General features: G+C 64.0%; 49 protein-coding genes and 1 riboswitch (2 of these 50 running past the window's edge). Of the genes, 33 read left to right on the forward strand and 16 right to left on the reverse strand.

Translation table 11 applies throughout. From position 1 onward, the window contains the following. From J5M71_RS00735 to J5M71_RS00770, 8 genes are all read left to right on the forward strand, one after another. Positions 1-517, forward strand: partial view of a phosphoglycerate kinase gene (locus tag J5M71_RS00735; RefSeq protein WP_024087831.1) — the final stretch only. It extends 647 nt beyond the left edge of the window; 517 of the gene's 1164 nt are visible here — the last part of the coding sequence; the start codon falls outside the window, past its left edge; the stop codon is at positions 515-517. After that, the gene (locus J5M71_RS00740; RefSeq protein WP_025340881.1) at positions 517-768 is read left to right on the forward strand and encodes a hypothetical protein; all 252 of its coding nucleotides are present in this window, start codon (positions 517-519) and stop codon (positions 766-768) included. Before J5M71_RS00735 ends, J5M71_RS00740 begins: the two co-directional genes overlap by 1 nt. Before the next feature lie 63 nt (positions 769-831). Then, positions 832-1161, forward strand: a complete 330-nt coding sequence (locus tag J5M71_RS00745) for an MliC family protein (RefSeq protein WP_063911976.1) — start codon at positions 832-834, stop codon at positions 1159-1161. Between the two features lie 100 nt (positions 1162-1261). Then, positions 1262-2326 carry a class II fructose-bisphosphate aldolase gene (gene fba / locus J5M71_RS00750; protein WP_016712383.1) on the forward strand — a complete coding sequence of 355 codons (1065 nt, stop codon included), beginning with the start codon at positions 1262-1264 and terminating at the stop codon, positions 2324-2326. Positions 2327-2649: 323 nt separating this feature from the next. Then, entirely contained in the window at positions 2650-4776 is a 2127-nt protein-coding gene (locus tag J5M71_RS00755; protein ID WP_207828572.1) for an EAL domain-containing protein, read from the forward strand. Positions 4777-4815: 39 nt separating this feature from the next. Beyond that, positions 4816-5316 carry a M48 family metallopeptidase gene (locus J5M71_RS00760; RefSeq protein WP_207828575.1) on the forward strand — a complete coding sequence of 167 codons (501 nt, stop codon included), beginning with the start codon at positions 4816-4818 and terminating at the stop codon, positions 5314-5316. 12 nt (positions 5317-5328) lie between these two features. Beyond that, the gene (locus J5M71_RS00765; RefSeq protein WP_016395304.1) at positions 5329-5625 is read left to right on the forward strand and encodes a winged helix-turn-helix domain-containing protein; all 297 of its coding nucleotides are present in this window, start codon (positions 5329-5331) and stop codon (positions 5623-5625) included. A 119-nt stretch (positions 5626-5744) separates the two neighbouring features. Then, positions 5745-6482, forward strand: coding sequence for a transporter substrate-binding domain-containing protein (locus J5M71_RS00770; protein WP_207828577.1), 738 nt, complete (start codon positions 5745-5747; stop codon positions 6480-6482). 131 nt (positions 6483-6613) lie between these two features. On the opposite strand, the gene yccS is transcribed toward J5M71_RS00770, so the two are convergent. The 7 genes from yccS to J5M71_RS00805 form a co-directional block, all read right to left on the reverse strand. Beyond that, positions 6614-8797: a YccS family putative transporter gene (gene yccS, locus J5M71_RS00775; protein WP_207828580.1), complete on the reverse strand. Its 2184-nt coding sequence runs from the start codon at positions 8795-8797 to the stop codon at positions 6614-6616. An 83-nt stretch (positions 8798-8880) separates the two neighbouring features. Beyond that, on the reverse strand, positions 8881-10062 hold the full coding sequence (locus tag J5M71_RS00780; protein ID WP_207828583.1) for an NAD(P)/FAD-dependent oxidoreductase: 1182 nt from the start codon (positions 10060-10062) through the stop codon (positions 8881-8883). A gap of 121 nt (positions 10063-10183) precedes the next feature. After that, complete coding sequence (dbpA, locus tag J5M71_RS00785) at positions 10184-11521, reverse strand: ATP-dependent RNA helicase DbpA (RefSeq protein ID WP_233687397.1); 1338 nt, start codon at positions 11519-11521, stop codon at positions 10184-10186. A 112-nt stretch (positions 11522-11633) separates the two neighbouring features. Further along, positions 11634-13061: a multidrug transporter subunit MdtD gene (gene mdtD, locus J5M71_RS00790; RefSeq protein WP_207828585.1), complete on the reverse strand. Its 1428-nt coding sequence runs from the start codon at positions 13059-13061 to the stop codon at positions 11634-11636. A 127-nt stretch (positions 13062-13188) separates the two neighbouring features. Next, positions 13189-14508 carry a TldD/PmbA family protein gene (locus tag J5M71_RS00795; protein ID WP_207828587.1) on the reverse strand — a complete coding sequence of 440 codons (1320 nt, stop codon included), beginning with the start codon at positions 14506-14508 and terminating at the stop codon, positions 13189-13191. After that, positions 14508-15950 (reverse strand): TldD/PmbA family protein, encoded by a 1443-nt coding sequence (locus J5M71_RS00800; protein ID WP_207828589.1) that lies wholly within the window; start codon positions 15948-15950, stop codon positions 14508-14510. The genes J5M71_RS00795 and J5M71_RS00800 overlap by 1 nt, the downstream gene beginning before the upstream one ends. A gap of 31 nt (positions 15951-15981) precedes the next feature. Next, positions 15982-17784, reverse strand: coding sequence for an acyl-CoA dehydrogenase (locus J5M71_RS00805; protein WP_207828591.1), 1803 nt, complete (start codon positions 17782-17784; stop codon positions 15982-15984). Positions 17785-18021: 237 nt separating this feature from the next. Here J5M71_RS00805 and J5M71_RS00810 point away from each other — a divergent pair, with 237 nt between their 5' ends. From J5M71_RS00810 to J5M71_RS00820, 3 genes are all read left to right on the forward strand, one after another. Next, positions 18022-18243: a hypothetical protein gene (locus J5M71_RS00810; RefSeq protein WP_207828593.1), complete on the forward strand. Its 222-nt coding sequence runs from the start codon at positions 18022-18024 to the stop codon at positions 18241-18243. Beyond that, positions 18240-18671 carry a hypothetical protein gene (locus J5M71_RS00815; protein ID WP_207828595.1) on the forward strand — a complete coding sequence of 144 codons (432 nt, stop codon included), beginning with the start codon at positions 18240-18242 and terminating at the stop codon, positions 18669-18671. The genes J5M71_RS00810 and J5M71_RS00815 overlap by 4 nt, the downstream gene beginning before the upstream one ends. Before the next feature lie 661 nt (positions 18672-19332). Continuing rightward, the gene (locus J5M71_RS00820; protein ID WP_019473937.1) at positions 19333-19596 is read left to right on the forward strand and encodes a DUF3077 domain-containing protein; all 264 of its coding nucleotides are present in this window, start codon (positions 19333-19335) and stop codon (positions 19594-19596) included. Positions 19597-20022: 426 nt separating this feature from the next. On the opposite strand, the gene putA is transcribed toward J5M71_RS00820, so the two are convergent. Together putA and J5M71_RS00830 are read right to left on the reverse strand one after the other, a co-directional pair. Next, entirely contained in the window at positions 20023-23976 is a 3954-nt protein-coding gene (putA, locus tag J5M71_RS00825; protein ID WP_207828604.1) for a trifunctional transcriptional regulator/proline dehydrogenase/L-glutamate gamma-semialdehyde dehydrogenase, read from the reverse strand. A 12-nt stretch (positions 23977-23988) separates the two neighbouring features. Continuing rightward, positions 23989-24336 (reverse strand): hypothetical protein, encoded by a 348-nt coding sequence (locus tag J5M71_RS00830; RefSeq protein WP_207828606.1) that lies wholly within the window; start codon positions 24334-24336, stop codon positions 23989-23991. Between J5M71_RS00830 and putP the strand changes: the two genes are divergently transcribed. From putP to J5M71_RS00875, 9 genes are all read left to right on the forward strand, one after another. Beyond that, positions 24335-25813, forward strand: a complete 1479-nt coding sequence (putP, locus tag J5M71_RS00835; RefSeq protein ID WP_207828616.1) for a sodium/proline symporter PutP — start codon at positions 24335-24337, stop codon at positions 25811-25813. The genes J5M71_RS00830 and putP overlap by 2 nt on opposite strands. A 185-nt stretch (positions 25814-25998) precedes the next feature. Continuing rightward, the gene (gene rlmJ, locus J5M71_RS00840; protein ID WP_207828619.1) at positions 25999-26835 is read left to right on the forward strand and encodes a 23S rRNA (adenine(2030)-N(6))-methyltransferase RlmJ; all 837 of its coding nucleotides are present in this window, start codon (positions 25999-26001) and stop codon (positions 26833-26835) included. A gap of 194 nt (positions 26836-27029) precedes the next feature. Further along, positions 27030-28787 carry a carbamoyltransferase gene (locus J5M71_RS00845; protein WP_207828621.1) on the forward strand — a complete coding sequence of 586 codons (1758 nt, stop codon included), beginning with the start codon at positions 27030-27032 and terminating at the stop codon, positions 28785-28787. Then, complete coding sequence (locus J5M71_RS00850) at positions 28771-29901, forward strand: glycosyltransferase (protein ID WP_207828623.1); 1131 nt, start codon at positions 28771-28773, stop codon at positions 29899-29901. The genes J5M71_RS00845 and J5M71_RS00850 overlap by 17 nt, the downstream gene beginning before the upstream one ends. Beyond that, positions 29901-30797 (forward strand): antimicrobial resistance protein Mig-14, encoded by an 897-nt coding sequence (locus J5M71_RS00855; RefSeq protein ID WP_207828625.1) that lies wholly within the window; start codon positions 29901-29903, stop codon positions 30795-30797. Before J5M71_RS00850 ends, J5M71_RS00855 begins: the two co-directional genes overlap by 1 nt. Next, positions 30794-32197 carry a PIG-L family deacetylase gene (locus tag J5M71_RS00860; RefSeq protein ID WP_207828965.1) on the forward strand — a complete coding sequence of 468 codons (1404 nt, stop codon included), beginning with the start codon at positions 30794-30796 and terminating at the stop codon, positions 32195-32197. The genes J5M71_RS00855 and J5M71_RS00860 overlap by 4 nt, the downstream gene beginning before the upstream one ends. 49 nt (positions 32198-32246) lie before the next feature. Then, positions 32247-33203 (forward strand): glycosyltransferase, encoded by a 957-nt coding sequence (locus J5M71_RS00865; protein ID WP_207828627.1) that lies wholly within the window; start codon positions 32247-32249, stop codon positions 33201-33203. Positions 33204-33269: 66 nt separating this feature from the next. After that, positions 33270-34043: a glycosyltransferase family 2 protein gene (locus J5M71_RS00870; RefSeq protein ID WP_207828628.1), complete on the forward strand. Its 774-nt coding sequence runs from the start codon at positions 33270-33272 to the stop codon at positions 34041-34043. 37 nt (positions 34044-34080) lie between these two features. After that, positions 34081-35172 (forward strand): glycosyltransferase, encoded by a 1092-nt coding sequence (locus J5M71_RS00875; RefSeq protein ID WP_207828629.1) that lies wholly within the window; start codon positions 34081-34083, stop codon positions 35170-35172. Between the two features lie 3 nt (positions 35173-35175). Here the strand turns inward: J5M71_RS00875 and J5M71_RS00880 are convergent, their stop codons facing one another. Then, positions 35176-35781: a toluene tolerance protein gene (locus J5M71_RS00880; RefSeq protein WP_207828630.1), complete on the reverse strand. Its 606-nt coding sequence runs from the start codon at positions 35779-35781 to the stop codon at positions 35176-35178. Positions 35782-35881: 100 nt separating this feature from the next. Here J5M71_RS00880 and J5M71_RS00885 point away from each other — a divergent pair, with 100 nt between their 5' ends. From J5M71_RS00885 to hldE, 3 genes are all read left to right on the forward strand, one after another. Continuing rightward, positions 35882-37057: an O-antigen ligase family protein gene (locus J5M71_RS00885; protein WP_207828631.1), complete on the forward strand. Its 1176-nt coding sequence runs from the start codon at positions 35882-35884 to the stop codon at positions 37055-37057. 15 nt (positions 37058-37072) lie between these two features. Further along, positions 37073-38881, forward strand: a complete 1809-nt coding sequence (msbA, locus tag J5M71_RS00890; protein WP_207828632.1) for a lipid A export permease/ATP-binding protein MsbA — start codon at positions 37073-37075, stop codon at positions 38879-38881. A gap of 130 nt (positions 38882-39011) precedes the next feature. After that, on the forward strand, positions 39012-40433 hold the full coding sequence (gene hldE, locus J5M71_RS00895) for a bifunctional D-glycero-beta-D-manno-heptose-7-phosphate kinase/D-glycero-beta-D-manno-heptose 1-phosphate adenylyltransferase HldE (protein ID WP_207828633.1): 1422 nt from the start codon (positions 39012-39014) through the stop codon (positions 40431-40433). A 131-nt stretch (positions 40434-40564) separates the two neighbouring features. Here the strand turns inward: hldE and J5M71_RS00900 are convergent, their stop codons facing one another. From J5M71_RS00900 to J5M71_RS00915, 4 genes are all read right to left on the reverse strand, one after another. Further along, a complete protein-coding gene (locus J5M71_RS00900; protein WP_207828634.1) occupies positions 40565-41533 on the reverse strand; it encodes a metal ABC transporter ATPase in 969 nt (322 codons plus the stop codon). A 52-nt stretch (positions 41534-41585) separates the two neighbouring features. After that, positions 41586-42398, reverse strand: coding sequence for an aldo/keto reductase (locus tag J5M71_RS00905; protein ID WP_207828635.1), 813 nt, complete (start codon positions 42396-42398; stop codon positions 41586-41588). Beyond that, positions 42395-43570 carry an FAD-dependent oxidoreductase gene (locus tag J5M71_RS00910; protein ID WP_207828636.1) on the reverse strand — a complete coding sequence of 392 codons (1176 nt, stop codon included), beginning with the start codon at positions 43568-43570 and terminating at the stop codon, positions 42395-42397. The genes J5M71_RS00905 and J5M71_RS00910 overlap by 4 nt, the downstream gene beginning before the upstream one ends. A 193-nt stretch (positions 43571-43763) precedes the next feature. Continuing rightward, entirely contained in the window at positions 43764-44096 is a 333-nt protein-coding gene (locus tag J5M71_RS00915) for a multidrug efflux SMR transporter (protein WP_063911950.1), read from the reverse strand. A gap of 87 nt (positions 44097-44183) precedes the next feature. Between J5M71_RS00915 and J5M71_RS00920 the strand changes: the two genes are divergently transcribed. Further along, positions 44184-45074 carry a LysR family transcriptional regulator gene (locus J5M71_RS00920; RefSeq protein ID WP_207828638.1) on the forward strand — a complete coding sequence of 297 codons (891 nt, stop codon included), beginning with the start codon at positions 44184-44186 and terminating at the stop codon, positions 45072-45074. An 11-nt stretch (positions 45075-45085) separates the two neighbouring features. Next, positions 45086-46357 carry a lipid IV(A) 3-deoxy-D-manno-octulosonic acid transferase gene (gene waaA, locus J5M71_RS00925; RefSeq protein WP_207828640.1) on the forward strand — a complete coding sequence of 424 codons (1272 nt, stop codon included), beginning with the start codon at positions 45086-45088 and terminating at the stop codon, positions 46355-46357. A 114-nt stretch (positions 46358-46471) separates the two neighbouring features. Here the strand turns inward: waaA and J5M71_RS00930 are convergent, their stop codons facing one another. Further along, entirely contained in the window at positions 46472-47908 is a 1437-nt protein-coding gene (locus J5M71_RS00930) for a TolC family outer membrane protein (protein WP_207828643.1), read from the reverse strand. 160 nt (positions 47909-48068) lie between these two features. Continuing rightward, positions 48069-48175: riboswitch (TPP riboswitch) on the forward strand. 154 nt (positions 48176-48329) lie between these two features. Between J5M71_RS00930 and thiC the strand changes: the two genes are divergently transcribed. Together thiC and cytX are read left to right on the forward strand one after the other, a co-directional pair. After that, the gene (gene thiC / locus J5M71_RS00935; RefSeq protein ID WP_087499604.1) at positions 48330-50210 is read left to right on the forward strand and encodes a phosphomethylpyrimidine synthase ThiC; all 1881 of its coding nucleotides are present in this window, start codon (positions 48330-48332) and stop codon (positions 50208-50210) included. A gap of 165 nt (positions 50211-50375) precedes the next feature. Further along, positions 50376-51659 (forward strand): putative hydroxymethylpyrimidine transporter CytX, encoded by a 1284-nt coding sequence (cytX, locus tag J5M71_RS00940; protein WP_207828645.1) that lies wholly within the window; start codon positions 50376-50378, stop codon positions 51657-51659. Here the strand turns inward: cytX and J5M71_RS00945 are convergent. Continuing rightward, positions 51628-52374, reverse strand: coding sequence for an RsiV family protein (locus J5M71_RS00945; protein ID WP_046613356.1), 747 nt, complete (start codon positions 52372-52374; stop codon positions 51628-51630). The two genes, cytX and J5M71_RS00945, sit on opposite strands and share 32 nt — an antisense overlap. Positions 52375-52559: 185 nt before the next feature. Here J5M71_RS00945 and J5M71_RS00950 point away from each other — a divergent pair, with 185 nt between their 5' ends. The 6 genes from J5M71_RS00950 to J5M71_RS00975 all read left to right on the forward strand — a co-directional run. Then, positions 52560-53177 (forward strand): NUDIX domain-containing protein, encoded by a 618-nt coding sequence (locus J5M71_RS00950; RefSeq protein WP_063911945.1) that lies wholly within the window; start codon positions 52560-52562, stop codon positions 53175-53177. Beyond that, entirely contained in the window at positions 53168-53620 is a 453-nt protein-coding gene (locus J5M71_RS00955) for a DUF1249 domain-containing protein (RefSeq protein ID WP_016501905.1), read from the forward strand. The genes J5M71_RS00950 and J5M71_RS00955 overlap by 10 nt, the downstream gene beginning before the upstream one ends. 85 nt (positions 53621-53705) lie before the next feature. Beyond that, positions 53706-54506: a 3',5'-cyclic-AMP phosphodiesterase gene (gene cpdA, locus J5M71_RS00960; RefSeq protein ID WP_207828652.1), complete on the forward strand. Its 801-nt coding sequence runs from the start codon at positions 53706-53708 to the stop codon at positions 54504-54506. Between the two features lie 183 nt (positions 54507-54689). Continuing rightward, positions 54690-55298, forward strand: a complete 609-nt coding sequence (locus J5M71_RS00965) for a YqiA/YcfP family alpha/beta fold hydrolase (protein WP_207828654.1) — start codon at positions 54690-54692, stop codon at positions 55296-55298. Positions 55299-55332: 34 nt separating this feature from the next. Continuing rightward, positions 55333-57237: a DNA topoisomerase IV subunit B gene (gene parE / locus J5M71_RS00970; RefSeq protein WP_015272020.1), complete on the forward strand. Its 1905-nt coding sequence runs from the start codon at positions 55333-55335 to the stop codon at positions 57235-57237. Further along, positions 57234-57671 carry the start of an esterase-like activity of phytase family protein gene (locus J5M71_RS00975; protein ID WP_207828656.1) on the forward strand. The gene runs 549 nt beyond the window's last position, so only the first 438 of its 987 coding nucleotides appear in the window; it begins with the start codon at positions 57234-57236; its stop codon lies beyond the right edge, outside the window. The genes parE and J5M71_RS00975 overlap by 4 nt, the downstream gene beginning before the upstream one ends.

The following is a 57671-nucleotide window of genomic DNA, read 5'->3' on the forward strand; positions in this document are numbered from 1 at the left end:
CATCGCCAACACCTTCCTGGCTGCAGCCGGCCACCCGGTGGGCAAGTCGCTGTACGAGCCTGACCTGGTCGACACCGCCAAGGCCATCGCCGCCAAGGTCAGCGTACCTCTGCCGGTCGACGTGGTGGTTGCCAAGGAGTTCGCCGAGAGCGCCGAAGCTACCGTCAAGGCCATTGCCGACGTTGCCGCTGACGACATGATCCTGGACATCGGCCCGCAAACCGCAGCCAACTTCGCCGAGCTGCTGAAGTCGTCGAAGACCATCCTGTGGAACGGCCCGGTTGGCGTGTTCGAGTTCGACCAGTTCGGCAACGGCACCAAGGTGCTGGCCAAGGCCATCGCCGACAGTGCTGCGTTCTCCATCGCCGGCGGCGGTGACACCCTGGCAGCCATCGACAAATATGGCGTTGGCGCCGATATCTCCTACATTTCTACCGGTGGTGGCGCTTTCCTCGAGTTTGTCGAGGGCAAGGTCCTGCCAGCCGTGGCAATCCTGGAAGAGCGGGCCAAGGCCTGATGACGTCGGCGCTTGGCAAAGGGAGTGGCCTGATGGTCAAGCAATTGCCTGTGATGATGCTGGCTGGTCTGCTGAGCGCCTGCGCCGGCAGCCCGGCTTCGGATGCCGATCCGGCGCAGCCGCCCAAGGGCGGTTGCTACCAGTCCGAGTGGCAGGCCGAGACCGTGCCGGTCATCAGCAAGCGCGTGGGCCCGGAGGGCCTGGAAAAGTACGACGAAGACCACCAGCGCAAGGCGCCGGGTTGCCCTTGATCCCGACATTTCGTCGGGCCAGGCAACCAAGCGGACGCTGCGTGGTCATCTAGAGGATATGTAATGAAAGCGCTTTTGGCCGTGACGGCCCTGGCGACACTGGCAGGATGCTCACTGCTGCAGCCGGCGCAACCCGCCCCGGCAGACGACTGGACCCGTTGGGTCTGCGACACCCAGGCTGAAGTGCTATGGCGTTTCGCCGATGCGCAGCGCGACCAGGTCGATGTGCGCCTTGGTGGCGGCGACCAGGTCTACCGGCTCAAGGCCGAGCCGGGGGCCTCGGGTGCGCTGTACAGCGATGGCATGCTGGCCTTTCACACCAAAGGCGAAGAAGGCCTGGTGTACTGGGTGGCAACCAACGATCTGATTGGGCGGGGCTGCAAGGCACCGTGACTGGCCGGGCCGCGAGGGTGGCCCACACTACTTGAACAGCAACCGCCCCTGCGGCAGGCTTGCACGAAACAAACGACGCTTGTCGGGAGAGAGATACACAATGGCACTCATTAGCATGCGCCAGATGCTGGACCACGCCGCCGAGTTCGGTTACGGCGTACCAGCTTTCAACGTCAACAACCTCGAGCAGATGCGCGCCATCATGGAAGCGGCCGACAAGACCGACTCCCCGGTGATCGTCCAGGCTTCGGCGGGTGCCCGCAAATACGCCGGTGCTCCGTTCCTGCGCCACCTGATCCTGGCTGCCATCGAAGAGTTCCCGCATATCCCGGTGTGCATGCACCAGGACCACGGCACCAGCCCTGACGTTTGCCAGCGCTCGATTCAGCTGGGCTTCAGCTCGGTCATGATGGACGGCTCGCTGGGTGAAGACGGCAAGACCCCGACCGACTACGAGTACAACGTCCGCGTTACCCAGCAGACCGTTGCCATGGCACATGCCTGTGGCGTTTCGGTAGAAGGCGAACTGGGTTGCCTGGGTTCGCTGGAAACCGGCATGGCCGGTGAAGAAGACGGTATCGGCGCCGAAGGCGTGCTGGACCACAGCCAGATGCTGACCGACCCGGAAGAAGCCGCCGACTTCGTCAAGAAGACCCAGGTCGATGCCTTGGCGATCGCCATCGGTACCAGCCACGGTGCCTACAAGTTCACCAAGCCACCAACCGGTGACGTGCTGGCCATCGACCGCATCAAGGAAATCCACAAGCGCATCCCCAACACCCACCTGGTGATGCACGGTTCGTCCTCGGTACCGCAAGAGTGGCTGGCGATCATCAACCAGTACGGCGGCGACATCAAGGAAACCTATGGTGTACCGGTCGAAGAAATCGTCGAAGGTATCAAGTACGGCGTGCGCAAGGTCAACATCGACACCGACCTGCGCCTGGCTTCCACCGGTGCCATGCGCCGCCTGATGGCGCAGAACCCGAGCGAGTTCGACCCGCGCAAGTTCTTCGGTGAAACCGTCAAGGCCATGCGTGACGTGTGCATCGCCCGTTACGAAGCCTTCGGCACTGCTGGCAATGCCTCGAAGATCAAGCCGATCTCCCTGGAAGGCATGTACCAGCGCTACCTGAAAGGTGAGCTGGCCGCCAAGGTCAACTGATCTTCCGGTATTAATGAAAAAGCCCGCAGCGATGCGGGCTTTTTCATTTTCGGGTGATGGAACCTTCCGCCTGTGCCGGCCTCTTCGCGGGTAAACCCGCTCCCACAGGGTACTCACTGGCCTGGAAAACAGTGATGAACCTGTGGGAACGGGTTTACCCGCGAAGAGGCCGGCACATATTCCCGGCAAACCGACCGTTAGTCGGCTACCGTACAGTTGAGGCATTGATAGCGTTCTGATTGCATTGCGTGTTACCCGCTCAGGTCTAGAGTACAAGTGGATCCAAGCGTATCTTGAAGTCGGTCACAAAATAGAGAAGCAGCATGGATGGCGCTCACCCTCACCCTCAGCCACTGGATGGCAACTCGGTTCTTCTGGTGGTAGACGATTACCCCGAAAACCTCATCAGCATGCGGGCATTGCTGGCCCGTCAGGATTGGCAAGTATTGACGGCAAACTCAGGAATGGAAGCCCTGAGCGCGTTGCTCGAACACGATGTCGACCTGGTTTTGCTGGATGTACAGATGCCGGAGATGGACGGCTTCGAAGTCGCCCGGCTGATGCGCGGCAGCCAGCGCACCCGGCTGACCCCGATCATTTTCCTCACCGCCAACGAACAGTCCGAAGCGGCCGTGCTCAAAGGCTACGCCAGCGGCGCGGTGGACTACATGTTCAAACCGTTCGACCCGCAAATCCTCAAGCCCAAGGTCCAGGCCCTGCTCGACCAGCAGCGCAACCGCCGCATGCTGCAGCGCCTGACCCGCGAGCTGGAAGCGGCCAGGGCGTTCAATGCCTCAATCCTGGAGAACGCCGCCGAGGGCATTCTGGTGGTGGATGCCCAAGGCGTCATCAGCTTTGCCAACCCGGCCATTTCCCGTTTGTTGTCAGCGTCGGTGCAGCAGTTGCAGGGCGCCCATCTGCTTGACCTGGTGCAACTGACCAGTGCCAGCCTGTGGAATGAGTCGGACTTCTACCAGGCCTATCTGGGGCGGCGCATCTTCCGCGTGCACGATGCCCAGCTGCGCACCCAGGGCGGCGAGCTGGTGCCGGTGGCGTTGTCCTGCGCGCCGCTGCCGGCCGACCAGCAGGCCATGGTGGTCACCGTACTGGACATGTCGGCGGTGCGCAGCCTGCACCAGCAGCTGGAATACCAGGCCGTCACCGACCCGCTCACCGGCCTGCTCAACCGCCGCGGCTTCTACCAGGCCGCCGAAGGTGCGTTGCTGCGCAACGAGCGCTCGGACAAGGCACAGGCACTGATGTACATGGACCTGGATGGCTTCAAGCGCATCAACGACTCGCTCGGCCACGACGCGGGTGACCGGGTGCTGCACTGGGTGGCCGAACAGCTCAAGGATTGCCTGGGCAGTGAAGCGCTGCTGGCGCGCATGGGCGGCGATGAGTTCACCGCGCTGTTCGACGGCCTGCCTTATCCGGAGCAGGCCGGACGCTATGCCGAGCGGTTGCTGGAACGCATTTCCATCAGCCACCAGGTGGAAGGGCTGGATGTGAGCCTTGGGGTGAGCATCGGCATCGCCACCTATCCGGACTGCGGGGCCAATGTCGAAGGCCTGCTGCGTGCGGCCGATGCGGCGATGTACGCGGCCAAGCAGGCCGGGCGCCAGCAGTATCGCTTCTACGATCAGGAGCTCAACGGCCGGGCACGTTCGCGGCTGATGCTTGAAGACAGCGTACGCACGGCTGTCGAGCAGCAAGACTTCACGTTGGTTTACCAGCCGCAGGTTGGCTTCAACGATGGCCGCCTGCGTGGCTTCGAGGCTTTGTTGCGCTGGCAGCATCCCAGTGTCGGCGACGTACCGCCGGGGCTGTTCATCCCGTTGCTGGAAGAGGCGCGCCTGATCAACCGCCTGGCCAGCTGGATCTACCGCCAGGGCGCGGCCCAGCGCCAGGCCTGGTGCCAGCGTTTTCCGGCGGAACTGGTGCTGGGTATCAGCCTGAGCCGCGCGCAGTTCGTCATGCCCAACCTGGTCGACGAACTGCATCGGGTCATCCAGCTTTACCAGCTGGACCCGGCGCAGCTGGAAGTGGAAGTGGCGGAAACCTCGCTGATGTACAACATCGATGCGGCCGTGAAACAGATTCACCGTTTGCGCGAGCTGGGCGTGCGGGTGGCGCTGGATGATTTTGGTGCCGGTGACTGTTCGCTGCGCATGTTGCGCGACCTGCCGATCGATACCCTCAAGCTCGACCGCCACCTGGTGGCGCGCTTGCCCGACTCGGCGGTGGATGCGGCGTTGGTGCGCAGCGTTATCAGCCTGTGCGCCGACTACCGTATCACGGTGATCGCCGAGGGCGTGGAAACCTCGGCCCAGGCGGCCTGGCTCAAGGCCAATGGCTGTGAGTACGTGCAGGGCTTCCTGGTGGCTCACCCGATGACCGCTACGGATGCCAGTGCCTTCCCGGCGATTTTCTCCTGGCCAGGGCCATGATTGGCTAGAATCGGCGTTCGTTACACCGAATGCAGCGCCATGAACGTATTACGTTACTTGCAAGCCTACCCCCCGCACCTTCAGCAGCAAGTGCGGCAGATGATCGACAGCGGCCGCCTGGGCGAGTACCTGCAGCGCCGCTACCCTGACCGCCATGACGTGCAGAGCGACAAGGCGTTGTACGGCTATGCCCAGGATTTGCGCCAGCAATACCTGCGCAGCGCGCCAAACCTGGACAAGGTACTGTTCGACAATCGTCTCGACCTGACCCATCGGGCCCTGGGCCTGAACACGGCGGTATCAAGGGTGCAGGGCGGCAAGCTCAAGGCAAAAAAGGAAATCCGCATTGCCTCGCTGTTCAAGGAGGCCGCGCCGCAGTTCTTGCGCATGATCGTGGTGCACGAACTGGCACACCTGCGCGAGCGCGAGCACAACAAGGCGTTCTACCAGCTCTGCCAGCACATGGAGCCGGACTATCACCAACTGGAATTCGACCTGCGCGTCTACCTGACCTATCGGGAGCTGCCGGGCAACTGTTAAGGACCACGCAGCATGGAAGTGAGCAAGACCAAGAGCAGCTTCTACCGCCGCCTGTACGTAGCCTGGCTGATCGACAGCCAGACCGCGACCAGCGTGCCCGCCCTGATGGAGGCCACCGGTATGCCCCGGCGTACCGCCCAGGACACCATTGCGGCGCTGGCCGACCTGGATATCGTCTGCGAGTTCGAACAGCAGGAAGGCGCGCGTAACCACGCCGGGCATTACCGCATTCATGACTGGGGGGCGATCGACAAGCAGTGGATCATCCAGCACCTGCGGCAGATTCGCGAAGTGCTGGGGTATCCGTGAGCAATCTACGATCGCGGCCAAAATAGAGGCAAAATGACACTATTGGCCGCTGCCCTCGGCAATGGCTTTGTGTAATCTCATCGGCAGTGTGTGCCCCTCCATTGCGAAAGGACGTGAGCATGCGGCCACTGCTTTGTGTTCTGGGATTTCTGGCATTGATGCTGGCAACACCTGTTCTGGCTCAGGACAAGTTGCGTTTGGTGGCGGACAGCTGGCCGCCGTTTACCGATGCCAGCATGCCGGGCGGCGGCCTGGCGACCAGCATCGTCACCACGGCGCTGGCCAGGGCCGGCTACACCAGTGGGTTCGAAGAAGTGCCTTGGGCGCGGGCGTTGCTGGGGGTGAGTGAAGGGCGCTATGACGTGCTGATCAACGCCTGGTACAACGACTCGCGCGCCCGCATCGGGCAGTTTTCCACGGCCTACCTGACTAACCGCATTCGCTTGCTGCAGCGCAAGGGCGAGGCGTTCCGCTACAAGAGCCTGTCGGACTTGTATCCCTATAGCATCGCCGTGGTGCGGGATTACGCCTATTCCCCCGAGTTCGACCGCGACACCCGCCTGCACAAGGTGCCGGTGCGCAACTTTTCCTCTGCGGTACGCATGCTGGCGGCAGGGCGGGTGAACCTGGCAGTGGAGGACGAGTATGTGGCCCGTTACAACTTGCAACGCGAGCTGCCGGAGGTGCGCGACGGGGTGATGCTGGTTGAGCCGCCACTGGGAGAGAACACCTTGCATATCCTGGTCAGCCTGAAGCACCCGGAGCATGAGCGGATCGTCGAGCGGTTCGAGCAGGCGATTGCAGCAATGAAGGCGGATGGCAGTTTTGCGCGGTTGCTGCGCCAGTATGGCTTCTGATTTCTACAGCCTGTGCCGGCCTCTTCGCGGGTGAACCCGCTCCCACAGGAACACCACAAGCCTCAAGTCCTGTGAGATACCTGTGGGAGCGGGTTTACCCGCGAAGAGGCCGGCACAGGCGATAGTACAACTCAGGCCGGCGCACCTTCCTTGATCAGGTGTGCAGCCAAGGTCCGCAACGGCCCCAACTGTCGGCAGATCAACGCCAACTGCGTCTGCACCAACCGCTGATGCTCGTCCAGCTCCTCCGGCATCTGCTCCAGGGCATTGGCCAGTGCCTCTTCGGCATCACTGTGAATCGCCACCGGCAGCCGCGCCGCCAGGCCATTGGCAATCTCGTCCAGGCTGCGGGCCAGGCTTTGCCCGGCGCCTTCGATCAACTGCTCCTGCACCTCCGCCGGCAAAGCCGTGTCGCGGTGTGCGCCCAACCCCGAGAGGTAGCTGAGCAAGGTGTGCGACAGCACCAGGAAGCGGAAGCCGACGTCGGCCTCCTTCCGGAAATGCCCCGGCTCCATCAGCATGTTGGCCAGGGTGGTGGACAGCGCCGCGTCGGCGTTGTGGGCATTGCGCCGGGCCAGGCGGTAGGCCAGGTCGTCGCGCTTGCCATGGGCATACTGCTGCATGATCTGGCGCAGGTATACGCTGGCGCAGGCCAGGGTATTGGCCAGCGCCTTGTTCAGCCGCCGCCCCTGCCAGTCGGGGAGGAACAGGAACACCGCGAGGATGGCGATCAGGCTGCCGACCAGGGTATCGAACAGGCGCGGCAGGAACAGCCCATAGCCATCGCCGATCTGGTTGAAGCAGAACAGCACCATCAGGGTGATCGCAGCCGTGGCCAAGGTGTAGCGGGTGGTGCGGTTGACGAAGAACACCACCCCGGCGACCACGGCGAACAACGACTGGATGAGCGGGCTGGGGAACAGGTCGAACAACGCCCAGCCCACCGTCAGGCCGACGGCGGTGCCGACTACCCGCTGCACCAGCTTGCGCCGGGTCGCACCGTAGTTGGGCTGGCACACGAACAGTGTGGTGAGGATGATCCAGTAACCCTGGGTCGGGTGGATCAGGTGCACCATGCCATAGCCGATCGACAGCGCCAGCGGCAGGCGCAGGGCATGGCGGAACAGCAGCGAGGTCGGTGTCAGCTGAGTGCGCAGGCGGGTCCACACGTCCTTCAGTGAGCGTGGTGAGCGGTCGAGCAGGCTACTGTCGCTGGCGTCGGCCAGGCTGTCCGGGTTGCTGGCGGCGCTGAGCAGGCGGTCCAGCGTCGCCAGGTTGGCGGCTAGCGCTCGCAGCGAACGCAACAGGCCGCGCCAGGCCGGGTTGCTCTGGATGCGCAGGTGCTCCAGCGAGGCGTTGAGGTCTTCGAGGGCTTCGGGATAGCCGCTGGCCAGCACGAACGGCTGACGCAGGCGGATCGAGCGGGCCAGCTCCTGGCAGGACGAGCCTTGTTTTCGCAGCAGACGCTGGCAGCGGAACATCACGTCGCTGTGGAAAAAAGCCTCGGTCAGGGCGTTGTAGGGATAGTGCGAAGCACTGACCCGTTCATGGATGTCCTGGGCCAGGAAGTACAGCTTGAGGTAGCGGCTGACCTTGGAGTTGGGCTGGCTGTTGCCCACCCGGTGCAGGATGATTTCCTTGGCCGCGTTCAGCGCTGCCACCACCTTGCCGTTCTGCTGGGCCAGCTCCAGACGCCGGGCTTCTACGTCAAGGGTGCGGATGGGTTCGAACAGGCTGGCCTTGAGCTTGAGGTAGCTGCCCAGCTCGAAGAACAGCTTGGCCAGGCTCTGCTGCACCGGCTGGTTGGAAAACAGCGCCTGCCACAGTACCGACAGCAGCCCGTACCAGGCTGCACCCGCCACCAGCAGCAGCGGTTCGTGCCAGAAGTCGGTGACCTGGCCGCCGCGCTGGTCCACGCCGATCATGGTGTACACCGCCGTGATCAAGGTCGCCGAAGCGATGGCGCCATAGCGCTCGCCCAGGGCGCCGAGCATGGTCAGGCCGAAGGCAGCCAAGGCCAGGGCGATGACGAAGATCCAGGGGTAGGGGAACAGCAACTCGACCGCCAGCGCGGCGATGGCAAAACACACCAGGGTAACGGCCAGGGCGCTGAGGCGGCCCTGCCAGCTGTCATCGGTTTCGGCCAGGGCGCTGGCGATGATGCCGAGGAACAGTGGAATCAGCAGGGCCATCTCGTTCTGGTACCAGCACAGGGCCAGGCTGCCGGTGAGGGCGATGGTCACCCGGATGCTGTAGCTGAACTTGTCTTGGCCCCACAGGCGACGCAGTGACTGACGGAACGAGCTCGATGACATGATGGCCTGCTAGGCAGTGAGCGAATGAATGCATTGCAGCACGGCCAGCAAGAAGCGTTCCGTGCTGCTGAATGGATTCTACTCTACACGAACTGCGCTGCGGCGTTGGCCGATGCCCAGGCCCACTGGAAATTGAAACCACCCAGGTGGCCAGTCACATCCAGCACTTCACCGATGAAGTACAAACCGGGGCTCTTCAGCGATTCCATGGTCTTGGACGACACCTCGCGTGTGTCCACGCCGCCCAGGGTCACTTCGGCGGTACGGTAGCCCTCGGTGCCGGCCGGCACCACTTGCCAGTTCGCCAGCTTCTCGGCGATCTGTGCCAGTTCCGCCGGGGTGTACTGCTTCATGGGCCGGGACTCGAACCACTGCTCGGCCAGCAGGTTGGCCAGCTTGCGGGTAAATACCTCGCCCAGCACGGTCTTCAGCTCGGCGTTGGCGCGTTCGGCCTGCATCTGTTGCAGCCAGGTCAGTGCATCGCGGTCGGGCAGCAGGTTGATCTCGACCGTGTCACCGGCTTCCCAGAACGACGAAATCTGCAAGATCGCCGGGCCGCTCAGGCCGCGGTGGGTGAACAGCAGGTTTTCGCGGAAGCTGGTGCCGTTGCAGCTGGCGGTGCAATCCAGCGAGGTGCCGGACAACTCGGTGCACAGTGCCTTGAGCTGGGGCTCGGTGATGGTGAAGGGTACCAGCCCGGCGCGGGTCGGCAGCAAGGTGTGGCCGAACTGGCGGGCCACCTGGTAGCCGAAGCCGGTGGCGCCCAGGGTCGGGATCGACAGGCCGCCGGTGGCGATCACCAGCGACTGGCAGGCGAACTGGCCGCCGCTGGTCTGCAGCAGGTAGCCGCTTTCGGTCTTTTCGATCTGTTCGATGCTGGTGTGCATGCGGATCTCGGCACCGGCCTCGTCGCATTCGGCCAGCAGCATGTCGAGGATGTCGCTGGCCTTGTTGTCGCAGAACAGCTGGCCGAGCTTCTTCTCGTGGTAGGCCACGCCGTGCTTGCACACCAGCTCGATGAAGTCCCACTGGGTGTAGCGGGCCAGGGCCGACTTGCAGAAGTGTGCGTTCTGCGAGAGGAAGTTGGCTGGCTCGGTATACATGTTGGTGAAGTTGCAGCGGCCGCCGCCGGACATGAGGATCTTCTTGCCCGGTTTGTTGGCGTGGTCGAGCACCAGTACCCGGCGGCCACGGCGGGCGCTGAGCTGGGCGCACATCAGGCCGGCGGCGCCGGCGCCGAGGATGATCACGTCGGTGGAGTGCACGGTGTAAACCTTATGAGAAAGAAACACAGAACCCTGTGGGAGCGGGTTCACCCGCGAAGGCGGCCGTGAGCCCACCATCGCATTCGCGGGTAAACCCGCTCCCCAGGGACCTTGGCTGGCTTTAGATAATGCGGACTTTCAGGGAACGCCCCTTGATCTTGCCGCTGTTCAAGCGTTGCATGGCCTGTTTGGCCAGCGGCCGCTCCACGGCCACGAAGGCCTGGAAATCGAAGATCGCGATCTTGCCCACCTGCTTGCCCGGGATCCCGGCATCACCGGTCAGCGCCCCGAGGATATCGCCCGGGCGCAGCTTGTCCTTGCGCCCGGCAGCGATGCACAGGGTGCTCATCAGCGGCAGCAGCGGCTCGCCGCCCTTGTGCTTCAGGCTGTCCAGCTGGTCCCAACGCAGCGGGCTCTTCTGCAGGTCTTCGATGGCCTGGGCGCGGTGGCCCTCGGCTGGAGCCACCAGGCTGACGGCAATACCTTTCTCGCCGGCACGGCCAGTACGGCCCACACGGTGCACATGGATTTCTGCATCACGCGCCAGTTCGACGTTGATGACCATGTCCAGGCCATCGATGTCCAGACCGCGCGCGGCCACGTCGGTAGCTACCAGCACCGAGCTGCTGCGGTTGGCGAACATGGTCAGCACCTGGTCACGGTCGCGCTGTTCCAGGTCGCCGTGCAGGGCCTGGGCTACGATGCCCTTGGCGGTCAGGTGGGCGACCACATCCTCGCACTGCTGCTTGGTGAAGCAGAACGCCACGCAGGACTGCGGGCGGTAGTGGCCGAGCACGCGGGTGACGGCCTCGAGGCGTTGTTGCGGGTCGATCTCGATGAAACGCTGCTCGATCTGGTTGTCGGCGTGCAGGCTCTCGACCTTGACCTGCTGCGGGTTGCGCATGAAATCAGCGGCCAGTTGCTTGATGCCGGCCGGGTAGGTGGCCGAGAACAGCAGGGTCTGGCGCCGCGACGGGGTCTTGCCGATGATGCTGGCGATGGCATCGAAGAAGCCCATGTCGAGCATGCGGTCGGCTTCGTCCAGCACCAGGGTGTTCAGCCCGTCGAGCACCAGGGTGCCCTTGTCCAGGTGCTGCTGGATGCGCCCCGGGGTGCCGACGATGATGTGTGCGCCGTGCTCCAGCGAAGCGATCTGCGGGCCAAGCGAAACGCCGCCGCACAGGGTCAGGATCTTGATGTTGTCCTCGGCGCGGGCCAGGCGGCGCAGCTCCTTGGCCACCTGGTCGGCGAGCTCGCGGGTGGGGCACAGCACCAGCGCCTGGCAGCCGAAGTAGCGCGGGTTGATCGGGTTGAGCAGGCCGATGCCGAAGGCGGCGGTCTTGCCGCTGCCGGTCTTGGCCTGGGCGATCAGGTCCTGGCCCTTGAGGATGACCGGCAGGCTCTGGGCCTGGATCGGCGTCATCGAGGCATAGCCGAGGGCGTCCAGGTTGGCCAGCATGGCGGTGGACAGCGGCAAGGTGGCAAAGGCGGTGGATTCGGTGGTCACGAGGCGGGCCTGCAGTGCGAAGCGAAAAATGCCGCACAGTCTACCAGCCTCGTGGCCATTCGCCCTACGACTCCATGTGTTGTTCCGGACGACGGGCACGCCTTCCGTCCGTCGGCGCCAGTTGCAGGAAGATCGCCGCCGCCAGCATGGCCATCACGCCGATGGTGACGAAGGTCAGCTGGAACGCGCCCAAGGTGGTTTCCACACCCTCGGCGCTGCCCGCCGCGGTGAAGCCGCCGAGCAAGGCACCCGCACATGCCACACCGAGGCTCAGGGCCAACTGCGCGACCACCGACAGCAGGCTGTTGCCGCTGCTGGCACTGGCGTCGTCGAGGTCGATGAGCGTAACGGTGTTCATCGCGGTGAACTGCATGGAGTTCACTGCGCCCAGAAGTCCGAGTTGCACCAGCAACAGCCAATAGGGTGTCTGCTCGTCCACCAGCCCCAGGCTGGCCAGCAGTATGCCCAGCAGCAAGGTATTGCCGGTGAGGATGATGCGGTAGCCGAACCGTTCGATCAGCGGCCGGGCAATGGACTTGGCCAGCATCGCCGCCGCCGCCAGCGGGATCATGCTCATGCCGGCCTGTGCCGGCGAGTAGCCCAGCGCCACCTGCAGCAGCAACGGCACCAGGAACGGCAGGGCGCCGCTGCCCAGGCGGGCGAACAGGTTGCCGAGGATACCGATGGCAAAGGTGCGCACGCGAAACAGGCTGGGCGAGAACAGTGGCTCCGGGTCGCGCCCGGCACGCAGCCAGTAGGCCGCCAGGCAGGCCATGCCGGCGAACAGCAGCAACATCACCCGCAGGTGCGGCAGGTGCAGTTCGCCCAGGCCTTCCATGGCGATGGTGATCAGTACCATTGCTGCGCCGAATAGCAGAAAGCCCGGGCCATCGAACGTGGTGCGCTCGGCGCCGCGCAGGTCGGGGATGAACTTCCATACGGCGTAGCAGCCGATCAGGCCAACCGGCAGGTTGAGCAGGAAGATCCAGTGCCAACTCAGAATTTCCACCAGCCAGCCGCCAACCGTTGGGCCCAGCAGTGGCCCAAGCAGGCCGGGGATGGTGATGAAGCTCATGATGCGCACCAGCTCGGTGCGCGGGTAGGCACGCAGTACCACCAGCCGCCCGACCGGCAGCATCAGCGCACCGCCCAGCCCCTGCACGACGCGGGCGAAGATCAGGAAGCCGAGGCTGTTGGCGGCGGCGCACAGCAGCGAGCCGAAGCTGAACAGCAGGATGGCGCTGAAGAAGATGCGCTTGGTGCCGAAGCGGTCGGCGATCCAGCCCGAGGCGGGGATCAGCAGGGCCACGGTGAGCATGTAGGCGATGATCACGCCCTGCATGCGCAACGGGTCTTCGGCCAGCGAGCGGGCCATGGCCGGCAGTGCGGTGTTGAGTATGGTGCCGTCCAGAGACTGCATGAAGAAGGCGATGGCCACCACCCAAGGGATCCAGCGGGCGGTGACAGGGTCCAGCGGAGCGCGTTCGGGCATGACTTCCTCGTTTGTCAGTGCCGGCCTCTTCGCGGGTGAACCCGCTCCCACAGGGATATCACTACATTCAAGGGCAGTGGAGTTCCTGTGGGAGCGGCTTTAGCCGCGAAAGGGCCGGCAGGTCCAGTCACAATGTCAGAGTCAGGCCTTTGACCAGTGCACCTGGCAAATGACTCGACCCGGTACTGCGCTGTCCATAAGTACTGGTCGACAGAATCATCTCGCGCTCCTGGGTCAGGTCCTCCAGCTGGCTACCCAACAAGCTGTAAAGGCTGTCATCGAAGCGCATCGTCCTCACCGGCCCCTGGATCTGCCCGTTCTCCACCCAGAATGTGGCGAAGCGGGTCAGCCCGGTCATGCGTGCAGCCGGCAGGTCGGAATAGTTCAGGTACCACAGATTGCTGATATACAGCCCGGTTCCGAGCCGCTCCAGGATCCGCTCGCTCGGCAGGCTACCTGCTGCCAGACTGAGCGCACACGGCGATTCGTAGCTGTCGGCACCATTGGCCAGCAACTCGAACTCGGCCGCACTGCGCGCACTGATCAGACGCTGCAGGGCCGTGCCATGCTGGATCAACGGCACATCCAGGCGCGGCGAGCCTTCATCGGAAAACGCCGGGCTCAGCGAGCCGCTGACCTGCTCGGTGAAACTTACCAGCGGGCTCAGTCGCGCATCGCCGTTGTACAGGCGCTGCAGGGCGCTGTTGCCGGTGGCCAGGGCCTGTGCGGAAAAGCCGCCCCAGCACAGCATGCCGGCTATTTCGTCCATGGCCGCCGGGGCCAGGTAGGCGCGGTAGCTCCCAGGTTTTAGCGTGACTGCCGGGCGGCCAAGGAAGCCCAGTTGCTCCCGCGCCTGGCGCAGGCGTGCGGTGAAGTCGTCGGCGCTCCACACCTGTCCGGCGTAGTTGGCCTTCACCGCCTCGCCGTTTTCGTGGAACAGGCTCCAGTCGAAGTTGAAGCTGTTGGCCTGGTGCCAGCCGAAGGCCCCGAACGAGCTGGCGAAGCCCCGGCAGATGGGGCCGGCGGCATAGATGCCGACCAAGTCGAGGTCGCCGGCCTCGCGGTCGAGCAGGGCCAGTACTTCGCTCAGTTCGGGCAGCGGCTGCGCCTGCTGGCTTTGGCTGTGCCAGGCACTTTCGTCCAGGCGCAGGTAGGGGTCGACAGCCAGCAGTGGCAAGGTCTGGCGCAGTTGCTCCAGGGCCGCGATCAGGCGCCGGCTATCCAGTTGCGTGTCACCACTCAAGGTCAGCTGTTGCTCTGCCTGACGGCCATCGCGGATCAGCCGTAGCTGCGCACTGGCCTGGCTCACTTCGCCAGCCTGGCGCACCTTGGCGTGGTTGAAACGCACGAATTGCGACTGTTCGGCGCTGTAGCCAAGGGTGAACTGTTCGCTCGCTTGCAGGGCTTTGTGCACATCCCCGACCAAGGCTTCGAAAGTGTGTTTCATCAGGCATCTCCTCCGAATACGTCGATCTGGCGGAACACACAGGCCGGCGAGGCATGCCCCACCCGCACCACCTGGTTGGGTTCGCCCTTGCCGCAGTTGGGCGTGCCCAGCACCTGGAAGGTACTGCGGTCGCCGACTGCCGCCAGGTTGCGCCAGAACTGCGCGGAGATACCGCGGTAGTTGGGGTTCTTGACGATGCCCTTGAGCTCGCCGTTTTCAATCAGCTGACCCCACTCGCAGCCGAACTGGAACTTGTTGCGTACATCGTCGATGGACCAGGAGCGGTTGGTGCGCATCAGGATGCCGTGTTCGATGCCCTTTACCAGTTGATCCAGGCTCTGGTCGCCCGGCTCGATGTTGAGGTTGGCCATGCGGTCGATCGGCGCACGGTTCCAGCCGCAGGCGCGGCTGTTGGCCACGCCATCCAGGCCGGAGCGGAACTGCGACAGCGCGCCACCCAGCGGGCGTAGCAGCAGGCCGTTTCGGATCAGGAACTGCTTGCTGGCCGGGGTGCCGTCGTCGTCATGGCTGTAGCTGGCCAGCTCTTCGCCGATGGTCGGGTCGAAGGTCACGTTCAGCAGGCTGGAGCCGTATTGCAGGTGGCCGAAGTCGCTGGCTTTGACGAAGCTGGTGCCAGCGTAGTTGCGCTCGTCGCCGAGGATGCGGTCCATCTCCAACGGGTGGCCGATGGATTCGTGGATCTGCAGCATCATCTGGTCCGGCATCAACAGCAGGTCGCGCGGGCCGCTGGGGGTGTTCGGTGCCAGCAGCAGCTGTAGCGCTTCGTCGGCCACCCGGCGGGCCGCGCCGACCAGGCCGCAGCGCTCGATGATCTCGAAGCCGCCCTGCTGGCCGAAGTTGTCGCGGCCCAGGCTGCGGCTCTGGCTGTCCTGGCCGTCGCTGGCGGTCACGCCCAGGCCCGGGAACAGGAAGCGCTGGGCGTGGCGCAACTCGGCGCCGGCCGAGTTCAGGTAGGTCTGCTCGACCAGGCTCAGGCCCAGGCTGGCCTGCCAGTCCACCAGGCGGCTGTCCTTGGGCACGCTGGCCGATTCGGCCGCAAGCAGGCCGAGGCAATCGGCGAGGGTAGGTACGGGCTGGTCGAAGTTGGGCGAGATGTGGTCATGGCGGGCGCTGGTGACGGGCTGTTCGCGCAGGTCCAGCAGGCTGTGCCGGGCGACCTGCCGGGCCAGCGCCTCGGCTTGCTCCAGGGCGCGCTGCAGGCCGGCCTGGGACAGGTCGGCGGTGGCCGCGTAGGCCTCCACGCCATTGACCCGCACGGTGAGCATGGCGCCTTCGTCCTGGCTGAACAGCGGCGGTTCGGCGACATTGCGGCGCACCGACAGCGCCTGGTGCGACTGTTTCACATGGCGCAGGGAAAACAACTCGGCCGTACTGCGCAGCGCAGCGAAACGCTGGCGCAGCAGGGCGCTGGAATCGAACATTCGGAAGCCTCCGTGTACACGGTGGCTCCCCCTAGAACCACCCGTCTTGCATGGCGAGGCAGGTATCGTCGCGCGCCTCGAGCAATGCCAGCTCATTATGGCAGCCCGGTACTTCCCAGGTCAGGAAATAACGCGCGGCCTGTAGCTTGCCGAGGTAGAAGTCGCGGTCGGCAGGGTTGCCCTTGAGCAGTCCAAGCTCGGCATGAATCGCCTGCTCCAGCCAGCGCCAGCCGATCACGCAGTGGCCGAAGGCCTTGAGGTACAGGGCGGAGTTGGCCAGGGTACCGGCGACTTTGCCCTGGGCCAGGTCACCCAGCAAGGCCAGGGTCACACCTTGCAGGCGGTTGACCAGTTGCTCCAGCGGCTGGCGCAGTGGGTCGAGGTTCGGGTGGTGGCTGGCGCGCTCGCCGGTGGCGGCGATCAGGCGGATCAGCTGTTTGAGGCCGGCACCATTGTTCTGCGCCAGTTTGCGGCCGAGCAGGTCGAGCGACTGGATGCCCTCGGTACCCTCGTGGATCGGGTTCAGGCGGTTGTCGCGGTAGTACTGCTCCACCGGGTATTCGCGGGTGTAGCCGTGGCCGCCGAGGATCTGGATCGCCAGTTCGTTGGCCTTGAGGCAGAAGGCCGAGGGCCAGGACTTGACGATCGGGGTCAGCAGGTCGAGCAGCTCCTGCGCCTGCTTGCGGGCGCTGTCGTCGCTGGCAGTCTGGGTGTCGTCGAACAGGCGCGCGGCATACAGGCCCAGGTCGAAGGCGCCTTCCACGTAGGCCTTCTGTGCCAGCAGCATGCGTTTCACATCGGTGTGTTCGATGATCGGCACTGCCGGGCTGTGCGGGTCCTTGTTGTCCGGCAGCCGGCCCTGCGGGCGCTGGCGGGCGTATTCCAGCGAATACAGGTAGCCGGCGTAGCCGAGCATCACCGCGCCCATGCCGACACCGATGCGTGCTTCGTTCATCATCTGGAACATGCAGGCCAGGCCCTGGTGCGGCTGGCCGACCAGGTAGCCGACGCACTGGCCGTTGTCGCCGAAGTTCAGCGCGGTGGAGGTGGTGCCGCGCCAGCCCATCTTGTGGAACAAGCCGGCCAGCAGCACATCGTTGCGCGGGCCACGGCTGCCGTCCGGGTTGACCAGGTACTTCGGCACGATGAACAGCGAAATGCCCTTCACCCCGGGCGGTGCGTCCGGCAGCTTGGCCAGGACCATGTGCACGATGTTTTCCGACAGCTCGTGGTCGCCGCCGGAGATGAAGATCTTGTTGCCCTTGAGTCGGTAGCTGCCGTCACTGGCGGGTTCGGCGCGGGTGCGGATATCGGCCAGTGACGAGCCGGCGTGGGGTTCGGTCAGGGCCATGGTGCCGAAGTAGCGGCCTTCGATCATCGGCTGGAGGAACAGGCGCTTCTGTTCTTCGCTGCCGAAACTCTCGATCAGGTTGGCCGCGCCCATGGTCAGGAACGGGTAGGCCGTGGTGCCGGCGTTGGCGGCCTGGAAGTGGGCGAAGCAGGCCTGTGAGACCAGGCTCGGCAGCTGCATGCCACCGACCTCGAAGTCACGGTTGGCGTTGAGGAAGCCGGCTTCGAGAAAGGCGTCGACGGCGGGTTTTACTTCGGGGATCAGCTCTGCACGGCCGTCGACGTAACGCGGCTCGTTTTCGTCGGCCTTGCGGTTGTGCGGGGCGAAGAACTTCTCGGCAATGGTGCGGGCAGTTGATAGCGCTGCATCGAAGGTTTCGCGGTTGTGCTCGGCGAAGCGTGGGCGCTGTGTCAGGGCTTCGGCGTCGAGGACTTCGTAGAGTTCGAAGGCGAGGTTGCGGGGGCTGAGCAGGGTCTCGGGCATGGTCGCGGTCCTGAGGCGGGATGCTGCGAGTGTAGGAGGGTGGTGGGGTGGGCGACAGGTTAATAGGTTTGGGTGATATGGGTTGAGAAAGTGTAATGAGACCTGCGGTCTGGCATCCGTACAGGTGTTGCTTTCCATGAAAGATAGAGAAATTTCCCACAGCGTTATCAGAAGTGGTCCTACAGATTTTTTGATCTAGCGAATGTAAACGTCGGTGTTCTGAATGGAGGATTGGCAATGGAAAAGCTCACTCGCTGGACGAACGGTCGAACGGATGACCAGTGTAGGGTCGAAGCCCCATTCTTTTCGGCCGGGATAATTAGAGATTATTTGCAAAGTAGGGGCTACGTACAAGAAATATTCGGCGTAACAGAACTCTTGAAGGAGTGCGGTTTGTATGGCTCGGTTAGACTGGCGAGTGAAATCGCAAATGAAGAAAATGAGTTAAAAGATAAATGAGCTGGAGCATCGGCTTGATAAGGTCAACGCGTTTGGTCGGTTTGTTCTGGGGTGGTATGGATGCTTTTTACATTTCTTTCGTTGTGGTCAGTAGCCTGAATAGAGGTTTGACCCCCTTTGTGAGTGATTTCAATTCCGCCCTTGCAAACATGGAACAGTGGGGGGGAGGGCTTGAGTTCATGGTGTGGATGGGACTGATTGTCCAGGTATCCCTTGTTGCCAGTAGCATATTGCTTTGTATGGGGAGAAGATCAGGGCGTTATCTGGCTTTCGTTCAATTTCCATTTCGTGTCTTGTTTATAGTTCCGTCGTTTTCTTTGTTTCTATTATTGCCAGATACCAGTACGTGGGTTTGGTTGAGCCTTTTCGCAGCTTCTGAAGGGGCTAAAATCCTAAGCCTTTGGTGGTTCTGGCGAAGGCTCGGATGAGCGAGGGCATTAAAGGGGCTTGCTTCGGTTCTTTCTGTATCTGTGCGACCGAGCGGCGCTCGGTCGCACAGGCGCGCTGCAAAGGGCGAGGTGAGACCTGCCAGCCCTACCGCATTTCAGTCAGCACCCCGGCAGTTTTTTAGGTTTTTGCCTATTCCATGTAGTCCATTTCCCAAACATACTCCCAGCCCCCTTTTAGTCATTGCGGTGCTCTGGGTAGGGCCCTAGTCTCGGGTGGTCGCTGGCGAATCAGTGACCGGCTTTGACAGGCCGTCCAGAAAATTCTCATGGCTCTCGCCTTTATGGCGGCTGTGTATGGGGCACCTCGCGTGCGCCGGGCTTTTTGGATTTTTCTACCGGTCTGTCAACCCATGCACAGCTGCCACCCTCCTGTTTGACAGCAGATGGTGGTGGCCCTTACCGAGAAAAATACCAATGCTGAAGAATGTCCCCGATCCACCTCGCTATCCCCCTTTCCATGAAGGCAGCCCGATGCCTGCTGTACGGCTTCGTTGATACGTCGCCTGGGCTGGCCCTTTCGCGGGTAAACCCGCTCCCACAGGATCTCCACAGGCTTCAAGAGTTACACCGTACCTGTGGGAGCGGGCGTGCCCGCGAAAGGGCCGGTCCAGGCAGTCGAGAATTATCAGGGGATTGAACAATGACAACAGAAGACACCCAATTCACCGTCGGCAAGACTACCTTCTACCAGGGCGAGAATGGCACACACCCGCTTTTCCGCATCGAGCCTGGCATCCCGTGCAGGGACGCCCGCGAGCAGTCTTCGGAGTTGATGGGTTATGTCCGTGAATTGACCATTACCGGGCTGATGGATGAGAAGCCGATGATGATCTGGGCTGCCCATTACCTGAGTGCGATGGCCAAGGCACTGATGGATGATGCTGAGTTGGGGATGAAGCAGTGAGGGTTTGGCTTCAGGTTGAATGAAGGCCGCCATGTGTTCGCCACAACAATTCCTGCGCCTATGAGATCGAGCGCCGCCCACGCGGCGCTTCGCGGGGCAAGCCCGCTTCCACATTTGTTGCAACGTGGCCATGCCTGTGAGGCCATGGTCGTCAGCCTTGGCGCATGACTAAAGACATGTGGGGCGGCAGCCGCGCCAGCGGGGAGATATCGTCAGGCCAACAAAGCAGGCAACCATGGCCTGACAGGTTTGGCACGTTGCAACAAATGTGGGAGCGGGCTTGCCCCGCGAAGCGCCGCGCGGGCGGCGCTCGATATCACAGGCGCCGAAAATTTTGTGGCGAACACGTGTCAGCCCAACCCCAGCCCCCATAAAAAAAGGAGAGCCGAAGCTCTCCCTTTTCTTCAACAACCCTCAGCCTCAGCTTCAGCCAATGGTCATCAAGCTGGCATTACCACCGGCAGCAGCAGTGTTCACACTCACTGCCCGCTCGATCACCAGACGCTCCAGCGCAATCTGATGATCCCCGCTGGACAGCCCGTGCACGCCCACGATCGCACCGGCACGCTTGGCCACCTGCTGGCACACGCCGCGCAGCTGGTCCGAGTCGCCATGATGGATCACGGCGTCGAACGCCACTTCATCCTTGTTCCAGTCCGCCACCAGCTTGACCTTGGCCTGCAGCTCACGCGGCAGGCGGGCACGCAGGGCCTTGCCCGGCTCGCCGTCAGCCCATACCGCCGAGCTGCCAACCGCCAGCACTGCGGCGAACTGCGCCAGCAGGTCGGCCTCGTTGTCGGCCAGGCACAGCACGTGCTCACGTGGCAGGATGGTGTAGCTGTTGCGCTCGCCGGTCGGGCCTGGCAGCAGGCGGGCGATGCCGCTTTGCGACTGACTGGCGAACTGGCTGCACAGCGCGGCCAGGTCGGCCAACTGGTTGCTCTCGGCCCAGGCCTTCAAACCGTGCAGCGGCTTGATCAACTGCTCGTGCAGGGCGCGGTCAGGCTTGCCTTCGCCGTCCTGCTGCTGGAAGTGGCGGCCAATCGCGTCGGCCGGGCGAGTCGACAGCAGGCGGTACAGGTACAGCGGGCCGCCGGCTTTCGGGCCAGTGCCGGACAGGCCTTCACCACCGAACGGCTGCACGCCCACCACCGCACCGACGATGTTGCGGTTGACGTACATGTTGCCGGCGTTGGCGGTTTCCACCACCTTGGCGATGGTCTCGTCGATGCGGGTGTGCACGCCGAGGGTCAGGCCATAGCCGGAGTTGTTGATCTGCTCGATCAGCTGGTCCAGGTTGCGGCGGTTGTAGCGCACCACGTGCAGCACCGGGCCGAAGATTTCACGCTTCAGCTCGTCGAAGCTTTCCAGCTCGATCAGGGTCGGCATGACGAAGGTGCCACGCTTGATCTCGGCAGCATCGGCAATGGCCACCTGGTAGACCGAGCGGCCTTTCTCGCGCATGCCCTGGATGTGCTTCTCGATACCGGCCTTGGCTTCGGCGTCGATTACCGGGCCAATGTCCACGGCCAGGCGGTCCGGGCTGCCCAGGCGGCTTTCGGCCATGGCGCCCTTGAGCATTTCGATCACGCGGTCGGCGGAGTCTTCCTGCAGGCACAGCACGCGCAGGGCCGAGCAACGCTGGCCGGCACTGTCGAAGGCCGAGGACACCACGTCGATCACTACCTGCTCGGTCAGTGCCGAGGAGTCGACGATCATCGCGTTCTGGCCGCCGGTTTCGGCGATCAGCGGGATCGGGCGGCCCTGGTTGTCCAGGCGGCCGGCGACGTTGCGCTGCAGCAGGCGGGCCACTTCGGTGGAACCGGTGAACATCACGCCTTTGACGCGCTCGTCACCGACCAGGCCGGCACCGACGGTTTCACCGCGGCCTGGCAGCAGCTGCAGCACGCCTTCCGGAATACCGGCTTCCAGCAGCAGGCGCACGGCCTGGGCGGCGATCAGCGGGGTTTGCTCGGCCGGCTTGGCCAGTACCGGGTTGCCGGCGGCGAGCGCTGCGGCCACCTGGCCGGTGAAGATCGCCAGCGGGAAGTTCCACGGGCTGATGCACACCACCGGGCCCAGCGGGCGGTGGGCGTCGTTGCTGAAGTCGTTGCGTGCCTGCACCGCGTAGTAGCGCAGGAAGTCCACGGCTTCACGCACTTCGGCGATGGCGTTGGCGAAGGTCTTGCCGGCTTCGCGGATCAGCAGGCCCATCAGCGGCTGGATTTCGGCCTCCATCAGGTCGGCGGTGCGCTCCAGGATGGCAGCGCGTTCGGCCGGCGGGGTGGCCTGCCAGATCGGTGCGGCATTCAGTGCGCACTGGATGGCATTGTCGACGTCGGCGACAGTGGCTTCCTGAACATGGCCGACCACGTCGCGGTGGTCCGCCGGGTTCAGCACCGGCGCAGCAGCGCCTTCGCTGGCGGCGCAGGCCAGCAGCGGGGCGGCTTTCCAGTCGTTGTGGGCGGTGGCCAGCATGGCGCAGGACAGCGACGCCAGGCGGTGTTCGTTGGCCATGTCGATGCCGGCCGAGTTGGTCCGCTCGCTGCCATACAGTTCACGCGGCAGCGGGATACGTGGGTGCGGCAGGCCGATGCTGCCTTCCTGGGTGCCCATGCGCTCGATGCTGGCGACCGGGTCGGCGACCAGTTCCTGGATGGAGATCGAGTGGTCGGCGATGCGGTTGACGAACGAGGTGTTGGCGCCGTTTTCCAGCAGGCGACGCACCAGGTAGGCCAGCAGCGTTTCGTGGGTGCCGACCGGTGCATAGACGCGGCACGGGCGGTTCAGCTTGCCTTCGGAAATTTTCCCGACCACCTGCTCGTACAGCGGCTCGCCCATGCCGTGCAGGCACTGGAACTCGTACTGGCCCGGGTAATAGTTCTGCCCGGCAATGTGGTAGATGGCCGACAGGGTATGGGCGTTGTGGGTGGCGAACTGCGGGTAGATGGCTTCTGGCACGGCCAGCAGCTTGCGGGCGCAGGCAACGTAGGACACGTCGGTGTACACCTTGCGGGTGTAGACCGGGTAGCCTTCCAGGCCTTCGACCTGGGCGCGCTTGATCTCGCTGTCCCAGTAGGCGCCTTTCACCAGGCGGATCATCAGGCGGTGGCGGCTGCGCTTGGCCAGGTCGATGACGTAGTCGATCACGTACGGGCAGCGCTTCTGGTAGGCCTGGATAACGAAGCCGATACCGTTCCAGCCGGCCAGCGAAGGCTCGAAGCACAGGCGCTCGAGCAGGTCGAGCGACAGCTCCAGGCGATCGGCTTCTTCGGCGTCGATGTTCAGGCCGATGTCGTACTGCTTGGCCAGCAGGGTCAGCGACAGCAGGCGCGGGTACAGCTCTTCCATCACGCGCTCGTACTGGGCGCGGCTGTAGCGCGGGTGCAGCGCAGACAGCTTGATCGAGATGCCCGGGCCTTCATAGATGCCACGGCCATGGGAGGCCTTGCCGATCGAATGGATGGCCTGCTCGTAGGACGCCAGGTACTTCTGTGCGTCGTGCTCGGTCAGTGCGGCTTCGCCGAGCATGTCGTAGGAATAGCGGAAGCCCTTGGACTCGAAGCGGCTGGCGTTGGCCAGCGCTTCGGCGATGGTTTCGCCGGTGACGAACTGCTCGCCCATCAGGCGCATGGCCATGTCGACGCCCTTGCGGATCATCGGCTCGCCGCTCTTGCCGATGATGCGGGTGAGCGAGGAGGTGAGGCCGGATTCGTTGTGGGTGGACACCAGCTTGCCGGTCAACAGCAGGCCCCAGGTGGCGGCGTTGACGAACAGCGACGGGCTGTTGCCCAGGTGTGGCTGCCAGTTGCCGGTACTGATCTTGTCGCGAATCAGTGCGTCACGGGTGCCCTTGTCGGGGATGCGCAGCAGGGCTTCGGCCAGGCACATCAGTGCCACGCCTTCCTGGGACGACAGCGAGAACTCCTGCAGCAGGCCCTGGACGATGCCGGCACGGCCACCAGCGCTCTTCTGGTTGCGCAGTTTTTCGGCGAGGCCGGCGGCCATCTTGTTGGTCGCTTCGGCCAGCGGGGCGCTCAGGCGCGCCTGCTCCAGCAGCATCGGTACCACTTCCTGCTCGGGGCGGCGGTAGGCGGCGGTGATCGCCGAGCGCAGTACCGACTGCGGCAGGATGCTCTCGGCGAACTCGAGGAAGCACTGGTGGCTGTGGTCGGCTTGGACTTCACCGGCGTCGTCGGCCAGGCTGCTGGCATGGCCGTTGAGTTCGGTCAGGGTGGCACCACCCTCGAGCTTCTCCAGATAGTTGAAGATCGCTTGCTTGATCAACCAGTGCGGCGTGCGGTCAATCGACTGCGCAGCTGTCTTGAGTCGCTCACGGGTCGGGTCATCGAGTTTGACCCCAAGGGTGGTCGTCGCCATTTCTTATCCTCGTTATTGCCACGGTTGTGGCCTAAGCTGGCGCCAAGAGTAGCTGTAGGACAATTCGGGTGCAACCAGGTGCAACCCGAATTTTTCGTGGAAAAGGTGCAACTCGTCCGACAGATATTTCCACACCTTGGAAAGGGTCGTTTTTGGTGCGTTTTCTTCTGAAAAACGACCTTGTTGCTCCAAAAGTGGAGCAAAAAAGCGGCTTTGACTGAAAATGCACGAGCAGGTGCAACTTGCAAATGAAAAATGGTTGCACCCGCTTTGCGTTGTTGCATAGGATTCGCCGCCTGGGTGCAACCGCAATGGCTGCGGTTGTGCATGACATAAAAACAAACGCCAGGGCACACGCATGGGCAATCCACTAACGATCACTTTCGTGATCTATATCGCGGCAATGGTGCTGATCGGCTTCGCCGCCTATCGCTCCACCAAGAACCTTTCCGACTACATCCTCGGCGGTCGCAGCCTGGGTAGCGTGGTTACCGCGCTTTCCGCCGGCGCTTCCGACATGAGCGGCTGGCTGCTGATGGGCCTGCCGGGCGCGATCTACTTCTCCGGCCTGTCCGAAGCCTGGATTGCCATCGGCCTGACCGTCGGCGCCTACCTGAACTGGCTGTTCGTCGCTGGCCGTCTGCGCGTGCAGACCGAGCACAACGGCGATGCACTGACCCTGCCGGACTACTTCTCCAGCCGCTTCGAAGACAACAGCGGCGTGTTGCGGATCATCTCGGCCATCGTGATCCTGGTGTTCTTCACCATCTACTGCGCTTCCGGCATCGTTGCCGGTGCCCGCCTGTTCGAGAGCACCTTCGGCATGCCGTACGAAACCGCCCTGTGGGCCGGTGCCGCAGCGACCATCGCCTACACCTTCGTCGGTGGTTTCCTGGCAGTGAGCTGGACCGACACCGTGCAGGCTTCACTGATGATCTTTGCGCTGATCCTCACCCCGGTGATCGTGCTGATCTCCACTGGCGGCTTCGACACCACCTTCGCTGCCATCGATGCGGCGAACCCGGCCAACTTCGACATGCTCAAGGGCGCCACCTTCATCGGCATCATCTCGCTGATGGGCTGGGGCCTGGGCTACTTCGGCCAGCCGCACATCCTGGCGCGCTTCATGGCTGCCGACTCGGTGAAATCGATCGCCAATGCCCGCCGCATCTCCATGACCTGGATGATCCTGTGTCTGGCCGGTACCTGCGCCGTGGGCTTCTTCGGCATCGCCTACTTCTCGGCACACCCTGAGCTGGCGGGCCCGGTCACCGAGAACCACGAGCGCGTGTTCATCGAGCTGGCCAAGATCCTGTTCAACCCGTGGATTGCCGGTGTGCTGCTGTCGGCCATCCTGGCGGCGGTGATGAGCACCCTGAGCTGCCAGCTGCTGGTGTGCTCCAGCGCCCTGACCGAAGACTTCTACAAGTCCTTCCTGCGCAAGAACGCTTCGCAGGTCGAGCTGGTGTGGGTCGGCCGCCTGATGGTGCTGGCCGTCGCCCTGATCGCCATTGCGATGGCCGCCAACCCGGAAAACCGCGTGCTGGGCCTGGTGGCTTACGCCTGGGCCGGCTTTGGTGCTGCCTTCGGTCCGGTGGTGCTGATTTCGGTACTGTGGAAAGGCATGACACGTAACGGCGCGCTGGCCGGTATCGTGGTGGGTGCGCTGACCGTGATCCTGTGGAAGAACTTCGACACCCTCGGGCTGTACGAAATCATCCCGGGCTTCCTGTTCGCCAGCATCGCCATCATCGTGGTGAGCAAGCTGGGCAGTCCGTCGCAGGCAATGGTCAAGCGCTTCGAGACTGCTGATGCGGCGTATCACGCTGACAAGTAATACCCGTTGAGTCGGCGGCGCCTGCTTCGCGGGTGAACCCGCTCCCACAGGAATTGCACAGAACTCAAATTCTGTGAGGTGCCTGTGGGAGCGGGTTTAGCCGCGAAGAAGCCGCCGCCGATCAGCAGCCAGGCCTGACTCCGCCTGCAAGGCAAGGTAAACTTGCCACCCCCGCAGGAGTTGCCATGAACTATCGTCACGCCTTCCACGCCGGCAACCACGCCGACGTCCTCAAACACATCGTGCTGACCCGCCTCATCGCCCTGATGTCGCGCAAGGAACAGCCGTTCGCCTACATCGATACCCACGCAGGGCTTGGCCTGTACGACCTGCAAGGCGACCAGGCAACCCGCACCGGCGAGTACCTGGAAGGTGTCGCCCGCCTGTGGAATCGCGATGACCTGCCGGCCATGGCTGACGACTATCTGCGTATCATCAAACGCCTGAATGCCGATGGCGAGCTGCGCTATTACCCAGGTTCGCCCGAGCTGGCCCGCCGCCTGATGCGTCAGCAGGACCGCGCCCTGCTCAACGAGAAGCACCCTGAAGACGGGCCGCTGCTCAAAGAGAACATGAAGAAAGACCCGCGCGTGGTCGTGCACCTGGGTGAAGGCTGGCATGTGCCGCGGGCCTTGCTGCCCGTGCAGGAAAAGCGCGCGATCATGCTGATCGACCCGCCGTTCGAGCAAGCTGATGAGCTGAAGCGCTGCACCACGGCGATGAAAGAGGCGATCGGCCGCATGCGCCAGACCGTCGCGGCCATCTGGTATCCGATCAAGGACCAGCGTTCGCTGACCCGCTTCTACCAGGACCTGACCAGCACCGGCGCGCCGAAGCTGCTGCGGGTCGAGTTGTATGTGCATCACCAGGACAGCCCGCAGGGGCTCAATGGCTCCGGCCTGGCCATCGCCAACCCGCCGTGGGGGCTGGAGGACGAGCTCAAGGAGCTGCTGCCATGGCTGGCCAAGGAGCTGGCGCAGACCGCCGGCAGCTTCCGTATGGACTGGCTGATCGCCGAATAAGCAGTTGCCTTGGGGCATCTGTGGGAGCAGGCGCTGCGGTGCATGGCACCGGCTTTGCCGGTGTTCGCGGGCACGCCCGCTCCCACAGGTTAATGCAGTGCCTATCCTGATGTTTGCGTTATAATCCCGCCCTTTAGCCGCCACCCGCCCAAGAGGCCGCTGGCGCATTTCTACCGAATGAAGAGGCTAATCCCTTGGCATTGACGATTCTTGGCCTGTCCGGCGCCCTTAGCCATGACCCTTCCGCGGCCTTGTACATTGACGGCAAGCTGATTGCCGCCGCCGAAGAAGAGCGCTTCGTGCGTGACAAGCATGCGAAGAACCGCATGCCCTACGAGTCGGCGAAGTTCTGCCTGGAACAGGCAGGCATCAAGCCATCCGACGTCGACGTGGTAGCCATCCCGTTCGCCCCGATCAGCCTGTTCGGCAAGGCGCGCTGGCACTATGCCAAGCGCTACTGGTACGCCCCGGACCGCGCCTTCGACGCCATCCTGATGGGCAACCGTCGCTACAAGCGCTACCGCAAGAAGATTGTCTGGTGCCTGGAGCAACTGGGCTTCGACCCGAAAAAGGTCAAGATCGAGCCGGTCGAGCACCACCTGGCCCACGCCTCCAGCGCCTACCACTGCTCGGGCTTCAAGGAAAAAACCGCAATCCTCGGCATCGACGGCAAGGGCGAATACGCCACCACCTTCTTTGGCTATGGCGAAAACGGCAAGATCCACAAGATCAAGGAATTCTTCGACCCGGACTCGCTGGGCGGCCTGTACGGCGCAATCACCGAGTTCCTCGGCTTCGAGATGCTCGACGGCGAGTTCAAGGTCATGGGCATGGCGCCGTATGGCGACGCCAGCAAGTACGACTTCTCGCGCCTGGCCAGCTTCGAAAATGGCGAACTGGTGATCAACACCGAATACGCCAACGTCATCGGCCTGCGCCGCTATAAAGAGAAGGGCAAGGGCTTCTACTTCTCGCCGAAGCTGATCGAATGGCTGGGCCCCAAGCGCGAAGGCGATATCGCCGACGAGCCGTACATCCATTACGCGGCCAGCATGCAGGCGCTGTTCGAGAAAATCGCCCTGCAGATGATCGACTACTATCTGGGCGACACCCTGCGTGAAACCGGCAAGCTGGCCTTTGCCGGCGGTTGCGCGCTGAACGTCAAGCTCAACCAGAAGATCATCGCCCGCCCAGACCTGAAAGAGCTGTTCGTGCAGCCGGCTTCTGGTGACGCGGGTACCGCCGTGGGTGCTGCCGCCTACGTTTCCCACGCCCGTGGCGTGCCGGTCGAGAAGATGGAACACGTCTACCTCGGCCCGTCGTACTCCAACGAAGACGTGATCGCTGCCTGCGCCCGTCACCCGAACGCGCCAAAGTGGCGCAAGCTCGACGATATGCCGCAGCGCATCGCCAAAATCATGGTCGATGGCAACCCGGTGGCCTGGTTCCAGGGCCGCATGGAATTTGGTCCGCGCGCCCTGGGCGGCCGTTCGATCATCGGCTGCCCGAGCGTGCCGGGCGTGGCCGACCGCATCAACGAGCAGATCAAGTTCCGCGAACGCTGGAGACCTTTCTGCCCGTCGATGCTCGACACCGTCGCCCCGCAGATGATCAAGGTCGACCACCCGGCGCCGTTCATGACCTTCACCTTCGAAGTGGCTGAAGAGTGGAAGACCCGCGTGCCGGAAGTGGTCCACGAGGACGGCACTTCGCGTGCCCAGGTGCTCAAGCGCGAGTACAACCCGCGCTACTACGACATGATGAAGGCGCTGGAAGACCTGACCGGCAACGGCGTGTCGCTGAACACCTCGCTGAACCGCCGTGGTGAACCGATGATCTGCTCGCCGACCGACGCCCTGAACATGTTCTTCGGCTCGGACCTGCAGTACCTGATCATGGAAGACATCCTGGTTGTGAAGGACGGCGCGGCCCCGTATGACCAGCCGCTCTGAACCGCGCATCCTGCAGTTCTGCCATGGCTATGACGGGCCGTTCCTGGACTGCGCCCGTCAGTACGCCAGCCTGTTCCAGGGGCGTGGCTACCAGGTCACCACGGTGTTCCTCACCGGCGCAGCCGACCCGCAGGTAGCGGCCGGCTGCGCGTCGGACGAGGTGCTGTTCCTGGAGTTCAGCTCCAAGGCCGTACGCGGCCTGAAGCTCGGCGCCATCCGTGCATTGCGGCGGATCGCGGCCGAGCGCAATTTCGCCTTCTGCATTGCCCATCGCTTCAAGCCGATCTACGTGGCGTTGCTGGGCACCGGCTTGCCGGTGATCGGTGTGCACCATGCCTTCGGTGACTACGAGCGCAAGGGGCGACGCATCTTCGCCAACCTGTTCAGCAAACGCCTGAGCCTGCTGGGCGTGTCGGACGCCGTGCGTGACGACATGCGCCGCTGCCTGCCGCAGTGGCCGGCAGAGCGTATCCAGACCCTGTACAACCGCATCGACATCGACGCCCTGCAAGCGGCCCTGGTGCCGCGCGCCGAGGCGCGTCAGGCCTTGGGCCTGGATGCGCAGGCGTGGATTGTCGGTAACGTCGGGCGCCTGCACCCGGACAAGGACCAGGCTACCCTGCTGCGTGGTTTTGCCGAAGCACTACCGGGGCTGCCGGCCGGTGCCCGCCTGGCGATCCTCGGCAAGGGCCGCCTGGAAGCCAGGCTCAAGGACCTGGCCGCCGAGCTGGGCATTGCCGGGCAAGTGGACTTCCTTGGCCAGGTGCCGGATGCGCGTCGTTACTTCCAGGCGTTCGACGTGTTCGCCCTGAGCTCCGACCATGAGCCGTTCGGCATGGTCCTGCTTGAAGCCATGGTTGCCGGTGTACCCGTGCTGGCCACGGCTTGTGGCGGTGCCCGTGAAGTGGTCGAGGGTGTTGGCGTGCTGTTCCCGCTGGGCGATGCCGGGCAACTGGCCCAAGGCCTGAAGCACATGGCCGTGCTCGATGGGCAGCAGCGCCAGGCCTGTGCCGGGCACATGCTGCAGCGCCTGCATGAACGCTTCTCCGACCAGGCGGTGCGCGAGGCCTTCTGGCAGCTGCCGCAGGTCCGTGCGCTGGTGGGGAAGGCCTGATGCTCAACCGTATCCAGGCCTTCCGCGAGCGCGGTTGGCAAGTGATCGATGCCAAGGCCTACGCCGAGGCATGGGCCCGCTTTGGCGGCAGTGTCGCCACCCATCCTCTGGTGGTCGAGCAGCTTGCGGATCTGGCGCAGATCCCGGTGCGTTACCTGGGCTGGCACCAGGCCGGTGAGCTGAAGGCCGCCATCCCCACCTGGGGGCGCCACCTTGCGCTGTCCAAGGACGTGCTCAAGCGTGCCGGCAAAAAGGCGCTGTTCGACCTGGGTAACGCCGAGATCATCCTGCCGGCGGCGGCCGATGCCGCCGCGCCGTTGCGCCATGCCGCGCGCTACCTGTCCGAACTGAACCAGGGCCGCTTCAGTGGCCTCAAGGTGCAGAAGGAACAGCTGGCCATGGCTCGCGCCCACGAAGACCTGTCGAAGAAGTTCCGCTACAACCAGCGCCGCGAGCTTCGCCTGCTGGAAGAGGCGGGCGGTGTGGTGCGCCCGATCAGCGACTTCAGCGCGCAGGAAATCGCCAGCATGTACTGCGACTTGTTCCAGCGCCGCTGGGGCTTCCCGGCCACCGGTGCCGAGCGCATGGCCGAGGTGCTCGAGCGCCTGCGCGCGCTGCTGATCGGTTCGGTCCTGCTGCTGGACGGCAAGCCGATCGCCATCCAGCTGGTATACCGTGTCGAAGCGCCGGAATGGGTCAGCGTCGAGTACATCAATGGCGGTGTCGACCCTGAAACCAAGGCCTTCAGCCCCGGCAGCGTGCTGAGCTTCCTCAATACCCAGGCCGCCTGGGAAGACGCCCGTGCGCGCAACAAGCCGCTGCGGTTCTCGTTCGGCCGTGCCGACCGCGAGTACAAGGACCGCTGGTGCAACCCCGTGCCGGTGTATCAGGCGTGAGCCGCAAGCAGCAGTTGCTCAAGCGCCACCGGCGCAACAAGCGCCTGGGCCTGCTGGCGGGCCTGGTCGCGCTGGTGGCCTTGGGTGTGCTCAGCTGGTGGTGGTTGCCACTGTTGCTGTTGCCGCTGCTGTGGGTGGCCCATGAAGCCTGGTTTGCCGACCACCTGTTCTATGCGCCAGGCGAGGACTACGCCTACGACTTCGGCGAGCAGACCCGGCAAGCCCCTGCCAGCCTGAACGGCGGCCTGCTCAAGGCTGACTGCGCGCTGCAGGGCAACGAGACCCTGATCCTCGAGCTGCGGGTAGAAAGCCGCTGGCTTGGGCGCTTCCTCGACCCGCAGGTCGAGCTGGTGGCTGGTGAACAGACCGACCGGCAAACCTTCGAGCGCGGCGTCGATGGCGTGCGCTTCCTCAACTTGACCGGCCTTGCCGCACCGCTGCAGGCTGGCGCGTTGCGCCTGCGTGGCCGGCATTGCCGGCTGACGGGCCAGCCGCGCTTGTGGATAACTCCGGCGGTCGAGCTGCAAAAGCGCCGGGTGATGGTGATCGCGCCGCATGCCGATGATGCCGAGCTGGCCGCGTATGGCCTCTACAGCCAGGCCGATGAAACCTGGGTAGTGACCCTGACCGCTGGTGAAATCGAGGCCGAGCACTATCAGCAGATGGGCCTGGCAAAGGCCGAGGCCGCGCGCCTGAAGGGGCGCCTGCGGGCCTGGGACAGTATCGCCGTGCCACGCTGGGCCGGTGTGGCGGAGTCGCGCTGCGTGCAGCTGGGCTACTTCTGCCTGCAACTGCCTGCCATGCAGGCCGCGCCAGACCAGCCGGCCGCTTCTCGCGAGGCCGACCTCGCCGACATTCGCGTATTCCGCCGGTTCAACCCGTTCCCGCTGCCGGCCGACGGCGATGGCGCGCCGACCTGGCACAACCTGCTGGCGGACCTGCGTGCCTTGCTGGAAATGGCCAGGCCAGAGGTGCTGGTGATGCCGCACCCGCAACTCGACCCGCACCCCGACCACATCTGTGCCCAGGCAGCGGTGCTGGAAGCCTTGCAAGGCCTGGCCTGGCAGCCGCAAACCCTGCTGTGCTACGCCAACCATCTGCATGACAACGATCGCTGGCCGATGGGCGACAGTGGTGATGGCGTGGCCTTGCCGCCGCAGCTGAGCGCTGCCCAGGCCTGGGCACCCTGCAGCCTTGTGCTGGATCTGGCGACCCAGCGCGACAAGGCCATGGCCCTGGGCATGATGCACGACCTGCAGCCGCCGGCGCCGTTCAAGCGCCGCCTGCGCCGCTTGTTGCAGCGCTGGCTGGCCGGGCGGCGGCCGTCGCCTTACGGCGAGAACGAATTCTTCCGCAAGGCCGTGCGCCGACATGAACTGTTCTGGCGGCGTGAGCTGTAGCCGCGCCCCCATGGTTGACCGCGATGGCGCAGAGCGCCCAAGGAATGCAATGAAAGTCCTATTTTTGGTGCAGAAGGAACAGCGGGCGATTCTCGACCGCCTGTACGATGGCGTCGCGGCCAACTGCGAGTGCGACCTGCGCTGGCTGACCAGCGAAGACCAGCGCAATCTGCGCCGTTATTTCAAGCGTGAAGTGCAGGTCGAGCGTTATGACCGCATTGTGTTCTTCCTGCGTTTCAAGCAGGAAATCCGCCAGGCGGCGTTCATCCGCACCGTGCCGAACCTGGTCATCCTCGAGCATGATGCCTATCAGAACTACATCCCGTGCAAGTACACCGGCAAGTTCAGCGCCCATTACCGCAAGCTGCCCTGGGCGCGGGTGATCAGCTCCGGCTACATGGTCAGCGAGCGCCTGCGTCAGGAAGGTTTCGATGCCGTGTTCGTGCCCAAGGGCTACGACGAGCAGTTGCTGGCCGACCAGGGGCGTGAGCGCGACATCGAACTGGCCTTCGTCGGCAGCACCAACAGCGTGGCCTACAGTGGCCGCAAGGCGTTGCTGGACGAGCTGGGTCGGGTCGAGAACCTGGTGGTGACCCGTACCAAATCGGGTGAGGACTACTGCAACACGCTCAACCGGATCCGCTTCTTCGTCAGTGCCGACGTCGGCATGGGCGAATACATGATCAAGAACTTCGAAGCCATGGCCTGTGGCTGTGTGTTGCTGGCGTATGACCAGGGCGAGCAAGAGAACCGCGCGCTGGGCCTGCAGGACATGCACAACGTGGTGTTCTATGACAGTATCCCCACCCTTCAGGAAAAGCTCCGCCGTTTGCGTTCGGACCCTGAGCTGGCGCGGCAGATTGCAGAAAATGGCCGCCACCTGGCGGTTTCCCGTTTCAGTTTCGCGGCAGTTGGACGTAGCATCGTCGACCACATGCGCCCGGCGCTCAGGCCCCACCCACCGTTGTCTGCATGGCAGCGGCTGCGCCTGAAGCTGGGCATCTAACATAAGAACTTTCGCGCCTACGGAAAGGGTGCCGGAAGTCGATAGTCGCAATGCGGAGGGAGTCCGGTGCGCTTTTCAGGTGAGAGTGACATCACGCTTGTCGTGACCAGTTGTGGGCGGTTCGATCTGCTCAAAGATACCCTTGAGAGTTTCGATCGCTACAATACCGCGCCCATTCGCGAAGTGTTCATCACCGAAGATTCCGGTGACGATGCCGTGCATGCCGCTGTGCCTGAGCACTGGAAGCCGCATTGCAAGGTGTTCGTCAACCGGCCCAAGCTGGGCCAACTGCCGTCTATCGACCTGGCCTACAGCCATGTAAAGACGCCCTACATCTTTCACTGCGAGGACGACTGGCACTTCTATCGCCAGAGCTTCGTCGAAGACTCCCGGGCCATCCTGGAGGTCAGCCCCAACCTGTTGCAGGTCTGGCTGCGCAGCCATGCCCATGACCTGGCCATCCACAGCCCGTACATCCACCTGGGCGATCGCCAGGTGATCGCTGGCGTCCCTTGCTACCCGCTGCTGTCCGACAAGGCCGAGTGGCAGGCTTTTTCGCTCAACCCCGGGCTGCGTCGCTTGAGCGATTACCAGCGTTGCGCGCCATTTGCCGCCTATGCTGGAGAGAAGGCACTTTCCCGACGCTACGCTGAGTTGAACCTGACAGCGGTCACCTTGGAGGGTGATGCAGTATTACATACTGGATTCGGTAATCACGTGACCTTGCCCATCGAAGTGGAGCGCAAGGCCAAACGTCGTAAACGTGATCGGATCAAGTTGGCATTGACGCTCGTGGCGGGTGCCGTGATTGGCATGGGAATCACCATTTTTGTTCAATGAAGTCGCTGCCCCACCTGGCATGAGCGGGAGAGGGCCCATGAACATCGTCAATATGATGTGGGCGGGTGGAACGCCGTACATGTCCATCCACAAGGTGCATCGGCAGGTGCTGTCGCACGCGGGGGCCGATGCCCGGATTACCAACTGGCTGCTGCTGGGTAGTGGGCTCTGCTGTGGGCTTGGTGCGACCCGGGAGTGGCACATGCCGTCACGGGCGCTGAAAGGGCGGCACTTCTGGCGCCTGTTGCGCCCATGGTTGCGCATGCGCTTGCGCAAGGCGCTGAACGAGGCCCAGGCTGAAGTCGTGCTGCTCGACGGTGTCGGTGTGGCTCGGCTGGTGTTGCCGTTGTTGGAGCAGGTTCCGCAGGTGCGTGCCAAGGTGCTGTTTCACGGCAAGACGCGCCTGAGTGACAGTGATGTTCGCCTGCTGCGCATGTTCCCGGCCGAGCGGCTGAGCATTGCCGCCGTTTCGCAGACACTTGCCGCGTCCATCGAACACGACCTGGGCAGGCCGGTGCAGACCTTGCGCATGGCCCTTGACCCGCGGGCATTCGCCGAGCCGTTGTTGAGTCGAGGAGCGGCCAGGCAGGCCCTGCAGTTGCCACAGGTAAATGGGGTGATGCTGGGCGCGGTCGGGCGGTTGGTGGAGAGCAAGGGCTTCGAAATGCTGATCGAGGCATTCGCCAAGGCCAGTGCGCGCCAGCCGGACATGCAATTGGCCATCATCGGCGAAGGCCCCCTGCGTGCGGTGCTGCAGGCCCGTATCGACGCGCTGGGCCTGGCCGGGCGTGTTCACCTGAGCGGTCACCGCGATGACCTGCAGCAGCTGTACCGGGCATTCGACTGGCTATTGGTGCCCTCGCGCTCCGAAGGCCTGGGGCTGGTGGTACAGGAGGCGGTCATGGCCGACGTACCGGTGCTGTGCAGCGACCTGCAGGTGTTTCGCGAGCAGTTGCAGGACACCGGTGGCTACCTGCCCGTTGCCAATGAAAATGCCTGGGCCGAGGCGATCGAGCGTTGCACGGCGCTCAGTGCCCCGGCGGTAGCCGCCCGGCAGCGCCAGGCGCTGGCCCCGGAGCAGGCCTGGCAGGCGTTCTGCAACGGCTCGCAGAGCCTGCTGCGCAGCTGACGCTCAGCGCGCCAGCAGGGCCGCCTCGAAGTCGGCAAGGGGGAACCGGTCGCCCAGGTTCTCCCGTTCGATATAACGCACCATGTGCTGCACATTGCGCCGAATCATGCGCGCCGACAGCGGCGGGCGCAGGAAACGCATGTCGGCCACGTCGATCAGGCCCAGTTGCTGGTCGGGGGTGACCACCACATTTCCCAGGTGCAACGAGCGGAAGTACACGCCGCTGCGGTGCAACTGGCGGATCAGCTCGATGAGGCGCGGCAGATAAATACCCCAGTTGAAACCTTCATCGCGCGACATTTGCAACAAGGTGCGCCCTGGCAGCGGGCGGTACAGCACGGCAGTGCGCCCTGGCAGGTCGAGCTTGTGCTGGCTGATCACTTCCAGAGTGGGGATGCCCAGTTGTGCCAAGCGCGCGGCGTTGTCGACGAAGCGCTGCGAGTACGGGCGCAGCAGTGCAGATGAAATCAGCCGCTTCCTACGGAAAACCTTGAGGAAATTACCATCCGCAAGCAGGTAGACTTTGGCGCCATGGCTATCTGCCTCAAGCACCTGTGCGCCTTGTGTCAGCTGATCGAAGTCGACCTGGGTGAGCCGGGAGCATTGCATGAATAGAGCCTTGTCGTCTGGCGAGCAAAATGACCGGCAATAATGCCGAAAATAATGCAGTTGCACCATGGATGGTGTCTTTGATTCATCGGGGGAAAGGATGTTGTATCAAAAAAACTGGGCGCGAGCCTGGTTGGGTTTGGGGTTGGTCTGGTTCCTGGCAGCGATTGCCTTGGCACCGAGCAACAAGATTTATCAGCAAGGCCTGGTGTTGTTCCTGTGGTTGCCAACGCTGGTAATGGCGTGGTCCGCACGGCAAGTAATCGTGCAGGCCTGGCGGCGTCAGCCGGCCTTGTGGGGGAGTGTGTTGTTGCTGCTGGCTTGGAGCGGGCTCAGCCTGACCTGGTCTGCCGCGCAAGACCCGGGGCGCGAGGCCAAGCGCCTGCTCTACATCCTGCTGTTCCTGCTGGCGTTCCCGCTGCTGGCCCAGCTTGGCCTGGCCCGCATTCGTCAGCTGCTGCTGGCCGGTAGCGCCTTGCTGGCCGTGGCCGCGCTGGTTTCGGTCATCCATTTCTACGGCGTGCTGGGCATGCCGCTGGTGGCCCGCCTGGAGGGCATCGGCGAAATATCGCACCCGATCCTGGGCGCCTACGTCATCGGTTCGGCCGTGCTCTTCCTGCTTTACGAGCCGCCGCGGCAACGTGGCCTGCAGCTGTTGTGGCTGGCAGCACTGGCGTGCCTGGGGTTGTTTGCCATGCTCAGCCAGAGCCGTGGGGCGGTCCTGGCCCTGGTGCTCACCGTGATCATGGCGCCGCTGTGGTTCCGTGACCGCCACAGCCAGGTGTTCGCCATGCTGGCGGCCATTGCCACCGGCCTGGCCTTCTATCTCGTGTACGACCTGATCGCCCAGCGCGGCTCGTCCTACCGGCCGGAAATCTTCCATGCCGTGGTCGACATGATCGCCGCGCATCCCTGGACCGGCCTTGGCCTGGGGGCTGCCTACGACGTGAGTGCAGTGGGCAAGCACTTCGACCACACCCACAACATGTTCACCCACATCGCAGTGGAGATGGGCCTGCCTGGCATGCTGCTGTGGGTCATGGTGTGGCTGTACACCCTGGGCGAAATCATCCGCGCACGCGGCACGCTGTTCGGCAAGATCCTGCTTGGCTTCTGGGTCTACTCGACCTTGGCCATGCAGTTCGATGCCGCCAGCCTCACCGGCACGCCACGTGCCGAATGGTTCATCAGCTGGCTGCCCGTGGGCCTGGCGATGTTGCTGCCATGGGGGCGTGCCGAAAATGACGCCTGTGGTAAAATTTCCGGTTCAACCTGAACAGCGAGCTTGATAATGGCCGAAACACCGCGACCGGCGGAACACACCTCCAGCCTGAAGATCTACTTCCGGCTGCTGAGCTATGTGAAACCCTATGTCGGCATTTTCCTGCTGAGCATCATCGGTTTCGTGATCTTTGCCTCGACCCAGCCGATGCTGGCGGGGATCCTGAAGTATTTCGTCGATGGGCTGAGCAACCCCGAAGCGGTGTTGTTCCCCAACGTCCCCTACCTGCGCGACCTGCAACTGCTGCAGGCGGTGCCGCTGCTGATCATCCTGATTGCCGCGTGGCAGGGCCTGGGCTCGTTCCTCGGCAACTACTTCCTGGCCAAGGTTTCCCTGTGCCTGGTGCACGACCTGCGTGTGGAACTGTTCAACAAGCTGCTGGTGCTGCCTAACCGCTACTTCGACAACCACAACTCCGGGCACCTGATTTCGCGCATCACCTTCAACGTGACCATGGTCACCGGTGCCGCCACCGATGCGATCAAGGTGGTGATCCGCGAAGGCCTGACCGTGGTGTTCCTGTTCGGCTACCTGCTGTGGATGAACTGGCACCTGACCTTGGTGATGGTCGCCATCCTGCCGGTGATCGCGGTGATGGTCAGCGTCGCCAGCAAGAAATTCCGCAAGCAGAGCAAGAAGATCCAGGTGGCCATGGGCGACGTCACCCACGTCGCTTCGGAAACCATCCAGGGCTACCGCGTGGTGCGCAGCTTCGGCGGCGAGGCCTACGAGCAGGAGCGTTTCGGCAAGGCCAGCCAGAGCAACACCGACAAGCAGCTGCACATGACCAAGACCGGCTCGCTGTACACGCCGATGCTGCAGCTGGTGATCTACACCGCCATGGCCGCGCTGATGTTCCTGGTGCTGTTCCTGCGTGGTGACTCCACTGCCGGTGATCTGGTGGCCTATATCACCGCCGCCGGCCTGTTGCCCAAGCCGATTCGTCAGCTTTCGGAGGTCAGCTCGACCATCCAGAAAGGTCTGGCCGGTGCCGAGAGCATCTTCGAGCAACTGGACGAAGCACCTGAAGTGGACAGCGGCACCGTCGAGAAGGAACGGGTGGAAGGGCGCCTGGAAGTGCGCAACCTGAGCTTCACCTACCCGGGTACCGAGCGTGAGGTGCTGAGCGATATCAGCTTCGTTGCCGAGCCGGGGCAGATGATTGCCCTGGTCGGTCGCTCCGGCAGCGGCAAGTCGACCCTGGCGGCGCTGATCCCGCGCTTCTATCACCACGACCAGGGGCAGATCCTGCTCGATGGCGTGGAGATCGAGAACTATCGCCTGCGCAACCTGCGTCGCCACGTTTCGCAGGTGACCCAGCACGTCACCCTGTTCAACGACACCGTGGCCAACAACATCGCCTATGGCGACCTGGCCGGCGCCCCGCGCGCCGACATCGAAGCCGCTGCGGCCGATGCCTACGCCAAGGAATTCGTCGATCGCCTGCCGAAAGGCTTCGATACCGAAGTGGGCGAAAACGGCGTGCTGCTCTCCGGCGGCCAGCGCCAGCGCCTGGCGATCGCCCGGGCACTGCTGAAGAACGCACCGCTGCTGATCCTCGACGAAGCCACCTCGGCGCTGGATACCGAGTCCGAGCGGCATATCCAGGCTGCCCTGGACCATGTGATGCAAGGCCGTACCACGCTGGTGATCGCCCACCGCCTGTCGACCATCGAGAAGGCCGACCAGATCCTGGTCATGGACCAGGGCCGTCTGGTCGAGCGCGGCACCCATGCCGAGCTGCTCGCGGCCAATGGCCATTATGCCCGCCTGCATGCCATGGGCCTGGATGAACCGGCCAAGGCCGATATCACCTGAACCCTCGTTGATCGGGGCCGTCGCGGCCCCGATTGTCACGGGAATTTTCCTGGGGTGATCTGGCCATAAAGCCGTCGTCTACCCTGTGCTAATATCCTGCCCCTGTTCATTATTTCCATATGGGTTGCCCATGAAGTTGTCCATGCCGCGTTTCGATCAAGCCCCGGTACTGGTGGTCGGCGATGTCATGCTCGACCGCTACTGGCATGGCGGTACTTCGCGTATCTCGCCTGAAGCGCCAGTCCCGGTGGTCAAGGTCGATCAGATCGAGGATCGCCCCGGCGGCGCGGCCAACGTTGCCTTGAACATCGCCGCCCTGGGCGCACCGGCTTCGCTGATTGGCGTCACCGGCCAGGACGAGGCCGCCGACAGCCTGGCCAACAGCCTGCAGGCTGCAGGCGTGCGCTCGGTGTTCCAGCGCATCGCGCACCAGCCGACCATCGTCAAGCTGCGGGTCATGAGCCGTCACCAGCAGTTGCTGCGCATCGATTTCGAAGAACCGTTCGCCACCGACCCGCTGTCGCTGGGTGCCGAGGTCGACAGCCTGCTCGAAGGCGTCAAGGTGCTGGTCCTGTCCGACTACGGCAAGGGCGCACTGAAAAACCACCAGAGCCTGATCCAGGCGGCGCGGGCCAAGGGCATTCCGGTGCTGGCCGACCCCAAGGGCAAGGACTTTTCCATCTACCGTGGCGCCAGCCTGATCACCCCCAACCTCAGCGAGTTCGAGACCATTGTCGGCCGCTGCGCCGATGAGGCCGAGCTGGTCGCCAAGGGCCTGCAGCTGCTGCAGGACCTGGACCTGGGCGCCTTGCTGGTGACCCGTGGCGAGCATGGCATGACCTTGCTGCGCAGCGGCCAGCCGGCGCTGCACCTGCCGGCGCGGGCGCGTGAAGTGTTCGACGTGACCGGTGCCGGTGATACCGTCATCTCCACCCTCGCGGCGGCCATTGCTGCCGGCGAGGACCTGCCCCACGCAGTGGCCCTGGCCAACCTGGCGGCGGGCATCGTGGTCGGCAAGCTGGGTACGGCTGCGATCAGCGCCCCCGAGCTGCGCCGGGCGATCCAGCGTGAGGAAGGCTCCGAGCGCGGCGTGCTGGGCCTGGAGCAGCTGCTGCTGGCCATCGATGACGCGCGGGCGCACAAAGAGAAGATCGTCTTCACCAACGGCTGCTTCGACATCCTGCATGCCGGGCATGTCACCTACCTGGAGCAGGCGCGGGCCCAGGGCGATCGCCTGATCGTCGCGGTCAACGATGATGCCTCGGTCAGCCGCCTGAAAGGGCCGGGCCGGCCGATCAACAGCGTCGACCGGCGTATGGCCGTGCTGGCCGGGCTGGGGGCGGTGGACTGGGTGATCAGCTTCCCCGAGGGCACGCCGGAGAACCTGCTGAGCCAGGTCAAGCCGGATGTGCTGGTCAAGGGTGGTGACTATGGCATCGACCAGGTGGTGGGGGCCGATATCGTCAAGTCCTATGGCGGTACCGTGAAGGTGCTGGGGCTGGTCGAGAACAGCTCGACCACGGCGATCGTCGAGAAGATTCGCAAGAACTGATGCTTTGGGGGCTGCTGTGCAGCCCTTCGCGGGCATGCCCGCTCCCACAAGTACGGCGCAGGCTTGAGCATTACACCGCTCCTGTGTGGGAGCGGGCGTGCCCGCGAAGGGCCGCATAGCGGCCCCAATCATCATTTATGCAGTGAAGTACGCGCCCGCTCCAGCAGTTCCCGCGCCTTGTCGCCAAACCGCTGCAGGTGCGATGCCCGCACCGGCTTGCTCTCCACCAGCCCCTGCTGCTTCACCCAATCCCTCCAGCGCACCCGCTCGTCCGTGACCACCCAGCCCTCCTGCCGTGCAAAACTTTCGGCCAGGTACAGCCCGCGCGTGCTCGCCGGCACCAGTTCGTCTTTCTTCACGGTATACAGCTCAGCCAGTGGCTGGCCGTCCTTCAACGGCATCAGGTACAGGTCCGGCCGTTTGCGGTTGAGCCGCGCCACCAGTTGGTCGCCCTCCAGCCGCTCATCCACGTGGAACAGGCTGAGTTTCTTGGCGTCCCGGGGTACCTGCAGGCGCATGTCATAGATCAGTTGCAGCGAGGCGGTGGGCAAGTGCACATACGCCCGTGGCCGTTCCAGCAGCATCAGCTTGCCGCAGTGCACCGGGCGCGCCGCACCGGACTCCGGGGCCAGCACGAAGTGTGGCGTTTCGCGGTAGTGCAGGGCGGCAGCGTAGGGCACCGGCAGCCAGGTGTCGTTGAAGCGCCCGCCCAGCCAGCCCTCCGGGGTTTCCAGCAGGCATTCCTCGGCCACTTCCTGCACGGCGGTGTGCAACGGCAGGTTCAGCTCCTGCGCCGGTACATAGCCGGAAATCAGTTTCAGCACCACATCGCCACGGTCTTGCCGGCGCTGACGTACCAGCACCCAGTAATCGCGGTTCTGCCAATGCAGGGTCAGCCGCACCGACACGCCCAGGTTGGCCAGTTCGACCACGAAGCGCTGCACGTCGGGCAGCTGGATGGCCTTGCGCCGCTGTTGGGTCTGGGCAAAGTTCAGCGGCATGCCGATGCTCTGGTAGATCAGCCCTTCGGGCGTGGCCTCGACATGCAGCGGCAGTGTCTTGAAGTTGCTCGGGTTCTTGCGGATCAGCGTTCGCGCCACGAGGCTCCTCCTTGCGTCGGGTCAGTCTCCAGGCCCTTGGGCCTGGGGCAACTCAATGCTGGCCCAGGATACGGGCGACGGTGGCCACGTTGTGGGCCAGGTGCAACGGATTGATGGTGCCGACGATAGCACTGCTGACGCCCGGGTGGGCGAACAGCAGTTCGAAGCTGGCTTGCACCGGGTCGATGCCCGGGGCCAGGCAGATATGCCCGCTGGCCAGGGCCTTCTTCACCAGGATGGCCTTGCCGTGTTCGGCAGCGTAGTCCAGCACCGGGCGTTCTGCCTGTTCGTTGAGGTTGTAGGTAACCATGGCGCAGTCACCTTGCTCCAGCGCCTTCAGGCCGCCGGCGACGGTCTTGCCGGACAGGCCGAAGCCGAGGATCTTGCCCTCCTGCTTGAGCTCGGCCAGGGTCTGGTAGACCTCCTGCTGTTCAAGGATCGCCAGGTCGTTGCCGTCGGAGTGCACCAGCACCAGCTCGATACGGTCGGTTTCCAGTCGCCGCAGGCTGCGCTCCACAGAGCGGCGGGTGTGGGCGGCGCTGAAATCGAAGTGCGACTGGCCGTTGTCGAATTCTTCGCCAACCTTGCTGACGATTACCCATTCATCGCGCTCGCCGCGCAACAGCGGGCCCAGGCGTTCTTCGCTGCGGCCATAGGCCGGGGCGGTGTCGATCAGGTTGATGCCCAGCTCGCGGGCCTGGGCCAACAGCAGGCGGGCTTCGTCATCGCCGGGGATGGTGAAGCCGGTGGGGTACTTCACGCCCTGGTCGCGGCCCAGCTTGACCGTGCCCAGGCCTAGCGGCGAAACCTTGAAACCGGTGCTGCCCAATGGGCGATGGAAGTCGTGCAGGGTGGGCAGGCTCATGGCAGCAGTCGCTCCCAGGCCGGTACGCCCAGCGGTGGGCGTGGCAGGTCGGCCAGGTCGGCCTGCGCCTGTGGGCGGATGCCGTCGCGCTCCAGGTGGCTGATGACCCGGTCGCTGAAGTCCGGTGCCAGGGCCAGCTTGGTCGGCCAGCCGACCAGCAGGCGTTGCTGGTCGGCGAGGAAGGCGTTGTCCGGGCGTACCAGGCCTGATTGTGCAGGTTCCGCGCGGTCGACCCGCAGGGTGGCCCAGCGCACCTGGCTCTGGTCGACCCATGGCAGCAGGCTGGCGATTTCTTTCTGTGCCGCGGCGATTTGCGCAGCCGGTTCGCGGGCAACGCCATCGGCTTCGGCCAGGTCGCCGCCCAGGTACCAGACCCACTGGCCATCGGCGGCCGGGTGGGTGGTAACCGTCACCCGTGGCTTCGGCCCGCCGCCCAGGCAATGGGCGTAAAGTGGTTTCAGGTTGGCACCCTTGGCCATGACCATGTGCAGTGGGCGTGTCTGCATGGCCGGCTGGCTCAGCCCCAGGCCATGCAGCAGGTCTTCGGTGCCGGCGCCGGCGCTGAGCACGATGCGCTGGGCGCGGATGTCGCGCTCGTCCACGCGCAGGCCGATCAGGTCGTCGCCCTCGCGCAGTGGCTCGATGCGTTCACCGGCCAGCAGGCTGTCGCCTGCCAGTTCGGCCAGGTTGGCCAGCAGGCTGGGCACGTCGATGACCAGCTCGGCCAGGCGATAGACCTTGCCCTTGAAGGCGCGGTCCTGCAGCGCGGGTGGCAGTTGCTCGCCCTTCACCTGGTCGACCCTGCCGCGCACGGCCTTGCTGGCGAAGAAGCTGGTGAGGTTGCCGGCCAGGGTGCCTGGCGACCACAGGTAGTGGGCGTCGGACAGCAGGCGGGTGCTGGTCAGGTCAAGCTCGCCGCTGCCGCTCAGCGCTTCGCGCCAGCGGCGCGGCATGTCGGCGATGGCTTCCGAGGCGCCGGTGAGGGCGCCGTGCAGGGCGTACTTGGTGCCGCCATGGATGATGCCCTGGGACTTGATGGTCTGCTCGCCGCCAAGGCTGGCGCGTTCCACCAATACTGTCGAATAGCCCAGACGGCGCAGGCGGGCATTGAGCCAGAGGCCTGCGACCCCGGCGCCGACGATCAGCACGTCAGTGGAAATGGCGGATGGCATGGCGGTACCTCGAAGACTGGGACAGCTGGCAAGTATACAGGGTCGCGCCTGCGGGGGCTTTGCGATCCTTGGGGCTGCTGTGCAGCCCATCGCGACACAAGGCCGCTCCCACAGGTAGAGCACATGCTTTTGTGGGAGCGGCCTTGTGTCGCGAAAGGGCCGCAAAGCGGCCCCGACAATATTCAGGCGAACATCAATGCCCAGCCGTCTTCGAAAACAGCTGAATCACCACCACCCCTCCCACAATCATCGCCATCCCCAGCATCGCCGGTACATCCAGCTTCTGCCCATAGATCACCAGTGCCGCCACACTGATCAGCACAATCCCCAGCCCAGACCAGACGGCATAGGCGATCCCCACCGGAATGCTGCGCACCACCAGGGTGAGCATCCAGAACGCGATGCCATAGCCAACCACCATCAGCAGCAACGGCAAGGGCGTGCTCAAGCCTTTCACCGCTTTCATGGACGCGGTGGCGATGACTTCGGCGCAGATGGCGATGGCGAGGTAGGTGTAGGCATTCATGGCGAGATCCTCCGGTAACTGGGTGGGCATTCTAGGCGTTACCTGGATGGGGTAAAGTCATTACCTATCAGTATGGGAGATAGGTCGATGGCCGAGCAGTGGAACCTTGAACAGCTACGTACCTTCCTGCGCGTTGCAGAACTGCGCTCCTTCTCTGCCGTGGCCCGCGAGCAGCGCAAGGCCCAGTCGGCGATCAGCAGCGCGATCGCCCTGCTCGAAACCGACCTGGGGGTCACCTTGTTCGAGCGCAGCAGTGGCCGGCAACCCAAACTGACCGAGAACGGCAGCGCCCTGCTGGAGGATGCCCGTGAACTGTTGCGCCAGTGTGAGCGCCTGGATGGCCGTGCGTTGGCGCTGATGCGCGGGCAGGAGGCCCTGCTGCGGGTCGCCCAGGACGAAGCCATGCCCTATCAGCCGGTCATCGACAGCCTCGACGAGCTGGCCAGCCGCTACCCGTTCCTGGAGGTGCAGCTGGCCAGCGGCGCCCAGGGCGACGTGGCGCGCAAGCTGGTTGAGCGGCGCGCCGACCTTGGCCTGTTCTTCCACCACGAGAGCATCCCGGCTTCGCTGGAGCGGCGGGCTCTGGGCAGTGTGGAAATGGTCACGGTGTGCGCGGTCGGCCACCCGCTCGCCGGCGAAGGCCGGGTCACTCGCCAGCAACTGGCGCGCCATCGACAATTGCTGATCGCCCCGCAGCAAAGCGGCTACCCCGGCGGCGAGGCGATCAGCCCGCAGGTGTGGCGCGCCGACAGCTTCTACGCCATGGCCGAACTGCTGATGCGCGGCCTGGGCTGGGCCTGGCTGCCGCGGCACGTGGTGCAGTACCCGACCTACCAGGCGCACATGGTCGAACTGGACAGCGAGTGGCGGCCACCGGCCTTGGTGGTGGAACTGGCCTGGCGCCGTGACGCGCCACTGGGGCCGGCCGCGCAGTGGCTGGCCGAGCGCTTTGCGGTGCACCTGCGCGCGATCGGGTAAACTCCGCGGCCATGAACAGAACTCTCTATACCTTGTTGTTTCACCTGGGCCTGCCGCTGGTTGCGCTGCGCCTGTACCTGCGCGCGCGCAAGGCGCCGGCCTATGGCCAACGCATCGGCGAGCGCTTTGCCTTCAAGCTGCCGGTCATGCGCCAGGGCGGCATCTGGGTGCACGCGGTATCGGTGGGCGAGAGCATTGCAGCGGCACCGATGGTGCGTGCCTTGCTCAAGGCCTACCCGGGATTGCCGATCACACTGACCTGCATGACTCCGACCGGATCCGAGCGTATTCGCGCCATGTTCGCCGACGAACCGCGCGTGCAGCATTGCTACCTGCCCTACGACCTGCCTTGGGCGGCAGGGCGTTTTCTTGATCATGTGCAGCCGAAGCTGGGCATCATCATGGAGACCGAGCTGTGGCCCAACCACATTCACCAGTGTGCGAAGCGCGGCATTCCGGTAGCGCTGGCCAACGCACGCTTGTCTGAGCGCTCGGCCCGTGGCTATGGGCGTTTTGCCAGGCTGACCCGGCCCATGCTGGCCGAGATGAGCCTGATTGCCGTGCAGACCGAAACCGAGGCCCGGCGCTTCCGTGACCTGGGCGCGCGTCCGGAGTGCGTGCAGGTCACCGGTTCGATCAAGTTCGACCTGAAGATCGATGAGCAACTGTTGCCGCGTGCCAGGGCATTGCGTGAACAGTGGGGGGCTGCACAGCGCCCGGTGTGGATCGCCGCCAGCACCCATGAAGGTGAAGACGCATTGATCCTGCAGGCACATCGGCAGTTGTTGCAGGTGCATGGCGATGCCCTGCTGATCCTGGTGCCGCGCCACCCCGAGCGCTTCGCTGCGGTGCATGCGCTGTGCAGCGAACAGTTCACCACCGTGCGCCGCTCTGCCGGCACGCCGGTCGATGCGCAGACGCCGGTACTGCTCGGCGACACCATGGGCGAGTTGCTATTCCTCTATGCCTTGGCCGACATCGCCTTCGTCGGTGGCAGCCTGGTGGCGACTGGCGGGCACAACCCGCTGGAGCCGGCGGCGCTGGCCTTGCCGGTGCTGATGGGGCCGCATGTGTTCAACTTCCTCGAAATCAGCGCGATGCTGCGCGAGGCGGGGGCGTTGCAGCAGGTGGATGATGCCGACGGGCTGGCCGAGGCGGTGCGGCGGCTGGTCGAGTTGCCGCAGGACGCGCAGCGCATGGGCGAGGCAGGCAGGGCGGTGATGCGGGCCAACCAGGGGGCCTTGCAACGGTTGCTCGATGGGCTGGGTGCGTTTATCCGCTGATTTTTGCATTGGCTTCTTCGCGGGCTCGCCCGCTCCCACAGGATTGATGCATGCTTCGAGGGCTGCGCAATCCCTGTGGGAGCGGGCGAGCCCGCGAAGAAGCCAACACCTATCTCAAGGCCTGCGCTCGAAGTTCTTGGCGGCGGCGGCAGCCAGGTCCGGTGGCAGGAAGTCCTTGTCCGGGTTGTAGTCCGGCTTCAGGTACTGCTTGAGGTCCTGCAGGTCCTGCGGGCTCAAGGTGCCGGCTGCCTGCTTCAGGCTCAGGTTGTCGAGGATGTAGTCATAGCGGCTGTTGTTGTAGTCGCGTACCGAGGTGTACAGCTGGCGCTGGGCATCGAGCACGTCGACGATATTGCGGGTACCCACCTGGTAGCCGATCTCGGTGGCTTCCAGCGCGCTCTGGTTGGAGATGATCGACTGCTTGCGCGCCTGCACCTGTTCCACGTCGGTGTTCACCGCGCGGTGCAGGTTGCGGGTGTTTTCCACCACCTGGCGGCGCAGGCTTTCGCGCTGCTGCTCGCTCTGGCTCAGGCGCTGGTAGGCCTCGCGCACCTGCGAACTGGTCAGGCCGCCGCTGTAGATCGGGATGTTCAACTGCAGGCCGATGCTGGTCTGCTCGACGTCGCCACTGTAGTGCACGTTTGGCTGGGCAGCCGAGTTGGTGAAGCCAAGATTGTCGTTGTCGCCTTTCTGGTACTTGGCAACCGCATCCAGCGTCGGCGCATGGCCGGCCTTGCGCTGGCGCAGGGTTTCCTCGGCAGCGGTGACCGCGTGGTTGGTAGCCAGCAGGTTGAGGTTCTGGCGCCCGGCGGTTTCAACCCAGGCCTTGGCGTCGTTGGGCGTTGGCACCTGTACCGGTAGGGTATGCACCACGCCCTGGATCGAGGTGTACTCGCGGTTGGTCAGGGTAACCAGTGCCTCGAAGGCATCCTGTACCTGGCGCTCGGCAATGATCCGGTTGGCCCGTGCCGTGTCATAGCTAGCTTGGGATTGCAGTACGTCGGTCTTGTCGGAAAGGCCGACGTCGAACCGTTCGTTGGACTGGTCCAGCTGGCGCTTGAAGGCAGCTTCCTCAGCCTTGGTCGCGGCCAGGTTGTCCTGGGCGCGGAGCACGGCGAAGTAGTTTTGCGCGGTTTGCAGGATCAGGTTCTGCTCGGTCGCCGACAGCTCCAGTGCCGCCTGCTCGTTGACCGCCTCGGCCGCCTGCAACTGGAACCAGCGGTCAGCGCGAAAGATCGGTTGCGCCAGGGTCGCGCTCCAGGTATTGCCGCTGCGGTTGCTGGTGGCCGACGGCTCGTCGAACTTGGTGCGGGTGTTCTGCATCTCGGCACCGGCCGAAAGATTGGGCAGCAACCCGGCACGGGCCTGCGGCACCACTTCGCGGCGGGCGCCGTAATCGGCGCGGGCTGCAGCCAGGTCAGCATTATTGTCGACCGCTTCCTGGTAGACGCTGACCAGGTCGGTCTTCACTGTTTGGGGCACGTCCGCTGCCCAGACCACTCCGTTGGACGCACAAGACACGGCTATTGCCAGTGAGAGTTTGCGCAGCATAGAGGCAATCCTTGTACGAAATTGAATTACTGAACTGTTGAGTATCGAGCGACGGGCCAGTTTAGTGCCATGCGCACCCGGCAACAATCGCTCGGGGTGCCTTTCATCATCCGCGCATTTACCTGCTTGGCTTTGCCGACCACTCCAGTCTAGACTGCGCATGTTCTTGTCGGGGTGCCTTGAAGCAAAGGCTGAGATCGCAAAGTTGCGGATCCCGTTGAACCTGATCAGGTTAGCGCCTGCGTAGGGAACAAGATTGCTCGCCTTCCCGGGGAGCCTCTTGTGCCAGGTCCGGGATTGTCACAGTTGCATGCAGCTTCAGGCACCCCCATATCCGGCACTGCACCCATGAAGGGTGCGTCCGCGCCTTTCAGGTTCACCCCGACATTCCACTGCTAGGAAGCCGTCTGGAGAGCCTGTGATGACCAAACAAGAAAAAGCGATCAACCTCAGCGAATCGGCACAAGTCGATCAGCAGTCCGTGCAACCGTTCCCGCGTTCGCGCAAGGTGTATGTCGAAGGCTCGCGCCCGGACATCCGCGTGCCCATGCGTGAAATCAGCCTGGACGACACCCCGACCGATTTCGGTGGCGAGTCCAATGCCCCGGTACTGGTCTACGATACTTCCGGCCCGTACACCGACCCCAACGTGGTCATCGACGTGCGCAAGGGCCTGGCCGACGTGCGTTCGGCATGGATCGACGCACGTGGTGACACCGAGCGCCTTGCCGGCCTGAGCTCCGATTTCGGCCAGCAGCGCCTGAACGATGCCGAACTGGCCAAGCTGCGTTTCGCCCACGTGCGCAACCCGCGTCGCGCCAAGGCGGGCGCCAACGTCTCGCAGATGCACTATGCCCGCCAGGGCATCATCACTGCCGAGATGGAATACGTGGCCATCCGCGAAAACATGAAGCTGCAAGAGGCACGCGCCGCCGGCCTGCTCGACGAGCAGCACGCCGGCCACAGCTTCGGGGCCAACATTCCGAAAGAAATCACCCCCGAGTTCGTTCGCCAGGAAATCGCCCGTGGCCGCGCGATCATCCCGGCCAACATCAACCACCCGGAACTGGAGCCGATGATCATCGGCCGCAACTTCCTGGTGAAGATCAACGGCAACATCGGCAACAGTGCCTTGGGTTCCTCGATCGAGGAAGAAGTGGCCAAACTGACCTGGGGCATCCGCTGGGGTTCGGACACGGTCATGGACCTGTCCACCGGCAAGCACATTCACGAAACCCGTGAGTGGATCATCCGCAACTCGCCGGTGCCGATTGGTACCGTGCCGATCTACCAGGCCCTGGAAAAGGTCAACGGCGTGGCCGAAGACCTGACCTGGGAGCTGTTCCGCGACACCCTGATCGAGCAGGCCGAGCAGGGCGTTGACTACTTCACCATCCACGCCGGTGTGCTGCTGCGCTATGTGCCGCTGACCGCCAAGCGCGTCACCGGTATCGTCAGCCGCGGTGGCTCGATCATGGCCAAGTGGTGCCTGGCGCACCACAAGGAAAACTTCCTGTACACCCACTTCGAAGAAATCTGCGAAATCATGAAGGCCTACGACGTCAGCTTCTCGCTGGGCGACGGCCTGCGCCCCGGCTCGATTGCCGACGCCAACGATGCTGCACAGTTCGGTGAACTGGAAACCCTCGGCGAGCTGACCAAGATTGCCTGGAAGCACGACGTGCAGTGCATGATCGAAGGCCCTGGCCACGTGCCGATGCAGCTGATCAAGGAGAACATGGACAAGCAGCTGGAGTGCTGCGACGAGGCGCCGTTCTACACCCTCGGCCCGCTGACCACCGACATCGCGCCTGGCTACGACCACATCACCTCGGGCATTGGTGCGGCGATGATCGGCTGGTTCGGTTGCGCCATGCTCTGCTACGTCACGCCCAAGGAGCACCTGGGCCTGCCGAACAAGGATGACGTGAAGACCGGCATCATCACCTACAAGATCGCCGCTCATGCCGCCGACCTTGCCAAGGGCCACCCGGGCGCGCAGATTCGTGACAACGCCTTGTCCAAGGCGCGCTTCGAATTCCGTTGGGAAGACCAGTTCAACCTCGGCCTGGACCCGGACACTGCCCGTGCCTACCACGACGAGACCCTGCCGAAGGAATCGGCCAAGGTCGCGCACTTCTGCTCGATGTGCGGGCCGAAGTTCTGCTCGATGAAGATCACCCAGGAAGTACGCGAGTACGCCGCCAAGATCGAAACCGTGGATGTGACGGTCGAGCAAGGCATGCGCGAGCAGGCCGAGCGGTTCCGCCAGGAAGGCAGCCAGCTGTATCACAAAGTCTAAGACCGCTGGGGCCGCTTTGCGGCCCTTTCGCGACGCAAGGCCGCTCCCACAGGGACCGCGCAAGGCTTGAGGCCAACGCGGTTTTTGTGGGAGCGGCCTTGTGTCGCGATACGAGGACGCAGTCCTCGCCAGGAACACCAACAACATTGCCGGCGAGCGCCAACCATGACATCACCCAGCCAATTCTCCCCCGACCACCCGGTCCCCATCGCCCAGCGCATCTTCGGCGCCCGCGACCTGTTCTCGCTATGGTTCTCCCTGGGCATCGGCCTGATGGTGCTGCAGGTCGGCGCCATGCTGGCCCCAGGCCTGGGCCTGGCCGGTGCGGTGCTGGCCATCGCCCTGGGCACCGGCGTGGGTGTGCTGTTGCTGGGGGCTGCCGGTGTCATCGGCAGCGACACTGGCCTGTCGGCCATGGGCACCCTGAAACTCAGCCTGGGCGGCCATGGCGCGCGCTTGCCGGCGCTACTCAACCTGCTGCAACTGGTGGGCTGGGGCGCGTTCGAGATCATTGTCATGCGCGATGCCGCCAGCCTGCTGGGCGCGCGGGCGTTCGGTGAAGCCAGTGCCTGGAACAGCCCGATGCTCTGGACCCTGTGCTTCGGCGCCCTGGCCACCTTGCTCGCGGTCGGTGGGCCGCTGGCGTTCGTGCGCAAGGTACTGCGCACCTGGGGCATCTGGCTGCTGCTGGGCGCGTGCCTGTGGCTGACCTGGAACCTGTTCGCCAAGGCTGACCTGGCAGCACTGTGGAACCGCGCCGGTGACGGTTCGATGTCGCTGGCCGTGGGCTTCGACATTGCCATCGCCATGCCGCTTTCCTGGTTGCCGCTGATCGCCGACTACTCGCGTTTTGCCCGCAACGGCAAACAGGTATTCGGCGGTACGGTGCTGGGCTACTTCATCGGCAACACCTGGCTGATGAGCCTGGGCGTGGGCTACACCTTGGCCTTTGCCGGCAGCGGCGAAGCCAACGCCCTGCTGCTTGCCCTGGCGGGCGCCGGCATGGGCATTCCATTGCTGCTGATTCTGCTGGACGAGTCGGAAAAGGCGTTTGCCGACATACACTCGGCGGCCGTTTCCACCGGTGTGCTGGTACGCCTGAAGGTCGAGCACCTGGCGCTGGCCATTGGTGTGTTGTGCACGCTGATCGCCCTGCTGGCGCCACTGGCACAGTACGAAAACTTCCTGCTGCTGATCGGTTCGGTGTTCGCACCGCTGTTCGGTGTGGTACTGATGGACCACTACGTGATCCGTCGCCGCCGCCTGCCGGCACAGGTGAATGGCTTGCACTGGCAGGCACTGCTGGCCTGGGTGGTGGGTGTGGCGGCGTACCATGTGATCGCCGCACAAGCGCCGGACCTGGGGGCGACCCTGCCGGCATTGCTGCTGGCAGGGCTACTGCACGGGCTGCTCAGCTTCAGCCGCGGCCGGGAAACAGTTCAGGCTTGAGCACGCCATTCAGGCGCGGGTAGGGGATCTTCAATTCCACGTGGCCCATGGAGTAGGGCGCGATGCTATAGACCTCGTACTTGACCACCACCGCGCCGTACGTCAGGGCGATGTGCGGCGACTGCTTGAACGGCCAGGTCTTGATGAACTCGGCGTCCTTGTCCATGCCCACGCTGATCAGCCAGGCGCGGTGCGATTCCTCGACGGTTTTCCAGAAGGTGTCTTCCTGGCCGGGCACCAGCATGTCCTGCAGGGTCAGCACCTTGTCCAGCTTGCGCGAATAGTTGATGAAACCACGCCCGGGCATGCCGTGGGCGCCGCCGCTGTCCAGGTAGCTGGACAGTTCGATGATCACCAGTCCGTCATGCTGCTCGCGTACCTTGGCCTGCAGGTAGCTGCTGTTGCGCTTGTCGGCGCTGGCCAGGTACTGCTGCTCGTAGGCTTGCAGGGTGGCCGGTGCGTTGCCGCGCTGGTTGTCTTCGGTCAGTTGCAGCAGGCGTTTCTCGACGATGCCATCGAGCTTGGGCAAGGCCGGGAAATGGATCATGTCGATGTTCACCAGCGGGCAGTCGCTTTCGCTGCAGCCGGGTTTGACATGCTCCCAGGCATCGCGCTTGACCTCGAGCGGCGCCCGGTAGTTGGGCGTGAACAGGCTTTGGCAGGCACCCAGGGCCAGGGCCAGCACAGCCACGGAAGTCAGTTTGACAAGTGTCATGGGGATCCTTGCAGAACAGGGAAAAGTCGGCCTTTGACCGTCTGCGCGGCCTTCAGTTCGCCACTAAGCTAACAGAGAGAAGGCGCGCTGTCCCGAGTGCGCGAACGGTTGCCGGAAAGGGATGAAACCGGCAGGCGTGCAGAGTAGGATGGCGCGATGCGGTATTCGAGGTAATGAGGATTTCCATGTCAGACGCGTTGAACTCAGTGCCCAAGGGCTTCGAAATCATCGAGCGGGCCAATTGCTTCCAGGGCTTTTACAAGCTCGACAAGCTACGCCTGCGCCACGAGTTGTTTGCCGGGGGCATGGGCCGCGAGATCAGCCGCGAACTGTTTGTGCGCCATGATGCGGTGTGCGTGCTGCCCTACGACCCGCAACGCGACGAGGTGGTGCTGATCGAGCAGTTCCGTGTGGGGGCGCTGGACAAGGTGGGCAACCCCTGGCTGATCGAGATGGTGGCCGGGCTGATCGACAAGGACGAGCAACCCGAGGAAGTCGCCCACCGCGAAGCCGAAGAAGAAGCCGGCCTGACCTTCAGCGCCCTGTGGCCGATGACCCGTTACTTCCCGTCGCCCGGCGGCAGTGACGAATACGTTCACCTGTTCCTCGGCCGTTGCAGCAGCGAAGGGGCAGGCGGCCTGCACGGCCTGGAAGAAGAGGGCGAGGACATTCGCGTGCGCGTGTGGTCGTTCGAGGATGCCTTGCAGGCAGTGCGCGACGGGCGCATCTGCAACGCGGCGACCATCATCGGCCTGCAGTGGCTGGCGCTGAACCGTGACGAAGTACGAGGTATGTGGAAGTGAACCTGCTGCGCGAGCGTTATCGGGTCGACCTGGTCGGGCTGCAGGCAGCCTGCGAGGCCAACTACGCCCGGCTGATGCGCCTGTTGCCCGACATGCGTACCACCCAGAGCTCGCGCCGCATCGGCATGACCCAGGGCGACCAGATGCTTGGCGTGCTGGTGCTCGACGTGGTGCTGGCCTGCCCGTACACCACCACCCTGCACGTGCGCCAGGAGCACAGCCTGCCGTGGTTGCCGGTGCCGCACCTGGAAGTGCAGGTGTATCACGATGCGCGCATGGCCGAAGTGGTCAGTGCCGAACACACCCGGCGCTTGCGCAGCATCTACCCCTATCCCAACGAGGCCATGCACCAGCCGGACGAAAAGGCCCAGCTCAACCTGTTCCTCGGTGAATGGCTGAGCCACTGCCTGGCCTGTGGCCACGAGCTGGCAAGCGTTCGCTGAATTGTGACGTGGTTTGGGTGCGGGTGTTTGCTCGCAACCGTTGTACAGCCATAATTCGCGCTGAATCCGTTCGAGGAGACGGCCGTTGCCGCAGCCAGACCAAACGCGCCCCGTGCATGTGGTGCAACTGACCGATGCCCATCTGTTCGCCGACCCGGCCGGCAGCATGCTGGGTCTCAATACCCGTGACAGCCTGCGCCATGTGGTTGCCCAGGTGCGGCGGGAGCAACCGCTTGTCGACCTGCTGCTGTGCACTGGCGACCTTTCGCAGGACGCCAGCGTGGCGTCCTATGAGGCGTTCCGCGAGCTGACCGCACCGTTTGCCGTGCCTGCTCGCTGGTTGCCGGGCAACCATGACGAGGCGCGGGTCATGGCGCAGGTGGCGCCGGAACTGCTGCAGGCGGTAACCGATGTTGGTGCTTGGCGCATCGTCATGCTCAACACCGCAGTGTACGGCGCGACTCACGGTTTTTTGGAGAATGACCAGCTGGCAGTGCTGGAGGCCGCCTTGAAAGGGGCGGGCGAGCGGCATTGCCTGGTGTGTTTCCACCATCAGCCGGTGGACATCGGCTGTGCCTGGATCGCGCCGATCGGCTTGCGCAATGCCCAGGCGCTGTTCGATATCGTCGAGGGTTATCCACAGGTGCGAGCCTTGCTCTGGGGGCATGTGCACCAGGAATGGGATGAAGTGCGCGGCGGCCTGCGCCTGCTGGCTACGCCGTCGACCTGTATCCAGTTCGCGGCGCGTAGCGAGGATTTCCAGGTGAGCGAGGAGCAGCCGGGCTACCGCTGGTTGCGCCTGCATGCCGACGGGCGGTTGGAGACCGGGGTGAAGCGGGCGCTGGACTTCGAAGTGAAGCTCGACTTCGATAGCCCGGGGTATTGAGGATTTTGGGGCTGCTGCGCAGCCCTATCGCGACACAAGGCCGCTTCCCCAGGAGACCGCGTACCCCTGTTGAAGAATTTGTTGCTAAAACCCCTGTGCGGCGCCAAAAGCCGGCGAACGCGCTACACTGCGCGTTCCTGCGCCCGCATTATCAGGCGCGAAGCCACAGATTCCGGGGGCAGCATGTCGGGTTCCATCCTCTATATCCATGGCTTCAACAGCTCGCCGCTTTCCACCAAGGCGCGCCAACTCGAGGCCGTGATGCAGCAACTGGGCCTGTCGGCCCAATTGCGGGTGCCCGCCTTGCACCACCACCCACGGCAGGCCATCGCCCAGCTCGAAGCGGCCATCGCCGAGCTGGGTGCGCCATTACTGGTAGGCAGTTCGCTTGGCGGCTACTATGCCACCCATCTGGCCGAGCGCTATGGCCTCAAGGCCCTGCTGGTAAACCCGGCGGTAACGCCGCACAAGCATTTCGACGGCTACCTGGGCACCCAGCACAATCACTACACCGGTGAAGCCTGGGAGCTGACCCACGATCACGTGCAGGCCCTGGCCGAGCTGGAAGTACCAGCCCCGGGGGATGCCAGCCGCTATCAAGTGTGGCTGCAGACCGCCGATGAAACCCTGGACTATCGCCACGCCGAGCGCTATTACCGTGCTTGTGCCCTGCGCATCCAGGCCGGTGGCGACCACAGCTTCCAGGGCTTCGCCGAGCGCCTGCCGGCACTGCTGGCCTTCGCCGGCATTGCCCGTGGGCAGTATGCAGCGCTCGATTTTTCTGTATTTTGACCTATTGCATTCACCAGACTGACGACGAGACCCTATGGCCACTCCCAGCGCTAGCGCCTATAACGCAGACGCCATCGAAGTCCTCTCGGGCCTTGACCCGGTCCGCAAGCGGCCGGGCATGTACACCGATACCAGCCGCCCCAACCACCTGGCCCAGGAAGTCATCGACAACAGCGTCGACGAAGCCCTGGCCGGTCACGCCCGTTCGGTGCAGGTCATCCTCCATGCCGACCACTCGCTGGAAGTCAGCGACGATGGTCGTGGCATGCCGGTGGACATCCACCCGGAAGAGGGCGTGTCCGGGGTCGAGCTGATCCTTACCAAACTGCACGCCGGCGGCAAGTTCTCCAACAAGAACTACCAGTTCTCCGGCGGCCTGCACGGCGTCGGCATCTCGGTGGTCAACGCCCTGTCGACCCAGGTGCGCGTGCGCGTCAAACGTGACGGCAACGAATACCAGATGACCTTCGCCGATGGTTTCAAGGCCAGCGAGCTGGAAGTGGTCGGCTCGGTCGGCAAGCGCAACACCGGCACCAGCGTGTACTTCAGCCCCGACCCCAAGTATTTCGATTCGCCGAAGTTCTCCATCAGCCGCCTCAAGCACGTGCTCAAGGCCAAGGCCGTGCTGTGCCCGGGCCTGCTGGTCAGTTTCGAGGACAAGGCCAGCGGCGAGAAGGTCGAATGGCACTACGAGGATGGCCTGCGCTCCTACCTGGTCGATTCGGTCAACGAGTTCCAGCGCCTGCCTGACGAGCCGTTCTGCGGCAGCCTGGCCGGTAACAAGGAGGCGGTGGACTGGGCCTTGCTGTGGCTGCCCGAAGGTGGCGACAGCATCCAGGAAAGCTACGTCAACCTGATCCCTACCGCCCAGGGCGGCACCCACGTCAACGGCCTGCGCCAGGGCCTGCTGGATGCCATGCGTGAATTCTGCGAATTCCGCAACCTGCTGCCACGCGGCGTGAAGCTGGCGCCGGAAGACGTCTGGGAACGCATCACCTTCGTGCTGTCGATGAAGATGCAGGACCCGCAGTTCTCCGGGCAGACCAAGGAGCGCCTGTCGTCGCGCGAGGCGGCTGCCTTCGTTTCCGGCGTGGTCAAGGACGCCTTCAGCCTGTGGCTCAACGCCCACCCCGAGCTGGGCATGCAACTGGCGGAACTGGCCATCAGCAACGCCGGGCGCCGCCTCAAGGCCAGCAAGAAGGTCGAGCGCAAGCGCATCACCCAGGGCCCGGCACTGCCCGGCAAACTGGCCGATTGCGCCGGCCAGGACCCGATGCGTGCCGAGCTGTTCCTGGTCGAGGGTGACTCGGCCGGTGGCTCGGCCAAGCAGGCACGCGACAAGGAGTTCCAGGCGATCCTGCCGCTGCGCGGCAAGATCCTCAACACCTGGGAGGTTGACGGTGGCGAAGTCCTGGCGAGCCAGGAAGTGCACAACATCGCCGTGGCCATTGGCGTCGACCCGGGGGCCACCGACCTTGCGCAGCTGCGCTACGGCAAGATCTGCATCCTTGCCGACGCCGACTCCGACGGCCTGCACATTGCCACGCTGCTGTGCGCGCTGTTCGTCCAGCACTTCCGCGCGCTGGTCGAGGCCGGGCATGTGTATGTGGCCATGCCGCCGCTGTACCGCATCGACCTGGGCAAGGAAATCTACTACGCCCTCGACGAGGCTGAACGCGACGGTATCCTCGACCGCCTGGTGGCCGAGAAGAAGCGCGGCAAGCCACAGGTCACCCGCTTCAAGGGCCTGGGCGAGATGAACCCGCCACAGCTGCGCGAAACCACCATGGACCCGAACACCCGGCGCCTGGTGCAGCTGACCCTGGACGACGTGCAGGCCACCTGCGAGCTGATGGACAAGCTGCTGGCCAAGAAACGCGCGGGCGACCGCAAGAGCTGGCTGGAAACCAAGGGCAACCTGGCCGAGGTCATGGTTTGATTCGGCAGCTTCTGGCTGCCTGCCTGGCGCTGGTTGCCCTGCCGAGCTTGGCGGGCAACTGGCCAGAGCTGAAGCTGAGCGCCGAGCACCCGATCGACGGCATGCGCGGAGGCAACCTGTCTGGCCTGGTGGAATGCCGGGGCGGGCTGTGGGGCGTGTCCGACCGCGACGACGACCGTATTTACCGTTTCGACCGGCAAAACCCGACCTGGCGCGCGCAACCGCTCACCTTCACCCCGCCAGCGGTACCGGAAAGTGGCCTGCCGTGGGGCCTGAAGTCGCGCAACTGGGCGGCGTCGTATATCCGTGGTGGCGAGCTGGATTTCGAAGGCATCAGCTGTGACCAGGCGGGTAACCTGTACCTGGTCAGCGAGGCTCATGCCGCGGTGCTGCAACTGCCGCTGGAAGGCGAGGCGGACTGGTTGAAGATTGAC

The sequence above is a fragment of the Pseudomonas sp. 43(2021) genome (assembly GCF_017490805.1).
Lineage (GTDB): Bacteria > Pseudomonadota > Gammaproteobacteria > Pseudomonadales > Pseudomonadaceae > Aquipseudomonas.

Excerpts from the sequence above, each read along its gene's own strand:
- J5M71_RS00740 (WP_025340881.1), top strand. The coding sequence starts at position 517 with ATGACGTCGGCGCTTGGCAAAGGGAGTGGCCTGATGGTCAAGCAATTG.
- J5M71_RS00745 (WP_063911976.1), top strand. The coding sequence starts at position 832 with ATGAAAGCGCTTTTGGCCGTGACGGCCCTGGCGACACTGGCAGGATGC.
- fba (WP_016712383.1), top strand. The coding sequence starts at position 1,262 with ATGGCACTCATTAGCATGCGCCAGATGCTGGACCACGCCGCCGAGTTC.
- J5M71_RS00755 (WP_207828572.1), top strand. The coding sequence starts at position 2,650 with ATGGATGGCGCTCACCCTCACCCTCAGCCACTGGATGGCAACTCGGTT.
- J5M71_RS00760 (WP_207828575.1), top strand. The coding sequence starts at position 4,816 with ATGAACGTATTACGTTACTTGCAAGCCTACCCCCCGCACCTTCAGCAG.
- J5M71_RS00765 (WP_016395304.1), top strand. The coding sequence starts at position 5,329 with ATGGAAGTGAGCAAGACCAAGAGCAGCTTCTACCGCCGCCTGTACGTA.
- J5M71_RS00770 (WP_207828577.1), top strand. The coding sequence starts at position 5,745 with ATGCGGCCACTGCTTTGTGTTCTGGGATTTCTGGCATTGATGCTGGCA.
- yccS (WP_207828580.1), bottom strand. The coding sequence starts at position 8,797 with ATGTCATCGAGCTCGTTCCGTCAGTCACTGCGTCGCCTGTGGGGCCAA.
- dbpA (WP_233687397.1), bottom strand. The coding sequence starts at position 11,521 with ATGCTGGCCAACCTGGACGCCCTCGGCTATGCCTCGATGACGCCGATC.
- mdtD (WP_207828585.1), bottom strand. The coding sequence starts at position 13,061 with ATGCCCGAACGCGCTCCGCTGGACCCTGTCACCGCCCGCTGGATCCCT.
- J5M71_RS00795 (WP_207828587.1), bottom strand. The coding sequence starts at position 14,508 with ATGAAACACACTTTCGAAGCCTTGGTCGGGGATGTGCACAAAGCCCTG.
- J5M71_RS00800 (WP_207828589.1), bottom strand. The coding sequence starts at position 15,950 with ATGTTCGATTCCAGCGCCCTGCTGCGCCAGCGTTTCGCTGCGCTGCGC.
- J5M71_RS00805 (WP_207828591.1), bottom strand. The coding sequence starts at position 17,784 with ATGCCCGAGACCCTGCTCAGCCCCCGCAACCTCGCCTTCGAACTCTAC.
- J5M71_RS00810 (WP_207828593.1), top strand. The coding sequence starts at position 18,022 with ATGGAAAAGCTCACTCGCTGGACGAACGGTCGAACGGATGACCAGTGT.
- J5M71_RS00815 (WP_207828595.1), top strand. The coding sequence starts at position 18,240 with ATGAGCTGGAGCATCGGCTTGATAAGGTCAACGCGTTTGGTCGGTTTG.
- J5M71_RS00820 (WP_019473937.1), top strand. The coding sequence starts at position 19,333 with ATGACAACAGAAGACACCCAATTCACCGTCGGCAAGACTACCTTCTAC.
- putA (WP_207828604.1), bottom strand. The coding sequence starts at position 23,976 with ATGGCGACGACCACCCTTGGGGTCAAACTCGATGACCCGACCCGTGAG.
- putP (WP_207828616.1), top strand. The coding sequence starts at position 24,335 with ATGGGCAATCCACTAACGATCACTTTCGTGATCTATATCGCGGCAATG.
- J5M71_RS00830 (WP_207828606.1), bottom strand. The coding sequence starts at position 24,336 with ATGCGTGTGCCCTGGCGTTTGTTTTTATGTCATGCACAACCGCAGCCA.
- rlmJ (WP_207828619.1), top strand. The coding sequence starts at position 25,999 with ATGAACTATCGTCACGCCTTCCACGCCGGCAACCACGCCGACGTCCTC.
- J5M71_RS00850 (WP_207828623.1), top strand. The coding sequence starts at position 28,771 with ATGACCAGCCGCTCTGAACCGCGCATCCTGCAGTTCTGCCATGGCTAT.
- J5M71_RS00855 (WP_207828625.1), top strand. The coding sequence starts at position 29,901 with ATGCTCAACCGTATCCAGGCCTTCCGCGAGCGCGGTTGGCAAGTGATC.
- J5M71_RS00865 (WP_207828627.1), top strand. The coding sequence starts at position 32,247 with ATGAAAGTCCTATTTTTGGTGCAGAAGGAACAGCGGGCGATTCTCGAC.
- J5M71_RS00875 (WP_207828629.1), top strand. The coding sequence starts at position 34,081 with ATGAACATCGTCAATATGATGTGGGCGGGTGGAACGCCGTACATGTCC.
- J5M71_RS00880 (WP_207828630.1), bottom strand. The coding sequence starts at position 35,781 with ATGCAATGCTCCCGGCTCACCCAGGTCGACTTCGATCAGCTGACACAA.
- J5M71_RS00885 (WP_207828631.1), top strand. The coding sequence starts at position 35,882 with ATGTTGTATCAAAAAAACTGGGCGCGAGCCTGGTTGGGTTTGGGGTTG.
- msbA (WP_207828632.1), top strand. The coding sequence starts at position 37,073 with ATGGCCGAAACACCGCGACCGGCGGAACACACCTCCAGCCTGAAGATC.
- hldE (WP_207828633.1), top strand. The coding sequence starts at position 39,012 with ATGAAGTTGTCCATGCCGCGTTTCGATCAAGCCCCGGTACTGGTGGTC.
- J5M71_RS00905 (WP_207828635.1), bottom strand. The coding sequence starts at position 42,398 with ATGAGCCTGCCCACCCTGCACGACTTCCATCGCCCATTGGGCAGCACC.
- J5M71_RS00910 (WP_207828636.1), bottom strand. The coding sequence starts at position 43,570 with ATGCCATCCGCCATTTCCACTGACGTGCTGATCGTCGGCGCCGGGGTC.
- J5M71_RS00915 (WP_063911950.1), bottom strand. The coding sequence starts at position 44,096 with ATGAATGCCTACACCTACCTCGCCATCGCCATCTGCGCCGAAGTCATC.
- J5M71_RS00920 (WP_207828638.1), top strand. The coding sequence starts at position 44,184 with ATGGCCGAGCAGTGGAACCTTGAACAGCTACGTACCTTCCTGCGCGTT.
- waaA (WP_207828640.1), top strand. The coding sequence starts at position 45,086 with ATGAACAGAACTCTCTATACCTTGTTGTTTCACCTGGGCCTGCCGCTG.
- J5M71_RS00930 (WP_207828643.1), bottom strand. The coding sequence starts at position 47,908 with ATGCTGCGCAAACTCTCACTGGCAATAGCCGTGTCTTGTGCGTCCAAC.
- thiC (WP_087499604.1), top strand. The coding sequence starts at position 48,330 with ATGACCAAACAAGAAAAAGCGATCAACCTCAGCGAATCGGCACAAGTC.
- cytX (WP_207828645.1), top strand. The coding sequence starts at position 50,376 with ATGACATCACCCAGCCAATTCTCCCCCGACCACCCGGTCCCCATCGCC.
- J5M71_RS00945 (WP_046613356.1), bottom strand. The coding sequence starts at position 52,374 with ATGACACTTGTCAAACTGACTTCCGTGGCTGTGCTGGCCCTGGCCCTG.
- J5M71_RS00950 (WP_063911945.1), top strand. The coding sequence starts at position 52,560 with ATGTCAGACGCGTTGAACTCAGTGCCCAAGGGCTTCGAAATCATCGAG.
- J5M71_RS00965 (WP_207828654.1), top strand. The coding sequence starts at position 54,690 with ATGTCGGGTTCCATCCTCTATATCCATGGCTTCAACAGCTCGCCGCTT.
- parE (WP_015272020.1), top strand. The coding sequence starts at position 55,333 with ATGGCCACTCCCAGCGCTAGCGCCTATAACGCAGACGCCATCGAAGTC.